Below are 57,671 nucleotides of genomic sequence, written 5' to 3'. Positions count from 1 at the left end.
CCTCACTGGCTTGAACGTCTTTTTTTGTTTTACGTGCTCCATGATATCTAGCCTCCGGGCAAAATTAACACAACATCTTCGTTGTAAAGTTAAAGGAAGTACTAACAAACACTTGGGTGTACGCAGTTTTGTATCTCGTGAATTTCCGCTATCCTGAGTTAATGAGCTATTGGATTAATAAGTTACTGAATAACCAAGCAACCTAATAGCCTAATAGCCCAATAACCTAATAGCCCAACAACCCACTTCGTCCATCGTAGCCTTGGCGAAGATGGAACAACCTAATAATCGACCATTTCTGCAAGGTTTTCAGCTGTGATCATCTCCTTTTCATAAAACTCAACCAGACCCGTCTGCACATCATACATCGCTCCTACTATGGTTACTTCACCATTTTTTATCATTTCAGCGAGTACATCGCTCTTTTCTACAATTTGTTTGGAAACCATGTGCACATTAAGCTCGGCAACATGCTCCACAAACTCAGGGTTGCTTGCGTTCCTGTTCTCCTTTGTGGCTACTTCGGCGCGGATAGCGGGCTCTATTTTATCAAGAAGAGTAGATAAATTCCCCATTCTCACTCCATCGCAGGCCCCTTTTATAGCCCCGCACCTGGAATGCCCGAGAACGACAATGATCTTGGAACCCGCGACTTTACAGGAAAACTCCATGCTGCCCAGAATGTCCTCATTCAGGACATTTCCGGCGATACGGCAGCTAAAGATATCCCCAAGACCCTGATCAAATATAAGCTCCGCAGATGTACGCGAATCAATACAACTCAAAATACAGGCAAAAGGATGCTGACCGTTTGAGGTTTCATTTACCTGCTGCAGAAGGTTGCGGTTTAGTTTCAGGTTACCAACAAATCGCTTATTCCCTTCCTTTAGTAATTCAAAGGATTTTTCAGGAGTTAGCTGATCTTGCATTTCTTTTGTTAACGTTCTCATGTTTTCTTATTTTTTTGTTAAAAGGTTTATTAATCTCTGCTGGCAGTGGAAAGGTGTATGCCTCTTTCGGTCACTGCATGGTAGTCATTTTCATCACTAATTTGCTCAAGAAGCGGTATGCCCTTCACCTCTACCTGGATATCTCTGTTTCCTGCGTTTACCATAAAGTCCCGGATCACTTCAATCACATCGTGATCGATCACCCTGGATCGGGTCCCATCGATCACCACATTAGCCTCGTCAGGTAAAAGTTTAAGTGTTTTCAGAAGGCTGCCTTTATTGAGAAAAGACACCTCTTCTGCAAGCATGACGGTATGAATATCTTTGCCGTCCACCTTACTGAGTTGAAACATGTAAGGGTTTTTGTAGTGGCCGTGCAGGATAAATACAATAGCGAACACCATTCCGATCCCAATCCCTACCAGCAGGTCTGTGAAGACAATGCCTACCACAGTCGCGACGAAAGGCACAAATTGATTCCATCCCAGGCGGTACATGGATTTGAACAATGCCGGTTTAGCCAGCTTATAGCCCACCACAAACAGGATACAGGCCAGCGTGGCCAAAGGGATCATGTTGAGGACGTGTGGTATGGCCAGGGCAGAGATAAACAGGAAAAAACCATGAATAATGGCTGAAGATTTGGTCCTGCCCCCGAAAGTGATATTTGTTGAGCTCCTTACGATTACCTGTGTGATGGGGAGACCGCCTATCAGGCCTGATATCATGTTGCCCAATCCCTGTGCCTTAAGCTCCCTGTTGGTAGGCGTAATTCTTTTATAAGGATCAAGCTTATCCGTAGCCTCAACACATAGCAGCGTCTCCAGACTGGCTATGAGTGCCACTACCATGGCCGTTAAATAGACCTGGGGATTAGTCAGGTGGCTCAGGTCCGGAAAGGAAAATTGTCCAAAAAATTCTGCCGGAGAACCAGCCACCGGAATATTGACAAGCTGCTTACCCGTAAGGCTAAATGGAAGCACGCCCTTCTCAAACAACCAATTCAATAGAATACCCACGATCACTACCACCACAGGACCCTGGAGGAGCTGGAAAATGCGATGCTTTTTAGTCAACACGGCTTCCCATAAGATCAGGAGAAACAACGAAACAGCTGAGATGATCAAAGCGCCGGGGGTCACAAGCTCAAAAGCAGCTGCCAGATCTTCAAATGTATTACTGGACCCTGCAGTTTGGAACGACAGGTCCCCTTCATAGTCGGCATCATAACCCAGGGCATGGGGTATTTGCTTTAAAACGATAATCAGGCCGATACCTGTTAGCATGCCTTTTATGACAGATGTCGGAAAGTAATAGGCAATGATACCCAGCCGCAGATACCCCATTACCAACTGTATTATACCCGCTATTACCACAGATAAAAGAAATGCCTCCCACGAACCCAATGCGGCAATGGCCGAAAATACAATAACAGCTAGTCCTGCCGCAGGCCCGCTCACTCCCAAAGGAGATCCACTGGCTGAGCCTACTACAATACCTCCTACTATACCGGCAATGATCCCGGCAAAAAGCGGAGCGCCGGATGCCAAAGCGATGCCCAGACATAAGGGCATAGCAACAAAAAAGACAATGATACTCGCGGGTAGATCGTAACGTAAATTTTCAAAAGATTCTTTTAGCTTCTTCATAGCTGACTACTTGAAATTGTTAGTAAATGAAGTATTTACGTTAGTAATACTAACTAAGTTCAAATGTATAACTATTTTTTGAGATTCTTAATTTTTTTTCGGAATAGCTGTGCGACCGAAATCTTTCTGGTGCACATCCGTGATCAGCCGAAAAAGCCCTTTCAGTTCTTCCAGATTGTCTTTTTTGATCACTAACTGGTTTGGGTTGGCCCGGCCATCATCACGAACCGCAAAGGCTTCGCAACCCCAAAGCAGCTTAGCCCCGCTACGCCCAAAATGTTCCCATCGTCTTCTGGTGAATTGGGTGGGCTTCCCACACCGTGAGACCTAAAAAAGTCCGGCATACCCATAAAGGTAAAAGCACTGAAAAGAGCTGCAGAAAAAGTGGGGAATCCCAGCAATGCACCAATATTCGATCCGGCAAACATAAACTCCTGTGAGGACCGGTTTTTAGATTAGGATCGGTATGCGGCAAATGCCAGTGCCCCAAAAAACATGGTGAAGAAAACAATAATCCAGAGCGTCATTGATCCTTTTCCTTAAAGGGAAAGATCCTGTATCCAATATAGGTCAGAACCACAAGCGCTACTGTAAGACCTATTCCCGACCAGAATACTACAGGCAGATACAAGAAATACGGTTCGATCTGATTTGGTCTGAAAACAAACAGAAAGGAAATCAGGGTTGTTATTAGGACCGCACCAATTAAAAGGTGCCAATAGGTTATTTTCGTATTGTCTTTCCAGTTAAAGATAAAGCGCTAATTTCTGAGTTAATAAAAATTAATTCCATTTAAATGCAAAGTACGAACATGGCTCATCTGTGGCATTTCGGATACCATGGATCGATCCTGAGTTTGCAAAATAGAGATCTCCCGCCGAGGCTTTGTATTCTTTGTCATCAATGGTCATTTCTGTGGTACCGGAAAGTACCAGGATAATTTCTGTTTCAATATGCTGATGCGGATTGTGACTCGGCCCTTTTTTATCCAACCGGGTAACATGCATTTCAAAGCGTTCGCACATGGCTGTAGACCGGTCAAAATAAGCTCGACCTCCTCCTTTGCTACTGGGTCTAAACACCAGGGAATCTGCATTAAGCGTCAGTGATCCTCCGGACAATTGTCCCCTTTCAACATTCATTTCCTTTTTGGAACGATACCGCATCACGTAGTATGTAAGATTACTATCGCCCACGTTTTGCAGCGAATGCATCTGCATGGGTAATAAAAGGATCACACCTTCCGGCCCTAAAATGGTGCTTTCCCCCTCTATAGTCACTTTCATCCTACCCTCTTTTACGATGATTACTTCCTCTATATCCTCATTTGCATGAGCCTGGCTTGGTTCGGCTCCTGGGTACTGAGTGGTCGCATGCATTTCCAGATATTCAAAATGTGGGGATACTCCTTCAATTATTTTCCTACCTTCTCTATCATCCCCTTTTTCAACTGGGAAATCGGCCCACCGATAAGCGCCTGATGATACAGCTGGCAATTGTGAAAATCCAGGAATGGTGATAAAACTGATAGTTAGCAATAGAAGAATTTTCATGGGGAAATACCTTTAGGTGTACATGGTTAGGCCAACAACTATGGATGGTATCATTTAAGCATTACCTATAAATATAATTCAAAAAGGAAACCGGGCAATGAAAAAATCATGTAACATCTTTCTTCCCCTTCGGGGCTAGTGCCAGGTCAACGGTAAATGACGGGTAAGGCAGCAGTAGGTTTTGAGATAGGCAAGGCATAAAAAATGAGCATAGCCATAGCTACGACTGGCTGTCCGCGTGAGTCTTTCTGTAACGCCGGAATGGCTCAAAAAACACCCCGGATTACCGTGGGTTTAGGCTGCCGATGACTTGACACTGGAGCCTTGATAACCCGCATTCCAGAATCCGGGTTAAGAGCTACCGAATAAAAAAGGGCAGCCCTTTCCAGAGCTACCCCCACATTCAATTCACCGCAATAAGGTCTTACTCTATAGTTTTCCTTACCACCACCTCATTATCCAAAACCACATTGGTACTCCATATAAATACGGCATCCTTCGCAGGGTCATCGAAAATATCAGTATAGTTGGTATAGCTCGATTTATTGTCCACCCCAATGTCATCATTGGAATAGGTAGTAGCCTCAGGCCAGTCGCTATCGTCAAAGTCTCCGTTCATCCAGTTGTCCGGAAGCTCCCAATGCACCGCATAATAGCTACTGCCATCATTGGAACCATCTGTATTGCAGCTTTCGGACAAGCGGGAGGTTCCATCTTCAGACAGGCAGGATAGATCTTTTACAGGCGAGGTATAAAAGGTCTGGGCCTTCCAGCTACCATCAGTAATGCCAATGATCCCTCCTGCTTCATCGGTGAATATTGCTACCATTCCTCCATCCCCGGGGTGATGGCTAAACCCTCTGTTGTCTTCAGTACCTACTCCCAGGTTTTCTTCCCAGTCGACCAAAAGCATGGCCACTGTAAATGGCCTGGCCACCCGAAAGCGTACTATGTCCGAATTGAATTCGGTGAAAGGTACGTTATCCTTCCCTACCGGTGTGCCATTGATATACATCTCAAAGTAGTTATCCGCAAAAACATAAACAGTAACAACCTCGCCGGAAGCATCAATTTCTACAATGTCGGAACCATCCAAAGCCGCAACAGCCTCTGCTCCAGATCCGTACTGAACTCCACTGCAAGGATTATTCAGCTCTGAAGCAAAAGGAAAAGTATCATCCGAATAATTGACTGGTGCAGGTACCGTCCACTCCGAATCATCCATGGCAGTGATGGTACCCACTCCGGCTACTCTGCCACAATCCAGCAGGTTAGCTGTGACCGTAGTAGCCAGTCCCTGGGTAACCGACCCAGTACCGCCATAGTTTAACTCCGATCCTCCGATATCATCAGGATCATCTTTAGAACAACTAAATCCCATGGTCAGAGACACGGCTATGATTAAAAAGAAAATTAGGTTTCTCATAAAAGTTTTTGGTCGTTTAGTAATTCTAATTGACATCACTGAAAACAAGGGTAGCCTCTTCTATGATGGTTACATTGCCAAAAGCAGATTGCATAACATCCCAATCCACATCTATACTGCTCATTTCAGGTAATGAAGCAGGAGTCTCCGAAAGGGCATACAGTTTAATGGTATACTCATGCGTACCGGCACTCGGGCTGCACGGAGAAGTGTATGAAACGGCCGTCCCGTCTTTGTTAGTCCCCATGTACCACGGACCATCATCCGCTTCTCCGTAAGGAATTTCTGTCACAGTTGGGTCGATATCCCACAGGATCAGATATGTATTAGGGGCCTTGGATTGATCATCCGGATTAGGATAATGATACATGATAATGGCCAGTGAGCCGGTGCTTTCAGGTACATTTGACCAGGCCAGCGGAAGGGAGTTCTCTATATCATTGGTTTTTTCCTCACACTTGTATTCGTCCAGAAGCTCCCCATCCGAAATAGCAATGCTCGTCAAAGTAAAACCAGAACCGGTATCATCATCATCGGAATCATCGGCCACATATCCCTCCGGCTGTTCACATGCACTGATGCTTACAGCCGAATTGCCTTTGCCATCTCCATCATTATCTTCGTACCAGGTGCTTTCAGTACAGCCAGGTTCGTCATCCGAGCAGCCATAAGCAAGCATGGTGCAGGCTACCAATAGGATCATTAGTTGTTTCATCTTCATTGTTTAAAAAATCAGGTTTAAGGAAAAATTATCGTTGCCAGGTTTCGGTGGTTGTGGTTCCATCCACATCGTGAAAAATAAAGGTAAACAGTTCGTTTTCGTCCCAGCTATATTCCACAGAACCATCTACACCATTACTGGTATACTTTAGCAGGTATCCGTTTTGGGTTTCATTTTCGATCAGGTCCGTGATGATCAGGTTTTCTGAACTTATAGGATGAGGATCTCCTTGTCGCGGAGGAAATGCTCTCGCCTGGGGAGTAATCTGGTCCTGAGGAGCGTCTCCTTCCAGTGTAACCTCGCCACGCATGGCAGCAATCAAATAAGGGTAAGAATCCGTACCGTGATAATGATAGCCACCTTCCCCATCGGTGTGTCCATGGTATTCGTCAAGGTCTTCCATAGCTGAGCCATCCGGTTCAGTAGAACCGTATACCGCAAACCCATCCAGGGCATAAGCTATTGGATTCGTTCCTGAGGTGGCTTCCAGATGTAATGGAGCCGCATGATAGTGATAATCATCCCCTCTGCCAGAATGTCCACCAAAATCGTCCAACTCGCCAATTTCTTTAGAGATCAGACCAGAGGCATTTACAGGGTTAAAGATCGGGATACCATTTGCAGCAATAGCAATGGCACCACGCTGAAAATGGTCATCAATGCTAATGGGGTCTTCTGCATACTCCGGATCAAGGGGAATAGACCAAGCATTTTCGCCGGAATAATCATGGGGCACAGGTACCTGGGCAATCCAGGCCGTAATGTTGACCATCATCTGATGGTTGGCTATTCCGTCAGACTCTACATAGTAGTAATCATCATCTGACCAGGTAGTAACATGGGAGTACGGCGCAAATGCCCGGTCCATTTCATCGGGATCGTTGGGTGTCGGGGTACCAAGCACTTCATCGATCATATCTTTGGTTTCCTCATCCGAACAGGCATAAAATATCGTGATGGCCAGTAAACCTGCACAAAAGGAAATGAGCGGTTTGTTCCTGGCCTTAAAGACAAGCGCAATAGCACCGATACTGATCAATACTGCCAGGATAGCCAGGATGTTAGTCCCGCTTACCGAATGATCATGATGAGAGGTAATGTTACTGTTAAGTGCTTTGATCCTGGCTACCCTTTCAGCCACGAATAGTTGATCCTCCTTCGAGAGATCTTTTAAGCTAACGGCTAACAGTTCTCCTTTTACATTTTCCAGATAAATATCTTCACCTCTGACAGACAGCAATGAAGCTTTTACAGGTGCCTGACCTTCGATCTGCCATTGTTTTAGCTGGGTTGCTTCCCCATGCCCTCCGGAATGTGCAATAGCCGCCCCTGATATTAGCAGGGAGCAGACAAACATTATGATGTTAATTTTCATTTGTTGATTATTAGTTATTCTTTTTTAATGATTTGGACCTGGTCTTAACTACCGGGTTTTCTTAATTAATTTAAAGGAACAAACTCTTTCTTGATTTGGCTTCAGTATTATAATATATTGATTATCTGGTAATTTTGATAAATTGATGTTCAGTATATTCTGCTGTGCCGTCTGCGCAAATACCTCCTGACCCTGCAAATCTACCAGGACTATTTCTCCCTGAAAGGGTTTAGTGAAATTGAGCATATCTGCTACAGGATTTGGGTAAACCATGTAATTGTCTGACATGTCCCCATTTGAGAGCCCCAATACAGGTGACACTGAAACCCCAAATGAACCCGTATCAACAGCTCCCGCACCATCATCAACTGGTGATTAAGAAAGTGCAGCAAAATACTAGCGGAAGGAAACGAAGGGTTGTTCTCAAGGTGATTAAAGCTTTCATATTTGTCCGTCTTGATGATATCCCAAAGCTCAGGAAATATCCTTTCACCTGAAATAGCTAATTGTAGACAAAGTGTAACAGCATTTACCAGAGCATAGACAAAGAGTCAACATCCCTCCTTTTCGGACTTTTTGTATCTTGCAATACACGATTTGCAAAAGCCTTGAAAGTAAGAAAAATTCTGATAGTAGATGACAATCGGGAGATCGTCAGTGCAATCAGCAGGGAGCTGAGCTCAAACAGTGAAAATTACGAGATCATCAATGCTGGTAATGGTCAAATGGGTGTGGAGATTGCAAAGATCGAGCAGCCGGATATTATTATTATGGATTGGGATATGCCGGTTATGGACGGGATTAAAGCAACCAGACTCATACGCAACACAGAAGCTACATCACAAATCCCCGTGATCATATCCTCCGGGAAAATGACTACCTCTGAGAACCTGTTAGTTGCACTTGAGGCCGGAGCCATCGACTACATTCGAAAACCGATTGACTTCATTGAACTACGAGCACGGGTAAATACGGCAGTCCGGGTAAAAGAACAAAATGAGGCCATCAAACATCTGCTGGAAAATGAGATAGACCTTAAAAACCGACAGCTCAGCTCAACCTCCATGCTGATGGTAGAGAAAAATGAATTGCTGCAGAATATGCATAATCATATTTCCATGCTGGAAAAAAAGGCTAAGGACTACCCAAGCCTGGCCAATGACTTAAAAACGCTCAACAAGCGAATACAAAACCACCTGGAAACAGATAATAGTTGGCATACCTTTAAGGTTCATTTTGATGAGGTTCATCCCGAGTTTTTTCAGAATCTCCATTCATTGCAAGCTGATATTTCACATAAAGACCTCAAGATCTGCGCGTACCTGAGGCTGGGCATGGATAATAAACAAATAGCCCAGTTACTAAATATTACAGCGGCAAGCATGCGGACAAATCTTTATCGGCTGAAGAAAAAACTCAACCTGAATGAGGAAGAAAACCCCAGAGACTTTATCATTTCACTTTAGTCGCTTGTTTTATCCAGCATATCAAGCTGATGGTCGTAAGCTTCCTGGTTTCCTGAATAGGCTGAATCAAGTAAGGAGTTCTTAAACTCATCATTTTCCAGCCCCAGTTCTTCCAGGAGCTTTTCTATTTTATAAGCATTGTGCAAATGATATCCTCGAAGCTCCTCAATGACTGAAAGGACCTTTGACTGGTCTTTATCATTTAACCTAACCCTGAAGTCATTTTCTGTCAAAATGATCGTTTTGTCATTGGCATCAGAATTTGCGGATGGCAACTCGAAGGAGAACGTAGTTCCCTCTCCCGGTGAAGATTCCACATGGAGTGTAGATCCATGCGATTCCACAGCCAGTTTACAAAACGTAAGCCCAAGACCCGTTGATTGGATTTCGCCAGACTTTCTCGGATCCAACTGAGCATAAGGCTTAAAAATATGTCCTAACTCCTCCGTAGCTATACCGATTCCAAAATCCTGTATGGATATCCGGATGTTATCTCCTATCCAGGATGCGCCTATGATCAGTCTTCCTTCTACTGGCGAATACTTGATGGCATTGGTCAGCAGATTGATAAGCACCCGGAAAATGATCTCGCGATCTGCCATCACCTGAATGTCCATGGACATTTCTTTTACAACCTGGATGGATTTCTTCTTCAGGAGTCCTGAAACATTATCAATGCACTCATTTACAAGTTGTGAAAGTTCTACTTCGGATCTGTTTAGCTTGACCTCCGTGGTCTCAAATTTATGGACCTGCATCATGTCGTTGATCATAGTAACCATCTGCTGCACAGTCTGTCGTACAGGTGAATTCACTTCAGTGTTGCTCAGGATCGTATTCAACGGGTTTTTCAGGTCATGAGCAAACATGCCGGTCATGCTTTCTTTAAACTGACTGAGTGCTTCTAATTCCTTCCTTTTGCGTTCTTTGCGAATAAGAATGGTCCGAGTGATCAGGAATCCGACAACTAAAATTATTACAACAAATACGACGACTAAAACAAGACGAAGATTGGCTGTTTTCTCTTGTGCCTCAGCTAAAGCTATTTCCTGCTGTTTTTCCAGCTCTATCCGCTGTTTTTCTTTTTCAAATTCAAAATTGGCATTGTTCTGAACCAATGTTTTCAGTTTATCCTCATTCAGCATTGAATCACTATACACCATAAATTTATGCTGATAGAAATAGGCCTCTTTATACTGGCCCAATTTTGAATAACACAGGTATAATACCTCTGCCACATCTTTCAGATCTATCAACGTTTGTTCTTTTTCAGAAATGTCAAGAGCCTGAAGGTAATAATTCAGTGCCTCTGAACAACCTGACAGTTTTTCCTTTGTTCGTCCGATAAAATAAAGCGACCTTCCTTCAGCGTTTGAGTAACCAATTGTACGGGCTTGTGCAATCGCCTTTTCAAAGTAGTCCATGGCGGTAGAATACTCCTCTCTATTGAAGTTGACTTGCCCGATGTTCATTAAATTTTTGATCTGGCTCCTCTGTCTTCCCACCTTTTTATTGATTTTATAGGCCTCCTCAAAATTGCTGATTGCTTTTCCCCAGTTTTTCAGATCCATGTAGGTAAGACCTTTGTTGTTTAGTGCCATCCCAAGAAGAGCCATATCATCTGTTTTGTAACCGATTTTAATAGCGCTATCCTGAGCTGCCAGCCGCTTCTGAGGTTCTTTTAGCTGTTTATAAATATTTCCAATGTTAAGCCATGCACGGCCTTCAATGTTTTCATACCCAAGTCTTTTTGATTCGAGCTGTGCCTGGCTTTGATAATGAAAGGCTTCATCAAAGTTTCCTATTTTATAAAACGAGAGCCCCAAATTCACATAAGTGCTTACCACATGCTTTTCGAAGTTGTTGGCTTTCATGATCTCCAGCGCCTGCTGGTAACTCTCAAGAGCTCTCAGGTTTTCACCCTGCCGGGAATAGATCAAAGCCATGTTATTAAGGAGACCAGACATCCTTTTTACATCCTGGATCGAATGACTAACCTTAAAAGCCTCTTTATAAAACATCAGCGCACTATCCAGGGTTCCTTTGCTCCAATGACCGGCTCCCAAAGAATTGTAGGCTCGGGCCAGACCTTTTTTAAAATCAAGCGTAATAGCCAGATCTACCGATTGTAAACCATACGCGATACCTTTATCGACATTGATTTTCGAATAAGTAAAAGCCAGATCATTCAGAAGGTGGACTTTCAGTGTATCCGGTTGGGCTTTTGATAGTTCTATCTCAAGACTATCAATACGTGTATTCTGGGCATAACAAATAGCCGTATTTGTCGTAACCCAGGTGAAAACCAGGATTTTCCATAATGTAGAAACCTCAAAGCCAGTGATAAGACGGTAATTCACGGGGGTTTATTATAAATATTGTTGTTAACCATGCCTAAGCTGGTTGATAAAGGTAACAGGTTCTTTTCTAAATGCTTTGATAAGCATTACCAATTAGGATCCACTTTATCCAATGCCTTGATCTGTGCCAAATACCTGGACGGCAAAATAAGATCCTTTAGCATCCACCCGAGCTTTAAGCTGCGGATAGCTTTATAAACCCCAAGCAAAGGACTTAAAAGGGAGATACTTCTAAAACTGAGCAATTCACGTACTTTTTGTGGCACCACGCTGGTCTGTGCTTCCTGAAGCAACCAATACCGTACTGAACCCAGGTGCTTTTTGTATTGGCTAAACAGATCTTTGGTATAATAACTGTAATGCAGATCCTGCTCCAGGTGCTTATGTCGTACCGGGACCCAACCTTTATAAGTTTCAGGTAAATCTTTCAAACCCATCCGGATACCCACCTGATAGAATACATGGTATATTTCTTGTTTCTCATCAGCACTCAGTTTCCGCTCCAGCATTTCAAAGGACCTGGTGGAGTAATCAATAAGCATAAACAGCACATCCCTGTAGGCCCATTCAGGAATTTTAGCTCCACGTTTTGCTTCTACTTCGGCATGAATAGCAGCCATCGTATCAATGGTCTTTAGCGTAGTTTGTTTTTCAGAAAAAACAATCTTTTGAGCATACGAAACCGTGGAAAAAAGGCGTCCAAGTGGATCTGCCGGGAGACGACCGGTAAAGTACAGCCAGTCTACGGCTTTGTTGAGGGCAAATTCAGCAGCGGCGCCAGCAAAGATGAATAGAATGGTATCACTCTTTCCCCAAACCTTCCGCACTACCGAATCCTTATGCACGAAATATTCCCCACTCATACCAGCTCTTTTACAATACCACTTAATAAACTATCCAATCACTCAAACGAGTTTCCTCCCATCGATTCCTTTAGGTTAACCGTCCGATTTATCAAGTGATTGCTGGTGTGCTGCGTAACGAAACAACGCTCCTGCTACTGCAAACAATCCGGCAAAAAAAACATTTACGCCTATTATCTCATTTACCGAGCTGCCAGGATATTCACCCATTCCAGCCAGCAGGGCAATGACAGCAAGCAGTACCAGTGAGAATGTTACGGCATACATCGCACGCTCCATGCCCGCCGGGCTAAAACGAGAGAGCACCGTACCGATAATTCCCACTGCCACTACTCCGATGTACATCAGGTTGCCCAGGTGAGGCCCTGCACCAATTAGGCCAACGCCAAGGTTTGCCCATACCATAAAAAGCATTGAGCCCAGTGCAACACCAATGGCCACCCGGTACACAATATTTGAAGTATACCTGGTAATCAGTACGAATGATACCCCGGTACCAAATAAAAGAGCACTGATAATTATGAAATCAGCTATACTCCAGTCTACCTCATCTGTAAACTGCATAGCCACCAAAGGGACCATTAGAATTGCAACTGTAACAAGCGCAACCATAAGGATTGGTTGTTTGAGTTTTCTTTGTTTTTCCATGATAAATGTTTTTATCGCATTTAGTCACTGATTTTATTTCCAAATCAGAATTTCAGAGAACTTTGCAGTTCAAAGTTAAAGTAAAATTTTCGTAAAATAAAAGCACTTTGCATTTCAAAGTTAATTTCCTTCAAGGAACATTCTAAAATTCAAATGTTGGAGGCTTCCAACTTGTCCGGAGAAGTTTTCTTTCACTTTTACATGAACAATTTAAAGCCACTGACTCTTAACAGGTTACAGAATACTTCATTGGATGCTCAGGTATCATTACAAAATAATAAGCCAATATTTTACTATCTTATATAAGTCATTAAGTCTCTGTACTATCTGATTTAAACCAAGAGAAAAATGAACCAGGATCAACCTTTTCATCACTTAGAAAACATACTGGATTATGCAGGGGTACGGCTAAATGGTCCAAATCCATGGGATATTTCAGTCAAACACCGAAAATTTCCCACCAGAGTGCTGAGTGGAGGCTCTCTCGCTTTGGGAGAATCCTATCTGGACGGCTGGTGGGAATGTAAAGCCATCGACCAGATGATCACTCGTGTCCTGAAGGCGGAACTTGATAAAAAGGTCAGAGATTCCTTCAGCTTGTTGTGGGCCATCCTAAAATCCAGGATGATCAACCTGCAAACCAGCGCCAGAGCATTTATCAGCGGCAAAAAACACTACGACCTGGGTTATGACTTATTTAGCCACATGCTCGACAAACGGATGATCTATAGCTGCGGATACTGGAAGGATGCACAGACCCTGGATGAAGCGCAGGAAGCCAAGCTGGAGTTGATTGCCCGGAAGCTCCACCTGCAGCCGGGAATGACAGTCCTGGATATCGGGTGCGGTTGGGGCGGATTAGCAGAATACCTGGCCAGGCATCATCATGTGAAAGTTACGGGCATCACCGTTTCTGACGATCAGACTATGCGCGCCAGGGAAACCTGTAAAGGCCTGGATGTTACGATTAAGCAGCAAGATTACCGGGACCTGGATGATCAGTATGACCGGATCGTTTCCGTAGGTATGTTTGAGCATGTAGGTCACAAAAATTATCCTGATTATTTCAAAACTGTCAGGAGATGCCTGAAACTCGATGGATTACATTTACTGCACACGATCGGTTCTAATGAATCCAATGGGATCGGAATGGACCCCTGGCTTGATAAGTACATTTTCCCAAATGCCAGTCTGCCTACTGCCAGGCGGATCACAAAAACCATCGACCACCTTTTCAAAATAGAAGACTGGCACAACTTCGGACATTATTATGATCAAACGCTCCTGGCTTGGCATTCGAATTTCAATCGTCATTGGGACAAGCTTTGCCAGGCATACGATGAAAGGTTTTTCAGGATGTGGAATTATTATCTGCTCATGTGTGCTGCCACTTTTCGATCAGGTGTCAATGGCCTCTGGCAAATTGTACTAAGCCACAAGGATTCGGGACTTTGCTATGAAAGTGTCCGGTGAACAGCTTTCGAATAAATATAGCCCTCATATTTACCAGGTTTCACATTAAACATGATTCAGAAGGATTTAAACAAATCAAGCCTCTTCCATTGCTGAACGAGGCTTGATTTGTTAAGACGTAAGTGGCCCTGACATATTCTCTACTATCGTCTTCATTGCTTGACCACTTTTATGATTCGTTGGGTTTTGTTATCTCTGGTCAAACGAAATAAGTATACACCTGATGGTAAATCGTCTCCATAATTCAATAATTCGTGCGCTTTGATCTCAAAACTGTCAACCTCTGCCCCATTTAGGCTTTGTACCGTAACAGTCGCATCATAGTCAGAATAGATGCTGACCGTCTGCTCAAAAGGATTTGGATAATGCATGACTTTCAGGTTGTCCTCTTGAGGCAGTTCACTGCTGTTCGCAAGTCGTGCTCCCGTAGAACCAACATCCCCTGTCAGATAAATGGTGAAATAGCTTTCATCCCAGTCATAAAAGACAGGGATGCGTGCTAATGCATTTTTCACGCCTTCTGAGGTGGGTAGATAGGCAATTGTAAATGTAGTCGTCTCACCCGGATCGAGGAATATAGGTAAAGCAGAATAGTCTACCATAAATTGCCCCCCGTCAGTTCCCTGCAGCCATATTTTACTGCCACTTGGGTTAAATTTCAACGGCCCGTCACCGAGGTTTTCTATAACGAATGTATGTACTTCAGAGGTGTCGCCTGACGCAACCGTTCCAAAGTCTACAGTACTGCTGTCGTTTATAAGATCAACCCCCAGGTATTGGACGTTAATGTCCCCACTGACCATATTCGCCCTGATGTTGACCTCATAAGGGTTATTCTCAGCGTCATTATTCGGGATGGTAAGTGTGGCTTCCCTGACCCCTGGCGTATCTGCCAGAAACCACAACCTCTCTGAGGAATTAGTCCCCGGTGCTATGGTGTCCGCTAAAGTACCACTCACCTTAAAGTCCGATGAGTCCGGACCGCTAAAGGTAATCCTGGGATTTCCGGTGAGCACCAGGTCTGCATCTCCATAGTTATAGGTATATAGCCATTTGATTGGGCTTCCGATCGGAACATCGCCAAAATCATAAGTTCCTCCATTTGCCACATCTGTAGCATACACCTTGAATTGCATGTCCGGTTGTGGTTCTTCCATTACACCTCCGGCTAGGTCAAACTGAAAATTCGATTCGTCCCAATCTTGCAAAACAGTGATATAAGCGTATGCCGATCGTTGCCCAACCGAGGACGGAGTAAATGTAATACTGAATGTCGTGGTGTCTCCGGGGTATAAATAGTAAGGAATTTGACTGTAATCGGCTGTAAATTCATCTTTATGGGTCCCAAAAATATTCACCTTGGTTGAGGATGAAAATTTAAGAGGCCCATCCCCAAGATTCTCGATCACGAATATTTGAGGCTGAGATGATTGCCCTAGTTCAACTGAGCCAAAGTCCACCTGATCATTACCATTCTCCAGGTCACTACCCAGGTACCGAATGTTAATGTCCCCACTGACCATATTCGCCCTGATGTTGACCTCATAAGGGTTATTCTCAGCGTCATTATTCGGGATGGTAAGTGTGGCTTCCCTGGCTCCTGGTGTATCTCCCAGAAACCATAACCTTTCTACAGAATTGGTCCCCGGCGCAATGGTATCTGCAAAAGTACCACTCACCTTAAAGTCCGCTGAATCCGGTCCGCTAAAGGTGACTTTTGGGGACCCTGTCAGTACCAGGTCTGCATCTCCGTAGTTATAGGTATATAGCCATTTGATTGGGCTTCCGATCGGAACATCGCCAAAATCATAAGTTCCGCCATTTGCCACATCTGTACTATAAACCTTCAATTGCATATCCGGTGAAACATCCATTCCCTGACCTGAAATATTAAACTTAAAATTAGGTTCATCATGGTCATAATAAACCGTCATATAAACCTGCGAGGCACGGGAATCAACGGCTGTAGGTTTAAATGTCACGGTAAAACTGGCCGAGCCTCCCGGTGCAATTGAAGAAGGAACCTGACTGTAGTCCACTTTAAAATCCTCGGTATTCCCCCCTTGAATCCGTATTTTAGGGATGGAGTAAAATCCCAGAGGACCGTCGCCCAGGTTTTCTATGGTAAATGATTTAGCCAGACTGTCCCCTACATATACCGCTCCAAAATCTACTGTGCTGCTGTCATTGACCAGATCAGCTCCATCCGACACAATATTGATATCTGCAGTAACAATATTGGCAACAAAATCAAATGTATATGGATTCTGATCCTCGTCGTTATTGGGGATCGTCAATGAAGCAAATACAGGTCCTGCATGTTCTTTTGGAAAGTCGATGAAGAAGTTATCCGATCCACCTGGAGGAATGGTATCAGCCAGAGGACTTGCATCTACACTAAGAATAGATGAATCCTGACCATGCAGTTCAATCTTTGGGTCTGAAGTGAAAATAAGGTCTGCTTCTCCGGTATTATGAATGTAGAGATACTTTTTGCCGGGCGTTAAATCCCCAAAGTCAACAGATGCTTCATGATAAACAGCATCATGCGCATATTTGACCAGCATTTTCGGTGAGAGTGCGGTTCCGTTCCCATTCAAATTAAACCGAAAATATGGTTCATCCACATCGTGTGATACCTCCATATATACCTCAGCACTACTCGCTCGTACAGCTGTTGGTTTGTATGTCACTGTAAAATCAGCTGTTGATCCGGGCCCTATGGACGAAGGAATTTGGCTAAAATCAACAACGAAATCCTCCGGATTTTCCCCCTGAATGATCATTTTTGGGTTTGAATAAAAGCCCAGATCCGTTTCACCAATATTTTGTATGGTAAAGGTTTTGATCAGGCTATCCCCTACCAGGACATCACCAAAGCCAATGGAACTTCCATTGTTTACCAGGTCAGCGCCATCGTGCTGGATATTGATATCTGCAGTAATGATGTTGGCAACGAAATCAAATGTATATGGGTTCCGGTCCTCGTCATTGCTGGGGATCGCCACCGAAGCGGATACCGATCCTGCATATTCTTCAGGAAAGTGGATGGAAAAATGATCCAATCCACCCGGAGGAATGGTGTCAGCGAGCAGACTTGCATCTACACTCAGGATCAATGAATCGCGACCATGCAGTTCAACCTTTGGATCCGCAGTGAAGATAAGATCTGCTTCACCGGCATTATGAATATAGACATCCTTTTGCCCGGGAATAACATCGCCAAAGTCAAAAAATCCTTCATGATAGATGAGCGAGTCATTGTGCTTAACAAGCATATTCGAAGAAGCACCTACACCTTTCACGACTATATGAAAAGGTGATCTATGATTGCTGAAAATGCTTAAGGTATCCTGAAACACCCCTGCAGTGGCAGGCGTTAGGGAGACCGTGAAATGAGTCGTGTCACCTACATGCAGTGTGTCTGCTACAGATTCCAGGCTTGAGACAAAGTTTGTCGTGTCAGATAGGTTTAGGTCATGGAAAACAAGCGGATCGACGCCTGAATTAGTGAGGGTGATCCAGATTGGGTCAGACGAACTGCCGGATAGAACATTCCCAAAATCAATTGTCGAGTAGTCTTCCTGAAGCACTTCATTCCACATTACGGACAATTCCGGTTTTATTCTGTCTTTGAGGACTAAAGCAGGCTCCAGTTGCCAGACCACTTCATGGTCAAGCGAATTTCGCATAACCACTTTAAGATCTGCCGGCCCTTCTTTTCCCAGCCCATGCAATGTTGCTTCATAAAGGTCACCATTCATGACACCTACTTCATGTGGAGCAATTTCGGTGGTCTCCAGCCTGGTCCATGTAGTATCGGCAGCGTGCCTGGCAAAAATGCTATGCTGTTGGCCATTACTAACCGAATACCGGATACTGGCAGGCTCTCCAAGCTCAAAAGTATCAGCCGGGATACCTTCCTGATTTCTTACCTGAAAAGAAGTCAATCCTGCTATGGCAAGGTTCGTTACCGTAGTATTGATTGTAGCCGTGTAGGTACCTTTCCCCGGAATGCCTGCCACCGAATAGCTGTTATTCACCACCTCCAGTTTGTTGTAGCCAAGCTCCAGGTCTGATGCATTGAAATCCACCATCTTTCCTGAATCTTTCAAAACCCCAGATTCGTCAAAGACTTTGAAACTGGAGTTCAGGCTTTCCTGCAGTCTTCGTTCCTTGAATTTGCCCTGAAAAAGTACCTGCCAGTTAGCATAAAGAGAAGGTTCCGGAAAGATCAATCCTTCTCCGAAAGCCATCGTTCCGCCTGGAGGTGATAGATAAAGGTCTTTTGATGGAGGCTGAAGGGGAAGTTGGCTGGCAAAGATCTTATCTTCCAATCTCACCAGGTTTGGCGTTTCAATTACAGATTTCGAATCATCAAGGGAAGATAATTTCAGCATTATCCCCGAGCTTATAATGTTCTCCGGTGCTTCTGTCAAATACAGGTCTCCAGTCCATTCCCCTTGCTCAATGTAGCCTCTTGATTTTTCCACACCGACGGAAGAGCTTCCGTAAATGTGCCTGAAAATTGTTTTGAAGGCGTACGTAGTGTCCTGGGGAGCATGCAACCTGATATGCTGATGCATGTAATCCCCGGGTTCTATAACCACCTCTTGTGAACTGGAAATACCATTTAGCTTTGGATATTGAATGCCATAAATTGCTCCTGTGTCAGAAACATCAATCTGCATTTCGTTTGCAAAAATCTGGAACCTTGAGGACACGTCGGAAAAGTAGTGCTCATCATAGGTCGAGCTATTCAAACCTGCAATTACAGCACGCCTAAGGTTTGAATTTTCAGGAAAGTCAATAACCCAATCCTGATCTCTGTCAGTAAGGATTTCTCCATTAATGTTTTTTGGTGACAGTGCAACCTGATGCACTGCATCCGAGGTAAACAAAGAGATAGTGTCCATATCACGGACTGCTACCCTTTCCTTAAATACCCGGTAAGGCAAATCGATCATTACAACATCCACCGTATCATCAACGGGCGCAAATTCGAGCAAATAACCATCATTATAATAGATGCCGTTTTTGTCGGTCAAAGAGCTTTTTTCCCCGGTGACATAGACCAGATAAGGGTAAGGCACGTCAAATTTGAGGAGGAGGTTACGACGTGGTGAAATGGCCCATGGCAGGTGTAAAGTGTCTTCAGAAGAATAAAACTTTACTTTACCAGTATAACTACCTGAAGGGCTGGGCTCCGGTATCAGGTCCATATCCACATCAAGTTGAAAAACAACCTCACTATTAGTGCCGGGAGCTACATTAAAGGTAGAAGAAGAGGCGGAAAGGCTAATTCCATTTGGCAGGTCGCCAATTTCCACGCCATAGCTACGACTAGTGGTGTCACCATTAAATATCTGAATGGTATCGATCTTCGATATGGTGCCACTTACCTTAGATACCTTACCAAAATTTAACGCAGCGGGGTAAAGGTGAGACGTAGATGTGGCAGCTTTAAAAACATTTATGAGACCTGAACCCTGCGCCATGGGGTCATAACCCAGGTCTGTTGCCGAAACCATGAGCGCGGATTTGAACTGCTCCGGTGTCCAGCCCGGGTGCAATACCTTTAGCAAGGCTATTGCTCCGGCTACATGGGGGGTTGCCATAGAGGTGCCACTTTTAGTGCCGTAACCTCCACCTAATATCGTAGCGTTGATATCCACTCCCGGAGCAACTACTTCCGGTTTTATGGTATAAGACTTTTTATTGGGCCCTTTAGAGCTGAAAGAAGCTATGGCTCCTGCATTGTCACTCGCTCCAACGGTAATCGCCCGCTCTGCAGTGCCCGGGCTGGCAATCGTATTGTAAGAACCATTATTTCCCGCAGCTACACAAACTACTATCCCCAGATCTACCGCATTATCAACGGCCACAGACTGCGGATCATCCGGATGACCAGACCCTCCCAGACTTAAACTCAGTACGTCCAGATGGTCAGCGTAATCTCCATCCGAGTTAGGGTCAGAGGCCCACTCGATGGCAGCTATTACATCTGCGAAAGTACCCGAACCACTGGAGCTTAAGGCTTTTAGGGCATAAAGGGAAGCCTCTGGTGCTACACCTAATAGATTAGTGCCGTCTCCTGCCGCTATTCCAGCACAATGGGTACCGTGACCATGATCATCCATAGGATCGGTATCATCATTTACAAAATCGTAACCTCCTTTTACTTTAAAGGATTCTCCAATACCCCCTCCTAATGCCGGATGCATGTAATCGATGCCTGTATCAATAATTCCGATGGAGATGCCCTCTCCTTTTGATCCCAGATTATTCCAGACAGCATCCGCCATGATTAGCGGTACGCTGTTATCCAGAACAGCTTTGACCTCACCATTGGGGTAGACTTGTTTTACATAGGGAAGTTTTTCTAGCTCATTTGCTCCCCTTTTGGTGATCGCTACCTCTCCTCCGTAAAAGGTTTTATGGAAGCTTCTTTTTAGTGAGGGGTTTTCTTTATGCTTATTTCCGATTTTTTTCAGATCGGATTTGAAACCATTGATGCCATTTCTATACTTCGCATTAGATCTGGCCAAACCCGGGTTATCCTTTTTCTCAACGAAAAAAGGTTTTTCTTTAAATTCTACAATGTAGCTACTGACCGTTGCGTCATCAGCAGAATTGGAGCTGGGGTTGGATTCATGAGTTGAAAACCAATCATCAAAACTCTGTACCTCACCACTTCGCAAAAACAACTTCTGCTGAACATGGATTGAATCGGTAGGGTTGGTTTGGCTTTTGGATTGAAAAAAAATGCATAGGAATAGCGCAAAGAATGCGCTCATCTTGTGAGTGTTCATGTTAGTTTAGACTGTTTAGTTAGGCTGTGATTGAATGATAACTGATTAATCAGTTGTAATAATAACAATAAAATGAAGTAACTTTTAAATGGGTCAGGTAATTTATTGCGTGAGAGGGTCAGTAGCCAATCGGTTATTCTAAAAGCACACAAATCAAAGGGGCGGGATAATGAAGGTTTCTTTTACTCCCCAAGCATAGGCAGGTGTTTTACCTTATGATAAGTAAGAGCCAATGTGATACATCTTTTCAGGGCATCTTCCGGAATGTCTTTTTCCAGATCCAATACAATAGCGCGGTTCCCTTCAAAAGTAAACTCATCACCGAAAATGAACCGAAAAGTATTCACCAGTTCTGTATTGCAGATAAAGTACAGGTAATACTTATCCGGTGTTCTCGGCTTCCAGTCCATTCGGATGGTGCTACCAGTCTTAGTGACATAACTTGGTTCGCCCCATTTGGTGGTCTCTGCAAGCTTCCTGACGCCTTCAGTATCTTCAGCAGTATCCACAATCAGTTGCCGCAGTTTTATCAGTTTTTCTGAAGCTTCCTTAGGATAACCCGACAACAGGTTGGTTACTTTTTGGCTAGTGACAAATTCCATAATCAACTAAAATTGTTCTAGTGCAATTTAACACCAGAGAATGACAGCTTCATGTCACTGGATAAGAGAGTTTTACTCTGATTCTGAACAAAAATAGTTATAGCAGTAGACTAACAAACTTTTTACGAGATTTTTAAAAACCTGACAATATATTGAGAAACCAAATATATCACCGTCTATGAATGCCCCAACCTATAAACTCTTTGTCATCCTTTCTTTACCTTTTGTAAGCTTCCTGTCACACGCTCAGGTCCTTCATACGGAAACCTTCAATGTCATTCTGGATACCTCAAAGGTGATTAAAGGAAATTTCATCCCCAGTATACGCTACCGTAATGTAAAAGCGAACTTCATCGAGATAGAGAACACATCAGACATCTCCATCCGGATGGGCAATAATGGTATTACCGTTGCTAACAAGCTGGAATACGCACGCTATGGCGATGAGGATATTATGAGTGGCGGGTTTGTGTACCTGGAGTATAAAAGACTCTCTGATACAAATAACTGGGCGCTGGAACCATACCTGCTTATGCTTTGGCAGGAAATCAGAGGCCTGGACATGAAATATGCGGGAGGTGTTAATTTACGTGGACGCTTATACCAGCAGCAGGATATGGGATTCTTTGCCGGTGCAGGTGTATTTTATGAGTCCGAAAGGTGGAACTATGCCGGGACGTCAGACTCCACCCTGATTCCCGCTGATCCCAGACCTGTAGAAGTGAAAAATATACGAGGCATGCTATATGTCAATTTCAAAAAAGAATTTGCCACGAGGTTTGACCTGGATGTTAGTGCCTACTATCAACCAAAGCTAACCTCGCCTGAAAACTTTCGATTGGCAACCAGCTCACAAATAACCTTTAATTTCACTGAACATATAGGTATTACCGCTATGTATCAAAACATCTATGACCCTGAACCAATAGTTCCTATTGATGAGCTCTTTAATGACGTGACACTGGGACTTACACTTTCGTTTTGATCAATATTATAAGAAGGTGGAGCTTCTTTTGAAAACGGCCTTACACCGCTCTCCTCTCCTTTCATAAGCGGTGTGAATGGCCCTTGAAAATTTATTTTCGATGAACTGACACAAGTCATTGAAATTCACGGTTCTATGTCGGAACTTGTATTGACAAAATACATACGGCCATGAAAAACTCTGCTTTATTCCTGATCCTCATTTGCACCTTTTGCTTAAGCGGGTTTTCTCAGTTTAGATCGGGAGAGCTTGTGTCTGTTGATGAACCGTACAACGGAAATCTGTATGTCGCTGGAGGCACAGTAAACATAATTAAACCTGTATACACGATCAGATAAAGCAATCAAATTAGATCAATGGAAAAGCCTAGCTTAAACAACCAAGATGAATACCCCGATGATAAGGTTTTAAGTCGCCATCTGGGTGATGTAAAAGCGGCATGGGATCATTTTATAAACCTACTGACCACAGATCATCCGTCATTTTCTGCTGAATGGCGATACTACAAAGATGGTAACAACTGGCTCTACAAAGTCACCAAAAAAGCCAAAACAATTTGCTGGGTCTCCATATGGCCGGGTTCGTTTAAAACCACTTTTTATTTTGGAGATAAAGCGGAACCATTAATACTGTCCAGTGATTTAAAAAAAGAATTTATTGACCAATTTACGAATGGAAAGAGGTATGGTAAAATAAGAGGGATCACCGTTGAAATACACAAAGAAGCTGATTTGGGTGCCACAAGTGAGCTGATAACCATTAAGGAAAGAGTTAAATGAGCAATTTATCTGCGGAATTTGGTCATGGATAAGTTGTTTTCCTCATTTTGCGGATCACATGACTCTGTAGCTTAGCTGGTAGAGCAACTGACTCTTAATCAGTGGGTCGGGAGTTTCAATCTCCCCAGGTCACAAAGGTAGTTTGGGCTGCGCGCCACCCTTCGCCAGGCAAACTCTCCGAGACGCTAGTGTCAAGTCAAGCATGCTTTATTGGGGCCAAGCTTTGTTCTTTTTCGCTTATACTGCGTTGAGAAATACTTACATAGCTATGGCTATCCGCATATTCCTCGTCCCGGCGGGGAACCGCTTGCCTGAACAAAAAAATAACTGCAACTTACCCCAAACAGCACACTGGACTTGACACTAGGGCTTGGCATCTTTGCGGTGAAACCCTTTCTCAAACCAGGTCATAGCGTCTTCTATGGCTGTGTCAACAGAATGATAATCCACACCCAGCTCCTTTTTTGACTTCTCATTTGAATAAAAATTATTGACGCATAGTATTTTCATATTGGTGGAGCTTATACTGGTCTTGAACCCAATGGACCGAAAAATATCCCCAAAAAAACCCATGATCACCAGCAAAACCCTGGGGATTTTTACCAATACCGTACCCTGCCCCGTTATTTTTTTCATTTTCCTGAAGAATTCCTCATAGGTAAGGTTTTCATTCGCAATGACATATTTCTCTCCGCTTCGCCCGCGGGTTATGCTCTTTAATATAGCTCGTGAAACATCCCTTACGTGAACAAAATTTTTTCCACCCGGTGGATAAAGTACCAGCTTCTTTTTCAAGGCCATTAAGATAATCTTCCCTGAGCTCGGCCTGGTATCATAGGCACCCAACATAAATGTGGGATTAATGATCACAATATCCAGGTTACCTGCATTTTGCAGCAGCTGATTCTCGGCTTCCAGTTTGCTTTTGGCATAAAACGATGTATCAAAAGGAGGCTTTATTTTCTTTTGTTCATTTCCCGGATCATCCGACGAACCAAAACCCAGCGTATTGGCGGTACTGACAAATACAAATTTTTTGATCTTGCACTGCATGGCCGCATTCAGTAAACTCATTGTACCATGTGCATTTACAGTCAGATAATTCGAAAAGTGGGTCAGGTTTTGCCTGGTCTCAGCAGCCACATGAATGACCACATCGGTTCCCTCCAGAGCATCTGACAGGTCATCAAATAGATTACCTTCAATAAGCTTCAGGTTAGCATGGTTTATGCCTTTGTATTTGGACCTGTCACGAAGCAAGCCCCTTACCTGAAAGCCACTTTGCAGTAGGTCATATATAAGGTTTGTACCCAGTAATCCACTTACACCGGTAACGAATATGGTTTTCAATTGTCCGCCTCCCTTTTCATCCTCCTGGTCATTATAGGCAATTTGATCCACAGCGGCAACCACTTCAAAAGCAATCTGCCCGGATTACTGACTCTGATCACCGGGTTCCGGTTATAAAGCTGGGTCAATGACGTTTTAGCAATGTTTTCTACATTGGACAAAGCCAGCTTCCCAAGAATTCCCTGCTTTTTTAACCTCCTGCTGACTCCACCATTAGTAGCCATAGGCCCCGGGTTTACTACACTGACAAACACAGAGGTGGCTTTTAGCTCCTCTGACAACCCTCGCGAAAAGTGGTAAATAAATGCTTTTGATGCGGGGTAAACCGTCTTAAACCCCATGGGGCTAAAAGCCGCCAGGCTGGATACGTTGAGAATGTACCCTTTCGGTTGTCGCAAAAGATTAGGCAGAAGCTTATGGATTAAAACAGTAGTGGCGACAATGTTTACCTGGATAATATTGGTCAGATATGAAGTTTCTACTTTAGTAAATACTTTTGATCCACCGATCCCGGCATTATTGATCAGCATGAATATATTAAACTGTTGGTTGACCTGTTTAGCCAATGTCACCACATTCTCAGTAACGGAAAGGTCTGTTTCAAAGCAATGGGAATCTATCTGATACTGGTCGATGAGCTCACAGTTTAGAGCTTGCAAATTTTCATTTGGTAAGCTCACCAAAATGGTATTTATCTTTCGCCTGGCCAGTTCAACTGCAAAAGCCTTCCCAAGCCCCTGACTCGCTCCGGTTACTAAGGCATACTGTTTCATTAATCTGTGAGTATATTATTGTGCATTGCAATGTCGTTTAGTTAAGCAAAATCATTTCCTTAAGTTAAAGCATATAGGATAACTATGATTTTCACTTAACGTAAAGGACAAATTTAATCAGTATACTCACATCGGCTGGTACAGGTTTCTTCTATAATGACTTTTTTCAATCGAATACCGCGTGATTCATCATTAACCAGAGACCTCCAGCTGTCAAACAAAAACTTCGCAACCACTTCAGAAGTGGGATTATCGGTAAACCGGCATACTTTCCATCCGTTATGTTTGCATAAACGGATCAGCTCCTCATCCCTCCCATTGGTCAGGAGGGCGTGATCCAGGTCCTTCACCATCGGGGCAATGATCTGCTTCAGATCCGCATAATCTACTCCAAATCCCTTTTCATCCAAACGGACACACTCTACCACAATAAACCCCTTCCATGAATGACCATGAAGATTTGCGCATTTACCCTGGTAATCAACCAACCGGTGGGCGGCTTCAAACCGAAATTCTTTACTAAGTGTAAACATTGAATCAGGCTATTTCCTGACCGAAGGTCACCTTTTTTAAACGTATAATTTATGACCTGGATCATAAGCAAAATGATTTTGATCAGTTGCGGATAATTCAAAAGTCTTTTACATCCGAAAACAAAAATAAACCGTTGTATATGCGAGGATGACTTTTATCATAAAATAAATAAGGAACGTCGTTTAACTTTTGACCATATAAAAGCGAGATGATATCTCTGAAAAAAGTGAGGTCTGAAAAGGACCTGGACAAATTCATGAAATTTCCCCTGCATCTTTACTACGGGAACTCCAGGTACGTCCCTCCTTTGCTGAAAGATGAGCGGAATAACCTTTTATCACATCACAATGGAGCCTATCCGGAAATTAAAACCAGCTACTGGCTGGCAGAAAAGGACGGAAAGGTAGCCGGACGGATTGCCGGGATCATCAGTCAGGAGGCTCATTCAAAAGAAGCCCGTTTTGGGTGGCTGGATTTTATAAATGACCAGGAGGTTGTCAGGCAATTGTTTGGTGCCGTGGAAACATGGTGCAGGGAGGAGAACATTAGCTCCCTGCATGGCCCACTGGGCTTCATTTCATTTGACCGGTCTGGTGTTTTGGTTGAGGGGTTTGAAGAGATGGCTACCTCTTTTTCCAGCTACAATTACCCCTACTACCAGAACCTGATCGAAAAGGCCGGATATTCACGGGAGTTTAATTGGGTAGAATATCGCATTCAAATACCAGAACAGGTCCCTGACAAGTTTATCAGAGGCTCAAAAATGGTGCAACAAAGGTATGGACTTACATTAGCAAACATTCGAAGCAAGAAAGAACTCATCAGGTATACGGAAGAGCTCCGTAACCTGCTCAATGAATCCTATGCTCACCTGGAGGGGTTCACTCCTTTGTCGGCAAATGAATTCCGTAAGCTCTATGAGCAATTCATTTCGTTTGTTTCCACTGATCTGATTGCTCTGGTCAAAGACGCAGATGGCAACATTGTGGGGTTTGGACTGACCATGCCAGACCTGGCAGAAGCCCTCATCAAAATGAAAGGACGTTTTTTCCCCTTCGGACCCTGGCATATTTATCGGGCATTACGCCAAACCAATACCCTCGACCTCTTGTTGATAGCTATAAAGCCTGAATATCAAAATAAAGGGGTCCACGCCTTGATTTTTGAAAAAATACTGAATGCTGTTATCAGAAGAAAGATCAAATATGTGGAAAGCACAAAGGAGTTAGAAACCAATTTTAATATTCGGAATCTTTGGTCTGAGTTTGACTACCGGCAACATAAGATCAGTACTTGTTACATAAAAAAACTAAACAAATGAGTGCTCATTTTCAATTGCAAAATCCCGCCTCCAAAAAAGACGGAATGAATAGCCAACTGCTCCGCTCTCCACTAAAAGGCAAGGTGGTTATTGTGACCGGTGCATCTTCAGGGATAGGTCGAGCCATGGTAGTCCATTTTGCCAAGCTGGGCTGTAAACTGGTCCTGGCCTCTCGCAACTACCTGAAGCTGGAGAAGCTTGCATACGATATCCACTCACTGGGTGGCACGGCCTCTGTAGTAACCACTGACGTGACCAGCAAAGCAGACTGCAAAAACCTCATCGATGAAACGCTCCATCTGTATGGTAAGCTGGATATTCTGATCAACAATGCCGGTATAGCCATGAGGGCCAGTTTTTTGGATGTACGACTGGAAGTGCTTGAGAAGGTGATGGCTACCAATTTCTGGGGTACGGTCTATTGCACCAAATATGCCCTGCCATACCTGCTGGAATCAAAAGGCAGCCTGGTAGCTATCTCGTCTATTTGCGGGATCACTCCCTTACCGGGCAGAACCGGATATTCCGCGTCCAAGCATGCCCTGGATGGGTTTATGGATACGATACGTGTAGAAAACCTGAAGAAAAACCTACACGTACTGACCGTGCATGCCGGTTTTACGGCCTCTGAAATTCGGAAAAACTCCCTGAACAAAGACGGTATGCCCCAGGCTGAGTCTCCACGAGATGAAAAGAAAATGATGCCGGCAGAAGCAGTGGCCACTCATGTAGCTAATGCCATCGTGACACGTAAAAGGGATATTATCCTTACTATGCAGGGAAAGCTTATCAGCTGGATCTTTAAACGTTTTCCTGCAGTAGCCGAAACGTTAATCTACGATGAGCTGGTAAAGGAAAAAGACTCACCGTTTTAAAGGGTAACAGCAAATGCTACGATTTGAGAGCCTCTTACTCTTTACCCGTAAAATGGTCATACTGATCGCTGTCCATAAGCGCATATTCCAGGTTTTGCTAATTTTAGAGGATGAAAAAAATATTGAGTATCAGGTGGATCACCTATCACTTACAAACTCTTATGCAGTACCTGCTCCTGTTTCATCCCTTTCAGATACGCAAGAGTACCTTCCCTGTAAAATTCAGGCCCGGATCGCCTTTCGGCACCTTCCTGGTTGGTCTGGTTAGCTTGTGCTGGGTTCTTATTCCTGTTCTTATTTTTGTCCTTACCCTTATAAATGCCCATATCCTTTTACCTCCCGAGACATTTATCGTTTCAGTAATCGGTCTTGTTGTAAGTATTTTGTGGCGGAAGGCGCTGGACCCTCAAAGTTACATTGTTTTCGACCGTCATCAGATGCACCATACCACGTACGGGTTTTATGAAAAACACTCGGAATCGTTTGACATGCAGGACTTAAAAGGACTGACTTTATTAAACGAAAAAATGGAACGTGGCTCCACGAACTTTAAGCTTTGCGTGGTACTGAACGATGACCGGATGATCCTCCTGCATCTTTCTATTTTTGGGAAAAAGACCAGAAGGCTTTATCGGGAGTATGCCCAGTTGCTCGGGCTAAAAGAAATAGAGAAGCCACCGTCCGGACTCCCTGTCAATGACCTGTTTGTAGGCCGAAGGAGTACCTCTGACGATTGATAGTGTGAAAAGGCGTTACAATCAGGAGACCGTCAATAAACCTTAATCTCCACTTTCTCCTGCCCTGCTTTTCCCAGTGCAAAAAAGTAGGCATCCATAAAGGTGTTCATATCCACCCAGGATTTTTCCATCATATGAGAGATCCAGGTAGATTCTTTCAGACGACCAGCCTCGATCAAATACGGTGGATCGTCGTGCTCCAGATTCCCGCTTACCTTTACAGTCCAGTCCCCAAACTGTACATCTTCGGCTAAAACTTCCGGATTGTTTACATCATGCTCCGGCTCCCCAAATACTGCGCCGAATGGTTTGTCAATGTTTTTATAGTAGTCGATCATAGCACTTTAACGTTTTAAAAAGGTTTCACTTCATTACTGGTATGTACCTCGCCGTTGGACTATCTAAATTTAGGGATTCTTAAATAAAATTAAGCTGACATTTGTCATTCGGTAAAAGAATATACGTCCACTCCCAGATTAACGATCGTTTGTCAATAACAAATTGTCCGGCCGTTTCTGGATCAACCTGATAATTGCCTATTTTCACCTAAAAACCTGTAGTATATGAAAGAAGTCTTTCGTGCTAAAACCGGACCGGGCGCCTATATTCCCATCATTATTGGATTCATTATTGTCTTCTCTCCCCTTTTGATCTTTGTGTTTGCTACGGACGAAGGGGCAGATCTTTCTTTCGGCTGGGTGGTAATTTTCCCTTTATTGATCATGATCCTTTTTCTCTATGTACTTATTGGAGCAACATTAAGGATGTTTATCTCCTATACGATCACTTCGGAGGGTGTTTATCTCAGAAAACCACCTTTTCACACCCGGTTTTTCGAGTTCAGTAAAATAGATTCCGTCCGGTACCTAACACCCGAAGAAACGCGTCGGCAGGTCGAAACATCTGTGAAAGAGCACGACAGCTACGGTGAAAGTGCGGACCTGGCAGGCTATATACGCACACTAAGGGAAAAATCTCCGGAATATAAGTATTACACAATTGCACCGAGGGTAAAAGTCAAATCGGTTGGAGCAAAAGAGCGTATCACTTCCTTAAAGGCCAGCAAAACAGGGGGCTCTGTTTTATTGGAGCTCAAAGATGGTCGGAAATTTTATCTGACCCCCGCCCAACCTGAGCGGTTTAAGCATTCATTTGATACAATAAGCAATTATCGGGTTAGGAAAAGGACCTAAACCTTAAGCAGCCCCTCCGCTTATCGTATGATAATAAACCTAAGACACGCTGACTGCCGTCCCCGAACCGCCTGATCCCTGACAATGAGCCGAAACCTTCTTTGATGTTCTCAAAAACCGGTACGGTATGATTATATTTAATAAACTAACGTAACCTCTAATACTTATGAGTGCAAAAAACCGAGTACTGGCAACCCTGGTGGGATTTGTCGTGTTATTTCTGCTGGGATCGCTGTTTTATGGCTTCCTGCTGATGGATTTTTATGCCGCTAATGGTGGTTCTGCTACCGGCGTGTACCGGGAAGAAGATCAGATGATCTGGTGGGCCCTGATAGTGGGCAACATTCTACAGGCCTACTTTCTGGTTTATATTTTTGGTAGCGTGGGTGAGGTCACCACCTTCATGGACGGCTTAAAGACCGGAGCGGTGCTGGGGCTGATCCTGGGACTGGCTATCAACCTGAGCATGTATGCTACCAGCAACATCATGAACCTGACTGCCGCACTGGTGGATCCGGTAGTTTCAACAGTCATGATGGCCATCACCGGCGGTGCGGTGGGCTACATGCTGGGAAGAAAGTAGTAATTCACTGAATGACAATTGCATTTTTGAAACCCGCCGGGATCTGCCAGCGGGTTTTTTTTATGGCTGTGAGAAAGACGACTTTCCTCCCCAAGGTCAAACATTTGCCCTACAAATGCTTATTATAGAAATCATCGATGGTTTTATTAAGATTTTCCAGACGCTTTGTTCGGTATTTATTCAGGTATTCACCGGTCTCATTGAAGGAGCCAATGGCATTGTTATAGTCATTGATCGATTGGTTATATTCATCTATTTCCTGCTGAGTGGGGTTCTTTTTTGACTCAAAATTCTTGACCAGAGTCTCCATCCGGTCTTTTTTAGTGAAAAAATCGATCTGTTTAGGCATATAGCGAACTGCCTCACCGAAATAAAACTCTACCATTTCGTAGCAAGCATTCTTTAAAGAATGATCTCCATGGTATCCATCTGTTTTTTTGATAGCTTCCATCCCCTCTTTACTGGTTATTTCCAGGGTTTGCCTGTACTGTTCTATGTCCCCCACATTTCCAGTTGCGACCGCTTCTAACATTTTTCCTTCATAAAAAGCGCTTTTATAAAAAAGTAAATAAACTCTATTGTAATAGCTGTTGATCTGGCCGGCATTATTCAGTTTCCTGGAAATCCTGGAGTCCTCACTGGTAAGCTGAATGTTATACTTACTGGCAAAAGTCGTTTGGGCCCGATTAAGCTCCTCCTGGGCAGAGTCCATTTTTAGGTTTACTCGCTCCTTTGTAAGCAGGTAGGCCTCCATAGCATCATACGACTCTTCGGCAATTCGCTCCAGATCCACAATTTTTCTGTAATTATCATTAATTACGTGATACGAAAGATTCAGATAGTTTACATAAGCTTGCTTCAGTGAGTTATCGCCTTTGTATGGTTTTACACGACTGGCCTCATACTTTGCTTTTCGCAAGGTCTCTACCAGGTCTCTACGCCTTTTTTCAATCCTGTTTGCATTTTTTCCACGAGATACCTGACGAATATAATCCCAGGTATCTTTATTGATCTGGTCATAATTTGCGGCAAGCTCACTCATGTGCTCTGCAGGATGTTCCTGGGCATGCACGACAAACAAAATACTAATTGATGCTATAATTAAGACAATTCTCATAACTATTCATTGGTTATTGAAACCCAATCCTTAAATATCTGAAAGGTTTCCTTAAGAAAAGGGTCTTTGGATTTTAAGACTTTTATTCGTTCGCTTTCACTTAAAAACGTCTCGTTGCTTTCTACGGGTATAATTTCAAAATCAGTGGTTGGTTCAGACAATGGATTATCCAAATGCCTGAACACATGATCAAAAGTTCCAAACCGAAGTGAGACTACGGTGGAATCTGACAGGCCATAGCTGATCACACGACTCAATGAATCAATGGCAGCCAATGAATTTCTTTGGGACACTTGCCTCCGAAGGTGATCGATCGGTTCGTTTCTATTCCTAACAGGCCTATATGACTTTCCCACTCTTTTGTGCTTCAAAGGATGACTTAGCAAAGATTCACTCACCAGATCCCTGGATAATAAAGTTGGCAATTCAATGTCCGGCTGTACACCTGTTCCCTGATAATTTGATCCGTTGAAACGATATATTTTCAAGTTGGTGACAACTACTGCCCCTTGAGATTCTTGTGCATATTGGGTCCTTACCGGCACTACTACCTGGCCGGTAGCTTTACCGAATGTTTGAGACCCTACGATCAGCGTATTGGGATAAGACTGCATAGCCGCAGCCACCAGTTCAGAAGCTGAAGCAGAAAGGGAATTTACAAGAAAGATCACCTTCCCATCGGTCAAACTACCTTTTTTAGTGTCCTTTACCAGGCTACCTGTCTTATTTTCAGAGGTTACCAAGGTAAATAGAGGACCGTAATCCGTAAAGTAGCTGATCAGCTCGTGGGCTTCCTGAATAGAACCTCCGCCATTGTTTCGCAGATCCACAATCACACCATCCAACATTCGCTTTCTAAAATCAAGGAGAATAAGCGCCAGATCTTCAGAAGAACTCCTCCCCTCAAGTGTGACCGAAGCATAAAAAGCCGGAAACTGGATGTAGCCCAATTGAATACTATCGTCCCGAAGGAGAAAAGAGTAAGTATGATTTAAGCTATTGTTGACCAGTCCCTTGGTTAGTTCGAATCGCCTGAACTGCCGGTCGTGTGAAGATCTTAGCTCAAGTTTCAGTTCACTTACATCTTCTCCGTAAAAAAGTCTGTCCAGTTCTTCAAGGGTAATACAGGAAGGCGCGACCAACTGGTCCTCCACAACAATTCCTGTAATCTCATCCCCCTCCCGAATCTCATGGTTGCTGGCATCACTAAACGGGCTCACCTGGGTGATTACATACTTATTTCCATCCTTCCTATAGGTGATCCCCGCCCCATAATACTCACTCGACAGGCTATAAATGAAGTTTGACTCTTCTTCAGGTGTCAAAAAATCACTATGCGGATCAAAACTTTGGCAATAAGCTTTCAGGTAAGCATTCAATACATATCTGGATAGCCGCTCCTCAATGAGCAATGATTCTACTTTGCAGAGCTCAGACCGGATCTCAAAATTTACGCGATCATTCAGATAGCGATTCACCTCAGCGGGTGAAGATTCCAAAATAGCAGAGTCTTCCTGATACTTATACAATACCTGCAACTTTAAACGTCGCTTCCATTTCTGCTCCAAATCCTCCTTGTCCTTAGCAAAAACCACTGAGTCCTGACTGACAGACAGCAAGACACTATCCGGCTGAAAAAAATCCAGCTTTGGCAACTCCTGCATCAGTTCTTTAGCACCTTCTAAGCAAGACTTAAATATAGACCTGATAGTTTCCAACTGTGACCGGGAATGGTCAGACTGAACTCCAAATTTTTCAGCGTCAAACAGGTCATAGATCTTTCCGGACTCAACATCCGTCAGGTAAATTCCTGCCGGATCGAGCTGCCTGGTGAGGTTGACAGGAAATCTGGAGGCTACGAGCGGCTGCAGTACTTCATAGTCAATGTGGTTTTCCTGAAGTGTCTTATCCACTAACCGAACAAGCTGAAGGTCCTGTGATGAAAAATGTTGCTGAGCCAGGATATGGAATGAAAGTATCGAGAGAAAGAAAACTATGGTAATTCGGAGGACAATCATTAACAGCGTTAGGCGGTTATCTTCAATTTTAGGCTTGCTAAAATACCAAAGCCTTCGGATTTTTCTAAAAAATGTGTGATTCTTTTCCCATCTTTTAATGTAATTCCACTTCTTCTCCGTCATCAAAAGATCATTATCTTTGATAACCACCTCTTAATCTATTGTATTTTGAAAAGAAGAAAATTCATCAAGCAAAGCAGCCTGGTCAGCGCCGGGTTCTTTAGTCTGCAGTCTTTTGTATCACAATGTGTCAGCCCACAGAAAGAAGGCGTCAACTACAAATCTTTTCCCTCAGCGTTGAGCGAAGGATATGGTCCGCTTAAAACGGATCCGGATGGCATCCTGGAACTGCCGGAAGGTTTCAGGTATAAGATCATTTCCTCACGCGGCAACCCAATGAGTGATGGCTTGCTTGTTCCGGGAAATCCGGATGGCATGGCGGCATTTCCAGGAGAAAACGGAAACGTTATCCTTATTCGCAATCATGAAGTATCTCCGGGAGATAACATCAATGGCTCATTTGGTGAAGATATGGGCCTTCTGAGTAAGGTAGATAAAGCCGGGTTTTACGACTTTGGTAAAGGCGAAGCGCCAGGGCTTGGTGGTACTACCACAGTGATTTATGACCCTGTGAAACAAGCGGTTATTTCCGAGCATCTAAGCCTGGCAGGAACCATAAGGAACTGCGCGGGTGGGCCTACCCCATGGGGCAGCTGGATTACCTGTGAAGAAACTACCCTCCGGGCCGGTGATATCCTGGAGAAGGACCACGGATACAACTTTGAGGTGCCGGCAGGAGCTTCATTGGTCGAACCGATTCCTATCACTCAAATGGGCCGGTTCAATCATGAGGCCGTTTGCGTTCACCCGGAAACAGGCATTGTCTACCAAACAGAAGATCGCCATGATGGTCTTATCTACCGGTATTTACCAAAAGAAAAAGGAAAGCTCCATAAAGGCGGAAAGCTGCAGGTGCTGGTGATCAAAGATAAACCTTCATTTGATACCCGAAACTGGAAAGATCTTGAAACGGAACGAATGGAAATAAGCCGAAAGTACGACGTAGTGTGGCAGGATATTGATGGTATAGATGCTCCGGATGATGATCTGCGATTGAGAGGTTTTGAGCAGGGAGCTGCGCGATTTGCCCGTGGTGAGGGCATGTGGTATGGAAATGATGAGGTCTACTTTGCCTGTACCAACGGCGGTTATGAAGAGCATGGTCAGGTTTTTCGATACATACCGAGCCCTAAAGAAGGACAGATTGGAGAAAAAGACAGTCCCGGTCAGCTGGAGATCTTTGTAGAGCCCAACAATACTGAAATAGTATCAAGCTGCGATAATGTTACGGTAGCGGGGAACGGCCATATTGTACTCTGTGAGGACCAGTCCACGCCCCGGATCGTAGGGATCAGCCCTGAAGGTGAGATGTATCACATTGCCCGAAATGTTGGTTATAAGTCCGAATTTGCCGGAAGTGTATTCTCCCCGGATGGCAGCACCCTGTTTGTAAATATCCAGGGGCCTGGCTTAACGCTGGCTATTACGGGGCCCTGGGAGCGGATTGGGTGATTAAATACAACCCCCTTCCCCCCCTTTGTTAAGGGGGATCGCTACAAATTATCATTTTTCAATAGAATTGGCGAAAAGTTCTTATAATTTAAAAAGGGAATAAATTATCCTTTCGATAACCTTCAAATCATGGAAGTCCCCCTTAGAAAAGGGGGAGAAAGGGGGTTGCAAGTCCATCGCCATCAGAGGAAAAGTCAACGTCAACAGTCAAACTTTCAAATCCATCGGCAGCTTCCTGATCCGCTTGCCTGTGAGGTCAAAAATGGCATTCGCCAACGCTGGAGCTACCGTTGGTAGACCGCTCTCCCCTGCTCCATCCGGATCGGCATCACTTTCGATGATCTGGGTCACGATCTCCGGACATTGACCAATGGTCAGCAGCGGATACGTATTCCAGTTTTGCTCTTTGATCTTACCTTCTTCGATAGTCAGCCCGGTTATAGCGGCTGTCAGCCCCATAACGATCGAACCTTCGGTCTGGGCTCTCACCGTATCCGGGTTCACACATATACCCAGGTCCAGCGCCGTGGTGATCTTCACCGGTTTGATCCGATCATTCTCTTTGACCACATCTACAACCATCGCAAAGTGGGCTCCTGAGCGCTCACAGATCGCCAGACCTCTTCCCATGCCAGCAGTCTTCTTCCCCCAGCTGGCTTTTTCACGAACAGTTTCCAATGCTCGCCTGAACCGCGGATGACCTTGCATCATAGCCAACCGAAACTCAAGCGGATCTTTTCCTGCTTTGTGGGCCAGCTCGTCGATAAAGCTCTCATGAGCAAAGGGATTGGTGGAGTGATACACTGCCCGCCAGTACGAAATGGGCACGTAATGCTTTTGCAATACCCCTTTTACCGAAAGGTTGGGAATACTGTACTCGGTATTGATCCCACCCATCAGCTGTCGCCCGGCGGTCATGTCGTCACCGGTTTGGTTACGGATCTCCTGGGCGACGACTTTATGCTCGAGCGCTTCTACATTCCCATCCTTATCCAGGCTGCCACGGCAAACGTTCAGCGAAGCAGCGCGGAATGGTCCCTGTGTCTGGTCATCCTCTCTTGTCCACATTACCTTCACCGGCCGACCGCTTTTCCGTGAAAGGTCCGCAGCTTCCTCCGCCACATCGGTCCGTGAACGCCGACCAAAACCGCCACCCATAAAGGTGTAGTTGATCCTGATGTTGGACTCGGGAATGTCCAGCATGCGGGACAGGTAAGAACGTGTACCATTTGGATTTTGGGTAGAACCCCAAAACTCTGCCGAACTCTCTTTTACACTAACCACCGCATTCATCGGCTCCATGGGCACATGGGCCTGGTAAGGCATTTCATAAACGGCTTCCAGCACGTCCGTAGCGTTGGCCAATGCCTGTGTAGCATCTCCTGAAGCATACAATTCATCTCCGGGTTTCTTACTAGCTTCTTTGTAACGGCTAAAGATCGTTTCGGTAGACTCTTTTTCCAGTCCTTTCTGATCCCATTCTACTTTCAGGGCTTTCCTCCCCTGTAGTGCCGCCCAGTAGTTTTCTGCCAGCACGGCCACTCCTTCCCGGTCATGACCAAACAGGTTGCGGGAGGTTTTAAAAACATGCGTCACTCCCGGCACCTTCAGCGCGGCGGTATCGTCGTAGCTTTTTATGGCACCCAGAAACACCGGAGATCGCTCCACGGATGCATAAAGCATGTTGGGAACCGAGATATCAATCCCAAATTTTGCTTCTCCGTTCGTTTTCAGCGGGATGTCCTGGCGTGGTACGGGCTGACCGATGATCGTAAAGTCTTTGACGGACTTCAGTTGGGGATCGGCGGGAGCTTTCAGCTTGGCCGCATCAGCCACGAGCTCACCGTAGGTCAGCTTTTTTCCGGAAGGATGCGTAACAACTCCATCCGCCGCTGTGCATTCGTTCATATCCACCTTCCACTGATTAGCAGCTGCCTGACGCAGCATGTCACGAGCAGCTGCGCCCATCCTTCGCATGTTGGTAAACTCACTCTGAATGCTGTGACTCCCCACCACCATTTGTCGGCCATAGAGCTCAGGGTTAGCGGCAGACTGTTTGATCTGTACAGACAGGATGTCCACGCCCAGTTCCTCAGCAAGGATCATCGGGATGGACTGGAAGGTACCCTGTCCCATCTCCGGACGGTGGTTAAACAACGTGACTGCTCCGTTCCCATCTATGGTGATAAACTGGTTCAGATCCAGGGGACCGGCTGACGAAAGGTTCTGAACCTCATTTCCCTGGCCAGGTGTGCACCCGATCACCAGCAATGCGGCCGATGCAGAAGATACCTGGATAAATTTCCTTCGTGATACGTTCGTTTTCATAGCTCAGCTGGTTTAGGTGTTTGCGGCTTTTTTGATGGCTTTTCGGACTCTGGGGTACGTCCCGCAGCGACAAAGCACGCCCCGCATAGCGGTATCAATGTCTTCGTCTGAGGGATTGGGATTGTTCTCCAGCAGAGAGATGGCGCTCATGATCTGTCCGGACTGGCAGTAGCCACACTGCGGCACCTGCTCGGCGATCCACGCCTGCTGGACAGGATGATCGTTGTTCTCCGAGATCCCTTCGATGGTCGTGACGGACTTGTCTTGCGCAGCGGATACGGGCAGCACGCAGGAACGAACCGGTTCGCCATCCAGGTGGACCGTACAGGCCCCGCATTGGGCAATGCCGCAGCTAAACTTGGTGCCGGTGAGCCCGAGGAAATCCCGGATCACCCAGAGCAGCGGCATCTGCGGGTCTACGTCTACCGACTGCTGTTTTCCATTCACTTTCAGGTTGATTGTGGCCATAGCTTTTCAGAGTTGGTTTATAGAACATGAACTAACAGAAAAGGTACGAAATTTCTGGGAGGAATGGGTTGTGTTTTTTTAAACCATCCCTGATAAAGCATGCCTTAGTTTTTCTTCACTCTGGTAAACTCTACTCCATTAGTGAGCCTTAATGACTTTCTTCAGCAAGGTTTTATCACCAAACTCAACCTTGATCAAATAAACTCCGGGAAGCCCCGAAACAGGGATTTCCGTCTCGGGATTTGTATAAGTATGCCTTGAAAGGATCTTACCGGAAACGCTCATCACCGTCACCTGAACCGGTTCATTTATCCCCGAAATTTGAAACCCAGTTGTTGCAGGATTGGGGTAGATCTCCAGCACGCTTGTCGGTTTTGCACCCAGGATAACCACGTCTACTGCCACACATTCGGACATAGCTGTACAGGCTCCGTTTGATACACTCACAGCAAAACTCCCTGAGGCCATTGGTGTAAATTGCGAATGCGTTTGATTTCCGATAGGTTCATCCTTCTCACAATCGTACCACTGATAGGTGGCTCCCTCCTGCTCCTGAACAAACAGGACCCCATCACTTTCTGTCACCGTGGGAGCAGATGCCTCCAAAATGGTCAGATTTAATGTAGCCGTACTGTCGCAACCTCCGGAGCTGGTCAGAGTCAATGTATAGGTCCCTGATTCAGTATAAGTGGTCCCTTCCCAGTCATAGCCCCCGCAAACCTCTACATCCTCAGAACCCGGGGTGGCAGTGTCCGTAATGGTCAGATTTAGCGTGGCTGTGCTATCACACCCTACGGAGTTGGCAAGGGTCGCTGTATAGGTACCTGAGTTGGTATAGGTAGTACCTTCCCAATCATAGCTTCCGCAAACTTCCAGGTCTTGAGAGCCGGAGGTACTTTCCAGGATCGTCAGGTTTAAGGTAGCGGTACTGTCCCCGCCGGTAGAGCTGGTCAGTGTAGCAGTATAGGTACCAGACTCAGTATAGGTGGTGCCTTCCCATTCATAACTTTCGCAGGCTTCTACATTCGCCGAACCGGAGGTTGGGTCTCCCGAATCATAAGACGCCCCCACATACCTTGCGATCGATTCGTCTGCAAACTGACTGAGCTTTCCTTCATCAAACCCGGGGATATCATTGATCAGTCCCTTCCAGGCGCCAACCAACAAAAAATGCTCATCAAAGAAGGTACCTGGGGATCCGGAGCTTTCCACATTCTCGGCGTGAGCATGATAATGATATCCAAAGCCATCATCATGGTCATGCCCTCCATATTCGTCCAAAGCGATATCGTATCCAACCATGGAGGAATAGTCTGATTCGTACTTCCCAAATAATGCAATTCCATCGTGAGCCATGCCTATCACCGGCGGATGATCATGCCCTGCATAGTCTGTAAGGTTATACAGGTTGATGCCGTTTCCGTTGAAACCATGGCCGTCTGCGTGGTAGTGCAGTTCAAGACCTCCTCCCACATGAATACCGGAGTGGGTCACCTCGCCATCCTCCACGGCAAAGCGTAGATTGTTGTTATATCCGGGATAGATGGTCACTCCATCTATAGCCACACCGATGGAAGCTACGCTGGCATAGTTGTAAACATCTCTGGTAGTAGTGGTACCGTGCAGGTCATCAAAGTCTGTGGCCAGATCACCGTATGCGCTGAGGTCATTATCCTCAAGGTTTTCTATCAGCCCATAGTCCTTCAGGGGTATTTTAAGCAGAAACTCACCAAGTTTTCCATGTCTTGTTACCGTGCTTTCGCCATAGCCAACACCCGGCTCGGCTCCCGGAGGCCGGCTAACGTCCAGCAGTTGATTGGGCCTGGTGGAGACCGCATGAGAGCCGATCACCATAAAAGGGTGTGGTACACCGCTATCATCTGATGCGTTGGTAAAATATACATGGGGAATGGTATTGTAGTCCAGCCGGGCCCCATAGATATCCGTACTTGCAATGATCTGTGATAACATGCTTTCGCGAAGGGCGAGGTAAAAGGTTTTGGGATACCGTAGTGAAGCACCATTTTCTGTCAAAGTGGTTTCGATCGCATCGAGCATAGCGCTTGCCGCATCGGAAGCGCTTGTGGTAGTGCCCAGTTGATCCACATAGTCGGTATCAACCTTCATTTCAAGCTCGACAAGTAGTTTACTGTTTTCTATGGCATCTATTTCCGGCAAGTCCGCAGTAGCATTGGTCTGGTAGGTCTCGCTCAGAGGATTGAAATCTGCGCCCTCTTCAATGGTAAGGTCGATCAGGCCAGTGGCATCAGCCAGGTAAAAGCTGCTGGCATCAGCTTCTGTGGTGGTCCAGCTGAGTGAAGTGCCGTCAATCTTCAGCCACTTCGTTGTCCAGCCACTAACCGCTACGATGCCTCCTACTGTTGCGCTATATTCCCATTGGCTGGAAGCTTTAATTGTGGTTGAGCTGGCCGTACCGTCAAATTCCACAAGCACATAACCTGTATGATCTTCTTCACCAATGTAAAGGGTTCCTGCGTCTGTGCAGGTGGCACTATTGTCCGTGGCAGCATTAATGGCATAGTAGCTATGCAGCATCGGGTTAATGACGTACTTGCCTTCCAGTGCTGTTTCGTCATTATCAAGGTGCGTGTTGATATCCACCAGTTGAAAGATACTGCGCAGCAAAGAACTGTAAGTCGAGCTGGCTCCATGCACATTGTCCACTTCTGTGAAATTAAGGACCGAAATGTTGCTTTCACCTAACATAAGCGCGTTCGTTTGAGTCGCTGCATCCAGGATCACCACATATTTTCGGTTTTCAATGGATGAAATAGCCGTGGGACTCCATGCCTGATCAAAAGAATTATTCAGGATTTCATCAAATGGTTGCGGGCCGTAAAAATCAAATTGTTGTGCACTTGCCCAGCTTGTTGCGAAGAGCAGGGCGGCTAGTAAGAATGTTTTCATGTACTTTCTTTTATCGATGATAGATTCATTTATTTAAAAGGGCAAATGACGAAACACCCTACTCCGTAAAAAATCTAATGCTTATCATGCTCAGCCTTCAGCTGATTTGAAGAATCCTATTCGTAAGTGCATAAAAAACACTCCCTCCTTCCAGGGAGGATAGGGAGTGTTTTTTTAAAAGCCCTCACAATCCGGTAATTCTATTTTCCGGTGAGTATAGTGGCAACTTTCTTAGCTGCTACCACAACCTTACTTTTTTAATATCCGCAATGACTTCTCCCGTCCTGCTGTTTTCAAGATGACCAGATATACACCTTCCGGGCCATCTATGCTAAGTTCACCAGAGGTTTCCACAACACCTTGCTGCATGATCTTACCGGCTAAATTGGTCACCAGGTAATCTGTCGGGTCGTCACCCAACCCTGAAATGGTTACCAGACCATTTCTTGTAGGATTTGGATAAACATTAAGCGCTTGCTCCATACTCGCCGAAAGTATCGCTACTCCATCCGAATTCATACATACTGAGGTTACCGAACAGTTGGCATTGGTCACGATCACCGCGTATTCACCTGCGTGGGCAGGCGTCAACTGCACTTGAGTCTCTCCTTCCAGTGGCTCATTGGTAGCACAGTCAATCCACTGATAAGTGACTCCCTCCTGCTCTTCGGCAAATAATACAATGTCATTGATGGTTACCTCTGCGGAAGGCGCCTCCAGGACTGTCAGGTTCAGGGTAGCCAAACTGTCGCAGCCCGATACATTGGTCAGCAAAGCCTCATAAGTCCCTGAAGTCGTAAGAGCCTCTCCGTTGAACTCATAGCTTTCGCAAGTGGAGATGCTCGTTGTAGTTGGTGTGCTTTCCAGGATAGTCAGGTCAAGCGTAACGAGGCTATCGCATCCTGCTGCATTGACCAACACCGCCTCATAAGCACCGGAAGCAGTCAGTGTTTCATCATTGAACTCATAACTCCCGCATGATGAAGTGGTAACTACATTTGAAGTACTTTCAGCTATGGTAAGGTTAATCGTTAGCAAGCTATCGCATCCTACGGTGTTTGGAATGGTATCCAGGTAGGTATCAGAGGTAGTCCAGGTATAGTTACCACTTGGAGAAGTATAGCTGTCACAGGCAACCGCGTTGATGGTATTGGTTGTCTCCACACACGAACCGGTTTTACCATCCTGTATGGTGATATCATCCAGGCCCACGCCATCTCCCCCAGAAATGGTTATTGTTATCGAAACCGTTGAGCTGATCATTGTGGAAGGTAAGGCAACTTCCATCTGAGTCCAGGCGTCGAGACTCGAAAATACCGTATCCAGAACAGATGTGGTATCGCCGTTATTGAATTCCATTTTTATTCCGGTGAGTCCCCAGCCAAGCCCGGAACCGATAAAATAGCGACATTTAAAATACAAAGAATCCACACCACTTAAATCCAGTGTGTCACTTTCCAGATATGCATGGTAATAACCACCACATGGCGATTCCGGGTTAACACCCATAAAATAAGTTGAATTTTGATCGCTGTTAAAATCAACGTTTGTAGAATTAAAATCTGCGGTATTCCCTCTGGATGCCCTTTCACAAGGTGAAGAGCCATCCGGCATAGTGTCGTCAAACTGATTAACGAAGGAGGTAACCGGCGATCCTTCAAAGTCTTCCTGAAACAGGATTGATTGAGCTTTTATACTTGTATTAACGCTTATAATAAACGTTAACAGCAGAAAGGTAGTGGTGCGTAAATAGTAGTGTGTTTTCATTTGTGCCTATTTTGGTTATAAAACTGGGGGAAGAATAGATTCTGACGAACCCCTTGGTCATCATTTTAGGGTTAATTTTTGCTTTTGCGACTCATGAGAAGAAATAAAGACCGGTCCCCTGGGAACCGGTCTGTGCCCCGAAAGCCATTCAGGGCTGCCTTAGTTTATCTTTTATCTAACAGGAGCACCAAAGATCTTTTCATACTGTTCAAAAGTGGTTGCGTTACGGCTATAAAACGGGTTCACTTAAAGGAACCCTACTCGGGGTTTTGTCCGGACCAGCATCAGCCGACAAGAGCACACTGAACGTGAATTTCAAAATGAGGCCGCAGTAACTTGTGAAAGAGGAACAGAGGGAGTGGCAAAGGGGGCACAGCGGAAATAACATCGGTATAACCTCCCTTTAGCAGATGAACGGGAAAAACGTATGATTTTTTTTGATCAGGTATGAGTGAAAGGCTGTATGAATATAGATCACCCGGCCGGAGCCAGGCGATTGCCGAGATTATCAGCAAGCTCCACCGGATGGTAACTATTTTGCCAAAAGCTGAGCTTTCTGATGTTTATTGCTTTTTTCCAGAGAGAACCTACTCTCCCACCCGGACCCATTCACCGGAAAAGTCCATATTTGGTGTTCTGCCTTCTTTATAAGCTACATCCTCTACCGTCCAGGTGCCTGTGTTATAAGAAAAAGTTAGCTTCAGGTCCGCATAAGTCACCTCGGAACTGTCCTTAAAAACATAAACGTCCTGCTCTTCGGTTGATTCATCAAGCTCTGCATAGTCAGCCAGGTTGGAAGACACCTGGTCATTGGTTGCGTAAAACTGGAAATCAATCTGCTGCGCCACCGGACTTTCATACTCCTTTACCCAAAGAGAGTCCGAGCCTCGGGCAAATGTACCGTACGGAGAAGGTTCATCGGCTGTCTCCCGGGAACCGCTCCCCTGCTGTCCACATGAGATGATCAGGCAAGTAATGGATAAAAAAACAAGTAGTCGCATGGTTTAGGATTGTTGATTTCCTTCAAATTACAAAAAGAATTCCAATCGGCATCCGTCACCATTGGATTATCTAAACAAATTGAGGCTCAAGCCTTCCTTTTGCAGTCGCTCGATTTTGTGCAGCCGCACCGGGCCTGACCTCTATGCTGTGGGCTTGCTGCTCGCGATAAACAGCCAAAGTATAAATGGCTGGAGCTGAGCTGAGAAGGTGCGGGCATTCCTGCACGCTGCAGGATGATTTCCGGTAAGGGGGATGACGCCCTGCGCCCTGCAGGACAGTTTCCGGTAAGGGGGATGACGCCCTGCGCTCCGCATGGAACTTTCCGGTGAGGAGGATGATGTCCTGCGCTCTGCAGGACAGTTTCCGGCGAGCGGAAAGCGTGCTGCGCTCTGCAGGATAGTTTCCGGTGAGCGGAAAACGCCCTGCACTCAGCATGGAACTTTCCGGTGAAGGGATGACGCCCATTTAAACGTTGACCTGACACCAGGTAGGCTTGTGAAAAGGTAATAAAGCAGGCAGGGTCGCCATTTAAACCAGGAATAGAGAACAGCCTTCTATTGTAAACGAACAGTTCCTCACTCCTTCTCAGCATCCGAGGTAGTCAGGCAATAGCCTTCCATGGTTTCTTCTGCTAACTCATGGCCCAGATCCGCTGCTTTATTGAAATCACTGCATGCATCAAACCTGTTATTCTGGAGCTTACGTACCATGCCTCTGCGGTAATAGATCTCCGAATCATCCGGATATAGTTGAAGGCTTGTGGTAAAATCCGTAATGGCTTCCTGGTATTTCATAAGCGCCACATGCACATCTGCCCGGTTATCATAGTAAGTTGCATTTTTCGGATTTATTTCGATGGCCTTGTTTAAATAGACCAGGGAAGCATCCGGATCTCCATTGCTATTATAGGCCAGCGCCAAATCATTTAGCAGGTCATCATCATCCGTTTTTAGCTGATATCCCATTTCCATGAAACGGATCGCCTCTTTGTAGTTTTCAAGTTGCATATAGGTATCTCCCAGATTTTTCAGGTACTGATACTCTTCCGGGTATGTTTCCAGGGCTTTTTTAAAATAAGCAACAGCTTTTTCATACTCTTCCAGGCTGTAGTAAACCACACCTATCCGGTTTTGAGTAACCGCACTATCTCCATAATCTAGCTTTAGAGATTTTTGATAATCGCTTAAAGAGGCTTCGTAATTGTCCAGCTCTGAATGAATAGACGCTCTGTTGTAATAATATTGACCCATGGTTGAGTCTAAGGCTACAGCTTTGTTGAGATAGTGGAGAGCAGAATCTTTATCATCAAGATTATACAAACTGAAAGCCATGTTTTCATAGCTAATATCCATGGCGCTGTCCAGTTGGATTGCCCGATCAAAATCGGCGGCTGCATTCACATAATCTTTTAACCTGTACTTTACCAGCCCTCTTTTGTTATAATAAGATGCATTTTCAGCGTTCAGACTGATCGCCCGCTCCAGGTCCCCAATGGCACCATAATTATCTCCAAGCTCGTATTTGGATGATGCCCGCATGTAATAGTACCAGGAATTGTAAGGTTCATTATCAATCGCCTTTGTATACAATTCTATCGCCCGCTGATGGTTACCAGCGTTGTAGGCTTCACTTGCCAGATCTGAAACCGTTACCTTTTCAGAAGGCTCCAGTAAATACTTCAGGGACCCGGGAACTTCAAAAATCTCGTGATCTAATGCATTTCCTACTTCCACTTTATCAAAATGGAATTTTGTTACCTTACCAGCCTCATGCATTTGCCTGGCTTGCGTAGGAATCCAGAATCCAGCCGTATTGGTATAACCACCATACTCATCGATTTGAGTAGAGAGCTCTTGTCGAATGATGTGATAGTCAGACTTACTAAGATAAAAAGCCTGTAAATCACCGTCTTTATGAGCCACCCTAACCCTGTAAGCAGGGATGTCATTTACCAGGGCATTTTGTACCGTCATCTCAACGTTCTCCCCATCCACAGCCTTCAAAAACTTGTTTTTAAACTGGTCCATTCCTTGCCCGGAATCTTCTTCTTCTACTTCATCTACGTCCAGCTTTTCATTCACAGGGTCGTACTTCCAGGAAACCTCTCCATTGTTGGCTGCTTTAAACTTAACTTCCTGAAAACTCATCTCCATGTAATACTTTTTAGGAGGTGCCATAGCCGCATACATCGGTAGATTTATCTGGGAGATTGTTGTAGTGCCGTAAAGCTCCAAGGTGGTATCTATTGATTGGTCTTTTGTCATATCACGATAGATCTCCACTAATTCCGTCGCCTCCACTTCAGCGTCTTCCATGATCAGGGTAGTACCATACTTCTCCTCTAATGATACGATCTGTGATCTTGTAGTGGATAGTTGTTGGGACTCCATAGCACTTGAACGATAAAGAGTAAAAGTTGCTACCTCTTCTCCATAAGCACTTGCAAATCCCTTCAGCGTATCCGAATGGGTAATCAGCAATGAATAGTCTGCATAATCAATGGCCATGATCTTCCCCTGGGTGATCTCCGTCTCAATGATCCGGAGACTATCACCTTTCATGGTTCCCTCAAATGTTGTCCTGGTATTGAAATAGTCCGGCCAGTGAAAAACACCCGCTATTGTACATTTTCTCACATCAGTCACATTCATGTACATCTGAAATGTGGTGCCGGAATAGAAATTAAACTCCCCATACCACTCCCCTTTAAGGTGATCAAGATCACACTTGTCTTTGGGGGATGCATAGGTATAGCAGGACAGGCCAATGAATAAAAGCAATAAATAAACGCTGCGCATGGGTTGAATTTTTCTTAATCAAACTAAAATACCAAACAGGTGGGATTTAGCAAGTAATATTTACGAAAAGGTTTTTCGTCAGGACACAAAACAAACCTCATCTAAAAATCTTTCAGGCTGACTGAAGTTTTACCTGTTGGAGTTGTCTCCAACAGGCTCGTGAGCTTAACTTAAGAGCATTGGGCGGGGGATAAAAGGGGGTGGAGTACAAGTTTCAAACATCCGGATTATTTTCATAAGGCACGGAACAAGACAATAGTTGAATTACCTTTCAAACTCCAGCTGACCTATCTGCTGGGTGTCCTTGTCATCCACCAGCTGAACAGCCAGTCGCTCGGATTTTTCGTGTGAGGTGCCATATCCTGTGTACAAGGTAGTATACACCGTCACGGGCCCGGTAATTCGCTGCCTGGAATCACCAAAGTAGTTTACAAACACCGTATAGGTCCCTCTCTCGGCATTCTTCAGCGTAAACTCCTCAGGACCATACCCCATCGTAAAGTCAGCGCTGATCTTTCCTCCCATTTGTGTCCGAGGGTGGGAATAGAAACATTTCTCGCCATTCGGGTCTATGACCCACAGGTCGATATCATTGTCATTGCTGCTCCAGTCAATAACTATACGTACATCCAGCGGCATACTCCTGATGTAGTCCTTATTTACGCCTTTTAAGCTGACTTCAGAGCTATGCCTGGAAATCAGGCGGTTTAACTCATTGAGTACCACAGGTTTTATCTCCTGAAACCTGTTCCAGTTATGGTCCAGTATATACACATACATGTCCAGCGCCTCCTGGTACCGGCCGGCGGCCTGATAAGCACTGGCAAGATCCCGGTACGATTGGGGCTCCTCTGGTCTTAATGCTTTGATTTCCAGAAAGATACTGACGGACAATTCATGCAGACCCTCTTCCATGAGTCTACGGCCGGCAACTTTGAGCAGCTCCGGGTTTTCCAGGTCCAGCTCAATGACATTTGACAGCACCTGGGTGGCCATCGCTTTATCTCCTCTCTCGAAAAAGAGATCTGCTACCTGGACGTAAAAAGAAGGACGGGATTTATGCTCTTTTTTCAGCTGATAGTAGCTTTTGATAAGCTCTTTGTCTTCTTTTTTTCTGAGCTCGATCATGTAAGGGGCATCAGGCATCCATGACAACACTTTGATGGAGGATGGATCAGACTTATTTCCACTTTTGGCAGCCACCTGAACTCCCGCTGCCCGGCCTGCCAGCTGATTAACTACCTCAGCGGGGGCGCTTTCATAAAATACCTCATCTGCAGATTCTTCACTGAATACGATCTCCTCAATCTCCACACCTTCAGTAACCTCCACATCCATCTCTACCTCTACCTCCTGTTCATCAGGAACCTCCATAAGGTTAACGTCTCCGGATTCCTCAGCTTTCTGTCTGGGTGTAGGCGGCTCAGGGTTTTCATACCAGCTGACAAGCCGGTGGAGGGATTGAATGTTTTGCTGTTGGATTTCCTCTAGTGACGGGGCTTTGACAGGTTGTTTTAATTTCATCAGCCGGTCGTATTCTTTTCTTAATTCTGAGGGCGGAACGATCTCATGCTCCACATAATCCTCGACCCTGTCCAGGACCAGCAATGACGCATTTTGGGTAACAATATGGTGTTTGCGGCCAAGTGCCAGGATCTGCTTTTGATGTTTATCAAAGTCCCACTCCAGGTATTGGATCTTTTTGCCGGCCCATATCCGGGAGATCGGAGCATCTTTGGAGGTTTTCTGTATTTCGAAGGACTGTGTTTGAGTGGTTTGCCCATGCTTTCCATAGTTGAGCGTAATGGTCGTACTGGCAGACCTCAGCATCCCCACTACCTCTACGGTATTTCCTACCAGCATGGGTATCCTGGGGTAAACTTCATCCAGCCCGGTACCGTGGGTTACGGAAATCAGCTTTTCTTCCGAACAGCTCATCTTTTCAAGGGCTGTCCCGACTGTCATTTTATTCAGATCAATGTATGCTCCATCCGACTGGATCGCGGTTTTCCTGAGAAGGTTGTAATTGGCACCGGAGCCTGAGGATATGGGATAAACAGGCACAGCTGATTTTCTGAAAAGGTCCTCTCCTATGGTATTTACAGCGTCCGTAAATAAAAGGATCTCATCAGCCGAGGGTGTAAATGAGATGTGGTCAAAACGGGTGGCTCCGTCATTTTCAAACTCGCGAATGCACCGGATCAACTCGCCCGCATCCCGGTCTACTGTAAATTTCTGGGGTGCCCCCACTTCATGGTTGAAATCATAAAGGTCTATCGTTTTAACTCCCGGAAGATCTTCCAGATACTGACTGAGCAGTGAAAGCTCCTTTTCGATATTTCTTGCTGAAGCCGAATGCGATCGATCCCAGTAAACCGAAAGCTTTACTGGTGTTTCTTTATTGGTTTTTTGCAATACAGGAGGCTTTACGGTCAGGTAGAAATATGTTTCTCCGTCTACGGTTTCCGTAAACAGCTGAGAATCACTTTTGGTAAAACGTGGAATCGAAAACTTCAGGGATTCGGACAGGGTGTAGTCCTCACGCTTAAAAGAGAGCAGGTAAACATCATCCTGCGTATCGAATAGCGTATTATCCAGACCTGAGTCCGGCTGCTGAGAGTCTCCTTCTCCCTTATAAACCTTTACAGACAGATCGAACTTACCGATTTGCACTGGCACCCCAACGGGCAGCGTATAAAAATAGCTTTTCTCATCAGATGAAAGGGTCTCTACCATGCCGATAACCATTCGTTTATGGCCTTTTGCGGGAATCGGGTAGATCCTGGTTTTGAAAAAATTCCCTTTGGTCCTGCTGACAAGCCCCGGATCTATCTTCTGACGGACCACCGCCTCAAACGTCTGCCTGGCCTTGACCTTTTCTACAATCACACCTTCTCTGAGCTTACCGTTCACCTCCAGGGCGTATCGGGAGATCTCCTGCCCATCATTCAGGGGAACGGAAAGCTCACCCTCCAGCACCCTGCCGTTGGGGTTGTAAAAGGTCATGTCATAAGTGGTAGTAGCTACATTGCCTACTACTTCCACATCAATACGAAGTTGTGATAGCTCAAGTGGTCGCTCGTTGGAAGTAAGGACACTGTTCAGGTCTGGGATCTGAGCAAAAGCAAGTGGACCGGAAAGCAAGCTGAAGATAAGGGTAAGGTGTTTCATGACGTTGGGGAATTAAGGGTTTTCAAATATAGAATACATGAACTTTCAAAAAGTCACATCTATGATGCATTCATTTCCCGGATTCCATAAAAAGCAATGAACGGTTTTTAGGTAGCAGAACTACGGTAACTTCCTGTCGTACCATTGGGGAGTTTTTTGGAGTTTGGGGGTTAGAAAAAAATTGGGAGGCATGGGGTTTGGTTTATATCCTCATTAGTATCCAAAGCAAATAAGACTTTGTTAATTCGATATACTCAAACAAATACAACCGATCTGCAATTATGAATACCAATTCTCCATTAAATTGATCTTTGAGATTTAGATATTCATTCGATTCAACGTATCGGATTAACTTCCTCTCATTCTTCGAAATCATTGAAGAATTATGGATAACCTTATTTCTCAATTGTCGCGCAAAAGTCAGCTGACCCCAATATTCATCAATTTCAGATAAATCTAAGCCTATTTCCTTCTCGATGAAACTCTTACACTTTTTAGTGATACTTTGTGCCCCCAATTTCTTTGGATTGAAGGATATTTTTTTAGTTTGAGCGGCATAAAGACAAACCTCAATGAAGACAGTCTCAAATAAGGAGTAAGTAGATGCCAAAATCGAGTTTAGCAGGATTCCTTTAAAATGTTTGTCATAATTTTCATAATGCCTCTCATAAACCCAGTTTGTCAAATTGTTTGCTTTGGGAAACATTATCAGCTCCTCCTTATGCAATTGCTGGAGTTTCTGTTTTTGACCTTTAAACATATTGGTCATATCACCAAGATATGTCCACATTTGGTCAAACTTTTTTCCTCCCAGATGATCAAAGATTTCTCTCACCTCATCACTTGGTGGTGCGTATGTATCTAGTTTCATAGGTGATACAACTCTTTGGCATTACAACTTATTTTAAGCAAGGGACGAGGAAAAAATTGCATGTTTTTTATTTCATATTCTTGTTTAATTCTTGGAGTATTTCCTAAAAGAGTTAGACGACTGTAAGCTAGATAAAGCTCATCTGTGAAATCTTCAGGCAATTTGAGCAAGTCAAAATAAGGTTTAGTTTGCCCATCAACAGTCTGATAGGTTCTACGACCTATTATTTTGTCCCATTTAATATCTTCCTTATCGTCTAAAAACTCATTTTGTGGCAACATGATAATTGAATCAATATCATTAGGAGGAGAATTTGAAGTATCCAAATAGCTACCCCCAATCAATATGTTTATTTTTTCCAGACCATACAATTCAGCGCAAAGCTTCAGACCTTCCAGAAATATTTCGAATAACTTGCCTCTTTGATCAGTATTTCCAATTAATGAAATAATGGCTTCCATATCTGTATCCCGAATATGGGGCATTAAGGGAGAGCCGGAATCTGATAACAGCTTGTGTTTCCACTTTACAAATGAGTGATAATTATAGTCCCATCGGTTAAGACCGCTTGTTACCCTTAGGCTTTCAAGAATTTTGAAAATTTCCTTACGCTCTCTTTCTGATAGAACCAATTGGAGGTTAATCTGCTTTTCCTTCCTAAGGAGCATAATCAAATCCTCAAACCTTTGCTTGCTAGGTATTTCAACCTGTGAATGCAATTCATAAAACCTCAATCGATCCGAAACAGGAAAAACAGCATCGAATGAATTGTTTATTAGCAGGGTAGCTTTAACATTTTCATCTTCAACAATTGAATTGACATGCTCGAGTATTCTATAACCTAATTCCTCATATTCATTTTGCATATGCTTTATTTGTTGTGTGATCATTTCAGAAAATATAAAAATGGTTATGTATGTTTAGGAAAGCTTATGCAGGCTAGTTTTTTAAACGTTTAACAACATTAGGCTAAAAACCTCTCATACCTCATCGCCAACCAATCCTTGTTCGGTCTTTCACGACCAGACCTAGGAAGTATCAGTTTCCTTCCTTTCATTTCTTGCAGGCCATGTTTGAGCATCGGTCCATCAATTTCCTCTAGCACATCCTGACGAATTTCCACAACATAATCCGGGCTAATGCCCATAATGTTCTGATCATATGCCGCATGATGGATCTTACACAGTGATATTCCATTAGATACTACCGGTTGACTATATCCTACATTATCCGGAATAATGTGAGCGGCATCCAGCAGGTTACGGTGTTTGAGATTACAGATGGCACAATGATCACGATACGCTTTTAAAACACGCTCTCTAAAGCTCCTTTGATGAAGACGCTGTACCACTAGTCTGGTCTGATATTTTCGTCGGTATTCCATCTCAGGTTCTGAAGCAACCATTGAACTAACATCACTTTTTGAAATGAAATCTTCGCTTTCTACCGAAACTGTAAAGACCAGATTTTCAGGGTCGTCACCAATGATAAATACAGGCCAGGCGACAAAGTATTTTCCTTTGAGGATTTGATGAAAGTAGATCAATGGGATCTTTTGCTTCATGCATTCTCTCAAGCCGACATTATCAAAGTGATTTAGATCTGTGCCCCGATAGCTATATAAGATCCGATCATTGCTAAGGATTTCGTCAGAGTAAATGCTTTTCTCTACCGAAGTAATGGAAATAGGATACGACTGGACACGTTTAGGCTTCCAAATACCCTTTGCTCCAAGTAATGGAATAGGTTCTGCATCCACCATAAATCCCTTTGTCAGGGTATTCCAGTCCATCACATAATCCGAGAGGATTGCCATTTCTTGCAACCATTCAAAAGCAGCTTGTCTGACCCTGGAGCTAGCTAGATCTTCCATCAGTATTCAAATAATGCTTTAAAATTGGCTTGTCCGCCTCTGCCCAATCCAATTTCCATAAATCCGCTTTACTCATCCATTTTATATTCTTGTGAGTGATTGCTAAGGGTCTTCCACTCTCAATAATACATAGAAAAGGGATCAGCTCAATGGAGAAATGATCATATTGATGCATATTAGAAGGTAGCTGACTAACCACTTGTATGCTTACTCCCAGTTCTTCCTGAACCTCTCTTCGGATAGCCTGTGAATAGGTTTCTCCGTGCTCCACCTTCCCTCCCGGGAGTTCCCATTTCAGTGGCAGTTTCATGTTTTCGCTTCGCTGGGCACAAAGAATTCGATTATTTTCTTCAATAATCGCACAGGTAACTTTCATAAATTAAAGATAGGATTTCTATTGCATTCCCTCTACACCGATCACATTGATATTCCCTGTTTAAACCTATCCAACTTTATTCTCCACACCACTCCTGGCATTGCTCCATGGTCTCAAATGGGACGTTGCCCGCACACCCACCCCATACGAAGGACTCACATTCATAAGTCTGCTGGTTGTAATAATATTTGATAATATGGGCTCGACAAACGCCACCGCTCGGTTTTAAGCTGCAGAGATCAACTCGCTCATAAGTATCCTGTGACCAGGAGCTCTTAAACTTTAAGAGATGATTCGGTTGGGCTTTGATAATCAGTTCATCGGCATTTTCATCGGTGATCATCATGCCTGCCAAAAACTTCTTCATGAAAAACCCTATGGAATCAAAATCACATGGCCGCTCCTCTAATTCATAACCTCGGGGAATTATGAACTGACCACTCCATTTGTACCTGCACCTCATAGTACCACAGCTCGATATGATTGTGTGGTATTCATCATCCAGAAAAACCATCCGCATAAATGCTGCCCTGGGAAGAAAGGACGTTTCATGGGTTTCCTGATCCTTTATCTCTACCAGGTCCCACACCAAAATACTGCCAGGCTCCTGGGAATACGTCCGAAATACGAAAAGCCAGAGAAATAGGAAAATTACGGATGCTCTAATCATAATGTGGCGAAATACGGCAACTTAAAGATAGTGATTTTGCCTACTTTACTACCAACCAGGCAGCACAGTCCACAATACTGCCCTTCCACCAACAACCCAGCCACCCCCGCTAATACCACTGATAGCTGAGAAATAACAGTACCCTTTCGGAGGTAAGGTTGGGAATAAATTTTCATCCGTTTTCAGGGCAACAATTAAGGACAACTACCTTGTACAACCCCCAAACCCCCTGGCCGGGCGCCCCTTTTTTAAGGGGGAATGCTTCGAATTGGTATTTTTTTATAGAATTTATAGAAGTTCCCTTGATAAACGGAGAATGAATTTCCTTCGCATTCGATAATCTTTAATCAAGGATCTGGGGGTTGTTTTTAGTAAGGACACAAAACAAGGCGGTGAGTGATTCTAAAGAATTCATTATTTTGCTGCTCCCGTGACAAAAAGCCATTCGCAAAACAATCATAATGACAATGAAAACGGATAAAATCGAGGATGAATCAAACGACCTGAGTTCTCAGCAATTCTATCATGGCACTAAGGCCAACCTGAAGGAAGACGACCTGATCGAGCCTGGTTTTAATTCAAACTACGGTAAGCGGAAGAAAGCGTCCTATGTCTACCTGACCGCCACCATGGATGCGGCTATTTGGGGAGCAGAGCTTGCCCTGGGCGCAGGGCGCGGTAGAATTTATATAGTAGAGCCCACAGGTCCGATTGAAGATGACCCCAATTTGACGGACAAGAAGTTCCCCGGAAATCCCACAAAGTCATACCGCACGAAGAGTCCACTACGGATCGCTGGTGAAGTGGCCGACTGGCAGGGTCACCCGCCTGAACAACTCAAAGCAATGAAGGAACACCTTGAGCGCCTTAAGGAACTTGGCATTGAAGCAATCGAGGAGTGAAAATACCCTTCATATCACCCGATCCGGATGCGCAAACTCCCGTAAAAAAGCTCACTTCTTCATCAAGAACTGTTTTAATAACCTCGAAATACCGATCAACACCTGAACCCACCCTATTCCCGTAGCAAGCTTCAAGCCCCAGACAATCACCTCAGTTGCAAAACGAATGGCTGGATAAAGCGATTCGGCACGAAGATTTATGGCGTTGACATGCTGATTAATATCATTTGGCTGTACAGAAGATTTTAGATAGGTAAATCCGTCAAAATCAAAATCGTAATCCGAATAGACCTGATCATTGGTATCGATCCTGCGTTTGCCAAACAGAAATGAAATGCCTCTACTGAACGTCAGGAAAGCCTCTTTTACCCCTTCGAAAATGAACTTGATTGACTTTTTCACAATGTCGATTAACTTCTTTATCAGGGCCACAAGCTTTTGAAAGGTATTCTTAACAAAGGAAACCATTTTGGCTATGAACTTTCTAAAACCATCCTTTCCTTTATACAACCTTTTTGGCTCTTTTAGCCCAATTAGCTTTTGTGTATGATCGATCATTGATCGCTCAATCTCCCGGTTCAACTCAGAGGCTTTTTCTCTAACCTCTTCGTTCTCATGGTTCTGAAAATCACCCTCAATGATGGGAAAATAATCCTCCAAAACATTTTGTCCTTCCTCACTGCTTTCTATTTTCATAATATGCTCTTCAAGGAGGTATTGAAAGTTTATCACACATTGCTGATTGTTTATGATGTAAAGGATATTTTTCAGGTCATCCTCTCCCCCATCATTTTCCTTGTAGATAAGCCGAAGGAATTGTTTCAAAGCATCCATTGAAAGCGGACCAAAATCATGATCTAATTTCCCCTGGTATAAACCCATCACCCATAACTTGACCTGAAGTACTCTCAGCATAAATTGATTCTCTCGGCTGGCTATGTAGTTGTTTACCTGATCTACCGGAGAATTTTTGAGTACGGGAGCAAGTGCATTCCTCAATTTTGCAACCCGGATGTTGGGGAGGAAATCTTTCCTTTTGGTGAGTTTTATCTTTTCTCCTGTGAGCTTATTTAAGGTCCTGGCTTTCTTTTTTACTTTAAAAAAGAAAATTGGTCCTATGAAACCCTCCTGACTAAATTTAGAGTTTTTACAAAAATCACTCAACCGCTTTTGGTCTCCCAAAATATTGAGAAACTCAGACAGGTTGTTGCCAGCTTTGTATTGCTTTAAAACCTCTTCAAATTTTGAAAGGTGTTGATTAAATAGATGCTGTTTTGGGGTAACATTAGAGTGAATGAGACTGTAAACCCGAAAACGGTAATAGGCAACACGACAACAGACTTCCAGCTTTTCAGGAAATTTTCTGAAAATCAACTCCCCTTCCAATCCTGAAAGCGTTTTCAATAACAATATTTCAGTTTGAGACAGACCGTCACTGTACGTATCTTCCTCCGTTATCAGGGCCTCATCCCAAAGCTCTTTAAAATTGGTAGATCCCTCATCTTCAAGAGTGATTTTGCATTCCCTTCGAAACTCTTTAACAGCTATATGGTACTCATCATTCGTTATTATTCCATCATCATATGCAGATCGCTTCAGATACCCAAAGTCACTCAAAAGCTGGTGGGCATCAATCTCATCCTGCTTTTCAATCGCCTGTGAAAAATTGGACCGCTCAGATTCAGGAATTAGTTCCAGAACGTCTCTCATAAACGTTTCATTAACCAATTGTAAGCTCTTTTCAACCCCGAATAAACCCGGAGTACCCGATTGACATTGTTGTCCTCATGAATGTACCCGTCTACCTCATTCTCCTCAATTTCATAAGTGCTTACAGCAACTGCCTCAGGGTTCTCCCTGATTTCTTTCTTCCACCATGAATTAAATTTTACGATTTCTGTGGGAACAAGGGTCTCAGGAGAGAATTCATAGAATAGAATTTTCATCAAAGGATATCCTGAATTGCTTTCAATACAAATTCAAAGAAGTCTTTTCTTGTTCTTTGGGCTCCCTCTACCAGTGTATTATGTCCATCTATCAGGTACTTTTTACCTTCTCCCAAATCGCTATTCAGGTAGTTTAAAGTATCACCCTCTATTTCAAATCGGGAATATCCAACTAATGTGGAAGTTGGCAGTCCTTTCCTTATTGTTTGAAATACAGCTTTTGATTTGTACTCACCTTTATCAACGGCTCCACTCAAATCAATTTGTGATCCTGTAAAAGATGCTACCTCCAGCGTTGCCAGGTCATCGGCAGCTTCTTCTACTTTGGCTTTCAGGTCATTTAATTTTTTGCTCATGATATAAATTGTCTATGTTAAAATTTGAATCAATGCATTCAAAATACCCGTTCTTGAAACAATGGCGGCTTCAAAAGCCTGATTAAAGGCATCCACAACTTCAGGATCAAGCTTTTTAGAAGTCTGAAAGATTATGGAATCTCCAGCTACTTCCTGCTTTCTGTATAAAACTACTTCCTGCCTGCCATCTATTTCCCGGATGAAAGCATGCTCCACAGTAGTCAGATCCTCTATACCTTCTTCTATATCTTCCTTCAGCTTTTTGAAAAACTCCATCTCCGGTTAAATATAACAGATAAGTAGTGCCTAATGGCACAAATAATCAACCAAGACGAAAAATTCCTCTTCAAAGAAATTTTTGTCAGGGTAAATAGAAACAACAAACTGACAATCAACTATTTGCGACACATTTTAATGTAGTTTAATTCTGCAACTTAACAGTAGTTATAGTTACAGCTTTGACCACTGAGGTTTTTTAAC

At 44.4% G+C, this 57,671-nt stretch carries 47 protein-coding genes and 1 tRNA gene (2 of these 48 running past the window's edge); 12 read left to right on the top strand and 36 right to left on the bottom strand.

Annotated elements, in window-relative coordinates; all coding sequences use genetic code 11:
• From AC3E9V_RS12210 to AC3E9V_RS12175, 8 genes are all read right to left on the bottom strand, one after another.
• On the bottom strand, nt 1-42 hold the start of the coding sequence (locus AC3E9V_RS12210; RefSeq protein WP_488753483.1) for a TetR/AcrR family transcriptional regulator. It extends 660 nt beyond the left edge of the window; 42 of the gene's 702 nt are visible here — the first part of the coding sequence; the start codon lies at nt 40-42; its stop codon lies beyond the left edge, outside the window.
• A gap of 239 nt (nt 43-281) precedes the next feature.
• On the bottom strand, nt 282-950 hold the full coding sequence (locus AC3E9V_RS12205) for a carbonic anhydrase family protein (protein WP_488753482.1): 669 nt from the start codon (nt 948-950) through the stop codon (nt 282-284).
• Between the two features lie 29 nt (nt 951-979).
• The gene (locus AC3E9V_RS12200) at nt 980-2,599 is read right to left on the bottom strand and encodes a SulP family inorganic anion transporter (protein ID WP_488753481.1); all 1,620 of its coding nucleotides are present in this window, start codon (nt 2,597-2,599) and stop codon (nt 980-982) included.
• A 782-nt stretch (nt 2,600-3,381) separates the two neighbouring features.
• A complete protein-coding gene (locus AC3E9V_RS12195) occupies nt 3,382-4,152 on the bottom strand; it encodes a cupin domain-containing protein (protein WP_488753480.1) in 771 nt (256 codons plus the stop codon).
• A gap of 424 nt (nt 4,153-4,576) precedes the next feature.
• Nucleotides 4,577-5,578 (bottom strand): hypothetical protein, encoded by a 1,002-nt coding sequence (locus AC3E9V_RS12190; RefSeq protein WP_488753479.1) that lies wholly within the window; start codon nt 5,576-5,578, stop codon nt 4,577-4,579.
• 25 nt (nt 5,579-5,603) lie between these two features.
• The gene (locus AC3E9V_RS12185; protein ID WP_488753478.1) at nt 5,604-6,293 is read right to left on the bottom strand and encodes a YbhB/YbcL family Raf kinase inhibitor-like protein; all 690 of its coding nucleotides are present in this window, start codon (nt 6,291-6,293) and stop codon (nt 5,604-5,606) included.
• Nucleotides 6,294-6,327: 34 nt separating this feature from the next.
• Nucleotides 6,328-7,674: a YHYH protein gene (locus AC3E9V_RS12180; RefSeq protein WP_488753477.1), complete on the bottom strand. Its 1,347-nt coding sequence runs from the start codon at nt 7,672-7,674 to the stop codon at nt 6,328-6,330.
• Between the two features lie 48 nt (nt 7,675-7,722).
• Nucleotides 7,723-7,947 (bottom strand): T9SS type A sorting domain-containing protein, encoded by a 225-nt coding sequence (locus AC3E9V_RS12175; protein ID WP_488753663.1) that lies wholly within the window; start codon nt 7,945-7,947, stop codon nt 7,723-7,725.
• Between the two features lie 335 nt (nt 7,948-8,282).
• Between AC3E9V_RS12175 and AC3E9V_RS12170 the strand changes: the two genes are divergently transcribed.
• A complete protein-coding gene (locus AC3E9V_RS12170; protein WP_488753476.1) occupies nt 8,283-9,140 on the top strand; it encodes a response regulator in 858 nt (285 codons plus the stop codon).
• Here AC3E9V_RS12170 and AC3E9V_RS12165 read toward each other — a convergent pair.
• From AC3E9V_RS12165 to AC3E9V_RS12155, 3 genes are all read right to left on the bottom strand, one after another.
• Nucleotides 9,137-11,500 carry a tetratricopeptide repeat-containing sensor histidine kinase gene (locus AC3E9V_RS12165; protein ID WP_488753475.1) on the bottom strand — a complete coding sequence of 788 codons (2,364 nt, stop codon included), beginning with the start codon at nt 11,498-11,500 and terminating at the stop codon, nt 9,137-9,139. The two genes, AC3E9V_RS12170 and AC3E9V_RS12165, sit on opposite strands and share 4 nt — an antisense overlap.
• A gap of 86 nt (nt 11,501-11,586) precedes the next feature.
• Nucleotides 11,587-12,363: an oxygenase MpaB family protein gene (locus tag AC3E9V_RS12160; RefSeq protein WP_488753474.1), complete on the bottom strand. Its 777-nt coding sequence runs from the start codon at nt 12,361-12,363 to the stop codon at nt 11,587-11,589.
• A gap of 75 nt (nt 12,364-12,438) precedes the next feature.
• On the bottom strand, nt 12,439-13,011 hold the full coding sequence (locus tag AC3E9V_RS12155; protein ID WP_488753473.1) for a hypothetical protein: 573 nt from the start codon (nt 13,009-13,011) through the stop codon (nt 12,439-12,441).
• A gap of 348 nt (nt 13,012-13,359) precedes the next feature.
• On the opposite strand from AC3E9V_RS12155, the gene cfa reads away from it, so the two are divergent.
• On the top strand, nt 13,360-14,484 hold the full coding sequence (gene cfa / locus AC3E9V_RS12150; RefSeq protein ID WP_488753472.1) for a cyclopropane fatty acyl phospholipid synthase: 1,125 nt from the start codon (nt 13,360-13,362) through the stop codon (nt 14,482-14,484).
• 152 nt (nt 14,485-14,636) lie between these two features.
• On the opposite strand, the gene AC3E9V_RS12145 is transcribed toward cfa, so the two are convergent.
• Nucleotides 14,637-21,296: a choice-of-anchor D domain-containing protein gene (locus AC3E9V_RS12145; protein ID WP_488753471.1), complete on the bottom strand. Its 6,660-nt coding sequence runs from the start codon at nt 21,294-21,296 to the stop codon at nt 14,637-14,639.
• Nucleotides 21,297-21,478: 182 nt separating this feature from the next.
• Complete coding sequence (locus AC3E9V_RS12140) at nt 21,479-21,898, bottom strand: DUF1801 domain-containing protein (RefSeq protein WP_488753470.1); 420 nt, start codon at nt 21,896-21,898, stop codon at nt 21,479-21,481.
• Between the two features lie 178 nt (nt 21,899-22,076).
• On the opposite strand from AC3E9V_RS12140, the gene AC3E9V_RS12135 reads away from it, so the two are divergent.
• The 3 genes from AC3E9V_RS12135 to AC3E9V_RS12125 all read left to right on the top strand — a co-directional run bounded on the left by AC3E9V_RS12135 (nt 22,077) and on the right by AC3E9V_RS12125 (nt 23,794).
• Nucleotides 22,077-22,883, top strand: a complete 807-nt coding sequence (locus tag AC3E9V_RS12135; RefSeq protein ID WP_488753469.1) for a DUF481 domain-containing protein — start codon at nt 22,077-22,079, stop codon at nt 22,881-22,883.
• Nucleotides 22,884-23,239: 356 nt separating this feature from the next.
• Entirely contained in the window at nt 23,240-23,662 is a 423-nt protein-coding gene (locus AC3E9V_RS12130) for a DUF3788 family protein (RefSeq protein ID WP_488753468.1), read from the top strand.
• A gap of 60 nt (nt 23,663-23,722) precedes the next feature.
• Nucleotides 23,723-23,794, top strand: a tRNA-Lys gene (locus AC3E9V_RS12125).
• Between the two features lie 231 nt (nt 23,795-24,025).
• Here AC3E9V_RS12125 and AC3E9V_RS12120 read toward each other — a convergent pair.
• The 3 genes from AC3E9V_RS12120 to AC3E9V_RS12110 all read right to left on the bottom strand — a co-directional run bounded on the left by AC3E9V_RS12120 (nt 24,026) and on the right by AC3E9V_RS12110 (nt 26,318).
• Nucleotides 24,026-25,063, bottom strand: a complete 1,038-nt coding sequence (locus AC3E9V_RS12120; RefSeq protein WP_488753467.1) for an NAD-dependent epimerase/dehydratase family protein — start codon at nt 25,061-25,063, stop codon at nt 24,026-24,028.
• A complete protein-coding gene (locus tag AC3E9V_RS12115; RefSeq protein ID WP_488753466.1) occupies nt 25,009-25,785 on the bottom strand; it encodes an SDR family NAD(P)-dependent oxidoreductase in 777 nt (258 codons plus the stop codon). Before AC3E9V_RS12115 ends, AC3E9V_RS12120 begins: the two co-directional genes overlap by 55 nt.
• Before the next feature lie 113 nt (nt 25,786-25,898).
• On the bottom strand, nt 25,899-26,318 hold the full coding sequence (locus tag AC3E9V_RS12110) for a 6-pyruvoyl trahydropterin synthase family protein (RefSeq protein WP_488753465.1): 420 nt from the start codon (nt 26,316-26,318) through the stop codon (nt 25,899-25,901).
• A gap of 209 nt (nt 26,319-26,527) precedes the next feature.
• Here AC3E9V_RS12110 and AC3E9V_RS12105 point away from each other — a divergent pair, with 209 nt between their 5' ends.
• The 3 genes from AC3E9V_RS12105 to AC3E9V_RS12095 all read left to right on the top strand — a co-directional run bounded on the left by AC3E9V_RS12105 (nt 26,528) and on the right by AC3E9V_RS12095 (nt 29,252).
• Nucleotides 26,528-27,640, top strand: a complete 1,113-nt coding sequence (locus tag AC3E9V_RS12105) for a hypothetical protein (protein WP_488753464.1) — start codon at nt 26,528-26,530, stop codon at nt 27,638-27,640.
• Nucleotides 27,637-28,515 carry an SDR family oxidoreductase gene (locus AC3E9V_RS12100; protein WP_488753463.1) on the top strand — a complete coding sequence of 293 codons (879 nt, stop codon included), beginning with the start codon at nt 27,637-27,639 and terminating at the stop codon, nt 28,513-28,515. The genes AC3E9V_RS12105 and AC3E9V_RS12100 overlap by 4 nt, the downstream gene beginning before the upstream one ends.
• A 110-nt stretch (nt 28,516-28,625) precedes the next feature.
• Entirely contained in the window at nt 28,626-29,252 is a 627-nt protein-coding gene (locus AC3E9V_RS12095; RefSeq protein WP_488753462.1) for a hypothetical protein, read from the top strand.
• Between the two features lie 32 nt (nt 29,253-29,284).
• Here the strand turns inward: AC3E9V_RS12095 and AC3E9V_RS12090 are convergent, their stop codons facing one another.
• Nucleotides 29,285-29,590: a hypothetical protein gene (locus AC3E9V_RS12090; protein ID WP_488753461.1), complete on the bottom strand. Its 306-nt coding sequence runs from the start codon at nt 29,588-29,590 to the stop codon at nt 29,285-29,287.
• Nucleotides 29,591-29,815: 225 nt separating this feature from the next.
• Here AC3E9V_RS12090 and AC3E9V_RS12085 point away from each other — a divergent pair, with 225 nt between their 5' ends.
• The gene (locus tag AC3E9V_RS12085; RefSeq protein ID WP_488753460.1) at nt 29,816-30,445 is read left to right on the top strand and encodes a hypothetical protein; all 630 of its coding nucleotides are present in this window, start codon (nt 29,816-29,818) and stop codon (nt 30,443-30,445) included.
• A 166-nt stretch (nt 30,446-30,611) separates the two neighbouring features.
• On the top strand, nt 30,612-31,028 hold the full coding sequence (locus tag AC3E9V_RS12080) for a DUF1761 domain-containing protein (protein ID WP_488753459.1): 417 nt from the start codon (nt 30,612-30,614) through the stop codon (nt 31,026-31,028).
• A 109-nt stretch (nt 31,029-31,137) separates the two neighbouring features.
• Here the strand turns inward: AC3E9V_RS12080 and AC3E9V_RS12075 are convergent, their stop codons facing one another.
• Nucleotides 31,138-32,145 (bottom strand): LIC11966 family surface protein, encoded by a 1,008-nt coding sequence (locus AC3E9V_RS12075; RefSeq protein ID WP_488753458.1) that lies wholly within the window; start codon nt 32,143-32,145, stop codon nt 31,138-31,140.
• Nucleotides 32,146-32,147: 2 nt separating this feature from the next.
• Nucleotides 32,148-34,163 (bottom strand): S41 family peptidase, encoded by a 2,016-nt coding sequence (locus tag AC3E9V_RS12070; RefSeq protein WP_488753457.1) that lies wholly within the window; start codon nt 34,161-34,163, stop codon nt 32,148-32,150.
• Nucleotides 34,164-34,331: 168 nt separating this feature from the next.
• Here AC3E9V_RS12070 and AC3E9V_RS12065 point away from each other — a divergent pair, with 168 nt between their 5' ends.
• Nucleotides 34,332-35,735: an alkaline phosphatase PhoX gene (locus AC3E9V_RS12065; RefSeq protein ID WP_488753456.1), complete on the top strand. Its 1,404-nt coding sequence runs from the start codon at nt 34,332-34,334 to the stop codon at nt 35,733-35,735.
• Nucleotides 35,736-35,942: 207 nt separating this feature from the next.
• Here the strand turns inward: AC3E9V_RS12065 and AC3E9V_RS12060 are convergent, their stop codons facing one another.
• The 12 genes from AC3E9V_RS12060 to AC3E9V_RS12005 all read right to left on the bottom strand — a co-directional run bounded on the left by AC3E9V_RS12060 (nt 35,943) and on the right by AC3E9V_RS12005 (nt 53,987).
• Entirely contained in the window at nt 35,943-38,063 is a 2,121-nt protein-coding gene (locus tag AC3E9V_RS12060; RefSeq protein WP_488753455.1) for a xanthine dehydrogenase family protein molybdopterin-binding subunit, read from the bottom strand.
• Nucleotides 38,064-38,075: 12 nt separating this feature from the next.
• Complete coding sequence (locus tag AC3E9V_RS12055; protein ID WP_488753454.1) at nt 38,076-38,531, bottom strand: (2Fe-2S)-binding protein; 456 nt, start codon at nt 38,529-38,531, stop codon at nt 38,076-38,078.
• Between the two features lie 138 nt (nt 38,532-38,669).
• Complete coding sequence (locus AC3E9V_RS12050; RefSeq protein ID WP_488753453.1) at nt 38,670-41,459, bottom strand: T9SS type A sorting domain-containing protein; 2,790 nt, start codon at nt 41,457-41,459, stop codon at nt 38,670-38,672.
• A gap of 249 nt (nt 41,460-41,708) precedes the next feature.
• A complete protein-coding gene (locus tag AC3E9V_RS12045; protein WP_488753452.1) occupies nt 41,709-43,226 on the bottom strand; it encodes a T9SS type A sorting domain-containing protein in 1,518 nt (505 codons plus the stop codon).
• Nucleotides 43,227-43,813: 587 nt separating this feature from the next.
• Nucleotides 43,814-44,227 (bottom strand): hypothetical protein, encoded by a 414-nt coding sequence (locus AC3E9V_RS12040; RefSeq protein ID WP_488753451.1) that lies wholly within the window; start codon nt 44,225-44,227, stop codon nt 43,814-43,816.
• A 576-nt stretch (nt 44,228-44,803) separates the two neighbouring features.
• Entirely contained in the window at nt 44,804-47,026 is a 2,223-nt protein-coding gene (locus AC3E9V_RS12035; RefSeq protein ID WP_488753450.1) for a tetratricopeptide repeat protein, read from the bottom strand.
• 264 nt (nt 47,027-47,290) lie between these two features.
• Nucleotides 47,291-50,197: a DUF2135 domain-containing protein gene (locus AC3E9V_RS12030; RefSeq protein WP_488753449.1), complete on the bottom strand. Its 2,907-nt coding sequence runs from the start codon at nt 50,195-50,197 to the stop codon at nt 47,291-47,293.
• A 202-nt stretch (nt 50,198-50,399) separates the two neighbouring features.
• Nucleotides 50,400-51,068, bottom strand: coding sequence for a hypothetical protein (locus AC3E9V_RS12025; RefSeq protein WP_488753448.1), 669 nt, complete (start codon nt 51,066-51,068; stop codon nt 50,400-50,402).
• A complete protein-coding gene (locus tag AC3E9V_RS12020) occupies nt 51,065-51,958 on the bottom strand; it encodes a DUF6932 family protein (protein WP_488753447.1) in 894 nt (297 codons plus the stop codon). Before AC3E9V_RS12020 ends, AC3E9V_RS12025 begins: the two co-directional genes overlap by 4 nt.
• A 74-nt stretch (nt 51,959-52,032) precedes the next feature.
• Nucleotides 52,033-52,941, bottom strand: coding sequence for an HNH endonuclease (locus tag AC3E9V_RS12015; RefSeq protein ID WP_488753446.1), 909 nt, complete (start codon nt 52,939-52,941; stop codon nt 52,033-52,035).
• Nucleotides 52,925-53,317: a (deoxy)nucleoside triphosphate pyrophosphohydrolase gene (locus AC3E9V_RS12010; protein WP_488753445.1), complete on the bottom strand. Its 393-nt coding sequence runs from the start codon at nt 53,315-53,317 to the stop codon at nt 52,925-52,927. The genes AC3E9V_RS12015 and AC3E9V_RS12010 overlap by 17 nt, the downstream gene beginning before the upstream one ends.
• Before the next feature lie 76 nt (nt 53,318-53,393).
• On the bottom strand, nt 53,394-53,987 hold the full coding sequence (locus AC3E9V_RS12005) for a BPTI/Kunitz domain-containing protein (RefSeq protein ID WP_488753444.1): 594 nt from the start codon (nt 53,985-53,987) through the stop codon (nt 53,394-53,396).
• Between the two features lie 467 nt (nt 53,988-54,454).
• Here AC3E9V_RS12005 and arr point away from each other — a divergent pair, with 467 nt between their 5' ends.
• Complete coding sequence (gene arr / locus AC3E9V_RS12000) at nt 54,455-54,889, top strand: NAD(+)--rifampin ADP-ribosyltransferase (RefSeq protein ID WP_488753443.1); 435 nt, start codon at nt 54,455-54,457, stop codon at nt 54,887-54,889.
• A gap of 51 nt (nt 54,890-54,940) precedes the next feature.
• On the opposite strand, the gene AC3E9V_RS11995 is transcribed toward arr, so the two are convergent.
• The 5 genes from AC3E9V_RS11995 to AC3E9V_RS11975 form a co-directional block, all read right to left on the bottom strand.
• On the bottom strand, nt 54,941-56,599 hold the full coding sequence (locus AC3E9V_RS11995; RefSeq protein ID WP_488753442.1) for a hypothetical protein: 1,659 nt from the start codon (nt 56,597-56,599) through the stop codon (nt 54,941-54,943).
• Nucleotides 56,596-56,835, bottom strand: coding sequence for a hypothetical protein (locus tag AC3E9V_RS11990; protein WP_488753441.1), 240 nt, complete (start codon nt 56,833-56,835; stop codon nt 56,596-56,598). The genes AC3E9V_RS11995 and AC3E9V_RS11990 overlap by 4 nt, the downstream gene beginning before the upstream one ends.
• Nucleotides 56,835-57,191: a hypothetical protein gene (locus AC3E9V_RS11985; RefSeq protein ID WP_488753440.1), complete on the bottom strand. Its 357-nt coding sequence runs from the start codon at nt 57,189-57,191 to the stop codon at nt 56,835-56,837. Before AC3E9V_RS11985 ends, AC3E9V_RS11990 begins: the two co-directional genes overlap by 1 nt.
• 12 nt (nt 57,192-57,203) lie before the next feature.
• Nucleotides 57,204-57,467, bottom strand: coding sequence for a hypothetical protein (locus tag AC3E9V_RS11980; protein ID WP_488753439.1), 264 nt, complete (start codon nt 57,465-57,467; stop codon nt 57,204-57,206).
• A gap of 174 nt (nt 57,468-57,641) precedes the next feature.
• Nucleotides 57,642-57,671: the 3' end of a hypothetical protein gene (locus AC3E9V_RS11975; RefSeq protein WP_488753438.1), read on the bottom strand. Its footprint extends 861 nt past the window's final position; the window shows 30 of its 891 coding nt (coding positions 862-891); its start codon lies beyond the right edge, outside the window; it ends in the stop codon at nt 57,642-57,644.

The sequence above is a fragment of the Marinoscillum sp. HNIBRBA16962 genome (genome assembly GCF_057801515.1).
Note: the sequence above shows the minus strand (reverse complement) of the source record. Positions and strands in the feature narration are given on the sequence as shown.

Coding starts and splice junctions, on each gene's coding strand:
- AC3E9V_RS12205 (WP_488753482.1), bottom strand. CDS start 950: ATGAGAACGTTAACAAAAGAAATGCAAGATCAGCTAACTCCTGAAAAA.
- AC3E9V_RS12200 (WP_488753481.1), bottom strand. CDS start 2,599: ATGAAGAAGCTAAAAGAATCTTTTGAAAATTTACGTTACGATCTACCC.
- AC3E9V_RS12195 (WP_488753480.1), bottom strand. CDS start 4,152: ATGAAAATTCTTCTATTGCTAACTATCAGTTTTATCACCATTCCTGGA.
- AC3E9V_RS12190 (WP_488753479.1), bottom strand. CDS start 5,578: ATGAGAAACCTAATTTTCTTTTTAATCATAGCCGTGTCTCTGACCATG.
- AC3E9V_RS12185 (WP_488753478.1), bottom strand. CDS start 6,293: ATGAAACAACTAATGATCCTATTGGTAGCCTGCACCATGCTTGCTTAT.
- AC3E9V_RS12180 (WP_488753477.1), bottom strand. CDS start 7,674: ATGAAAATTAACATCATAATGTTTGTCTGCTCCCTGCTAATATCAGGG.
- AC3E9V_RS12175 (WP_488753663.1), bottom strand. CDS start 7,947: ATGGTTTACCCAAATCCTGTAGCAGATATGCTCAATTTCACTAAACCC.
- AC3E9V_RS12160 (WP_488753474.1), bottom strand. CDS start 12,363: ATGAGTGGGGAATATTTCGTGCATAAGGATTCGGTAGTGCGGAAGGTT.
- AC3E9V_RS12155 (WP_488753473.1), bottom strand. CDS start 13,011: ATGGAAAAACAAAGAAAACTCAAACAACCAATCCTTATGGTTGCGCTT.
- cfa (WP_488753472.1), top strand. CDS start 13,360: ATGAACCAGGATCAACCTTTTCATCACTTAGAAAACATACTGGATTAT.
- AC3E9V_RS12145 (WP_488753471.1), bottom strand. CDS start 21,296: ATGAACACTCACAAGATGAGCGCATTCTTTGCGCTATTCCTATGCATT.
- AC3E9V_RS12140 (WP_488753470.1), bottom strand. CDS start 21,898: ATGGAATTTGTCACTAGCCAAAAAGTAACCAACCTGTTGTCGGGTTAT.
- AC3E9V_RS12135 (WP_488753469.1), top strand. CDS start 22,077: ATGAATGCCCCAACCTATAAACTCTTTGTCATCCTTTCTTTACCTTTT.
- AC3E9V_RS12130 (WP_488753468.1), top strand. CDS start 23,240: ATGGAAAAGCCTAGCTTAAACAACCAAGATGAATACCCCGATGATAAG.
- AC3E9V_RS12115 (WP_488753466.1), bottom strand. CDS start 25,785: ATGAAACAGTATGCCTTAGTAACCGGAGCGAGTCAGGGGCTTGGGAAG.
- AC3E9V_RS12110 (WP_488753465.1), bottom strand. CDS start 26,318: ATGTTTACACTTAGTAAAGAATTTCGGTTTGAAGCCGCCCACCGGTTG.
- AC3E9V_RS12105 (WP_488753464.1), top strand. CDS start 26,528: ATGATATCTCTGAAAAAAGTGAGGTCTGAAAAGGACCTGGACAAATTC.
- AC3E9V_RS12100 (WP_488753463.1), top strand. CDS start 27,637: ATGAGTGCTCATTTTCAATTGCAAAATCCCGCCTCCAAAAAAGACGGA.
- AC3E9V_RS12095 (WP_488753462.1), top strand. CDS start 28,626: ATGAAAAAAATATTGAGTATCAGGTGGATCACCTATCACTTACAAACT.
- AC3E9V_RS12090 (WP_488753461.1), bottom strand. CDS start 29,590: ATGATCGACTACTATAAAAACATTGACAAACCATTCGGCGCAGTATTT.
- AC3E9V_RS12085 (WP_488753460.1), top strand. CDS start 29,816: ATGAAAGAAGTCTTTCGTGCTAAAACCGGACCGGGCGCCTATATTCCC.
- AC3E9V_RS12080 (WP_488753459.1), top strand. CDS start 30,612: ATGAGTGCAAAAAACCGAGTACTGGCAACCCTGGTGGGATTTGTCGTG.
- AC3E9V_RS12075 (WP_488753458.1), bottom strand. CDS start 32,145: ATGAGAATTGTCTTAATTATAGCATCAATTAGTATTTTGTTTGTCGTG.
- AC3E9V_RS12070 (WP_488753457.1), bottom strand. CDS start 34,163: ATGATTGTCCTCCGAATTACCATAGTTTTCTTTCTCTCGATACTTTCA.
- AC3E9V_RS12060 (WP_488753455.1), bottom strand. CDS start 38,063: ATGAAAACGAACGTATCACGAAGGAAATTTATCCAGGTATCTTCTGCA.
- AC3E9V_RS12055 (WP_488753454.1), bottom strand. CDS start 38,531: ATGGCCACAATCAACCTGAAAGTGAATGGAAAACAGCAGTCGGTAGAC.
- AC3E9V_RS12050 (WP_488753453.1), bottom strand. CDS start 41,459: ATGAAAACATTCTTACTAGCCGCCCTGCTCTTCGCAACAAGCTGGGCA.
- AC3E9V_RS12045 (WP_488753452.1), bottom strand. CDS start 43,226: ATGAAAACACACTACTATTTACGCACCACTACCTTTCTGCTGTTAACG.
- AC3E9V_RS12040 (WP_488753451.1), bottom strand. CDS start 44,227: ATGCGACTACTTGTTTTTTTATCCATTACTTGCCTGATCATCTCATGT.
- AC3E9V_RS12035 (WP_488753450.1), bottom strand. CDS start 47,026: ATGCGCAGCGTTTATTTATTGCTTTTATTCATTGGCCTGTCCTGCTAT.
- AC3E9V_RS12030 (WP_488753449.1), bottom strand. CDS start 50,197: ATGAAACACCTTACCCTTATCTTCAGCTTGCTTTCCGGTCCACTTGCT.
- AC3E9V_RS12025 (WP_488753448.1), bottom strand. CDS start 51,068: ATGAAACTAGATACATACGCACCACCAAGTGATGAGGTGAGAGAAATC.
- AC3E9V_RS12020 (WP_488753447.1), bottom strand. CDS start 51,958: ATGATCACACAACAAATAAAGCATATGCAAAATGAATATGAGGAATTA.
- AC3E9V_RS12015 (WP_488753446.1), bottom strand. CDS start 52,941: ATGGAAGATCTAGCTAGCTCCAGGGTCAGACAAGCTGCTTTTGAATGG.
- AC3E9V_RS12010 (WP_488753445.1), bottom strand. CDS start 53,317: ATGAAAGTTACCTGTGCGATTATTGAAGAAAATAATCGAATTCTTTGT.
- AC3E9V_RS12005 (WP_488753444.1), bottom strand. CDS start 53,987: ATGATTAGAGCATCCGTAATTTTCCTATTTCTCTGGCTTTTCGTATTT.
- arr (WP_488753443.1), top strand. CDS start 54,455: ATGAAAACGGATAAAATCGAGGATGAATCAAACGACCTGAGTTCTCAG.
- AC3E9V_RS11995 (WP_488753442.1), bottom strand. CDS start 56,599: ATGAGAGACGTTCTGGAACTAATTCCTGAATCTGAGCGGTCCAATTTT.
- AC3E9V_RS11990 (WP_488753441.1), bottom strand. CDS start 56,835: ATGAAAATTCTATTCTATGAATTCTCTCCTGAGACCCTTGTTCCCACA.
- AC3E9V_RS11985 (WP_488753440.1), bottom strand. CDS start 57,191: ATGAGCAAAAAATTAAATGACCTGAAAGCCAAAGTAGAAGAAGCTGCC.
- AC3E9V_RS11980 (WP_488753439.1), bottom strand. CDS start 57,467: ATGGAGTTTTTCAAAAAGCTGAAGGAAGATATAGAAGAAGGTATAGAG.